The sequence below is a fragment of the Flavobacterium sp. KACC 22758 genome (assembly GCF_028736135.1).
Lineage (GTDB): Bacteria > Bacteroidota > Bacteroidia > Flavobacteriales > Flavobacteriaceae > Flavobacterium > Flavobacterium johnsoniae.
Genome location: NZ_CP117878.1, coordinates 2191094 through 2248764 on the forward strand (window position 1 = coordinate 2191094; position 57671 = coordinate 2248764).

Here is a 57671-nt window from a genome sequence, read left to right on the forward strand (position 1 = left end):
CGTTTTGGAGGTTACAGTTTGTTTGCAAAAGACGGGAAACTGACTTATGTCTATAATTTCCTCGGTCTAGCCCCAGAACAGGTTTTAGGCACTTCAATTCCTTCTAATGGAAAACACATTGTAGGTGTTGAATTTGTAAAAGAAAAAATGAGTGATAAAAATGAGACCTTAGGAAAGATGAGGTTGTATTTAGATGACAAAATAGTAGAGGAAAAGCCTTTTCGTACCCAGGCAGGACATTATGCACTTTCGGGAGAAGGTTTATGTGTTGGTCGTGACAGCGGTGATCCGGTAAGTAAACAATATAAAGCTAAATTCGATTTTACTGGCGGTAAAATTGCAAAAGTAGTTTATGATGTTAGTAATGATGCTTATCAGAATGTTGAGAACGAATTTAAAGTAAAAATGGCAAAAGAGTAAAATGTGATTTCATTAGAGAAATATTTAAACTTCAAGACTATGTCCTTACCTGACGAACTATATAATGTCAAATTTGCAGAATATTTTGAATCAATGAGAAAGATGTATTTGCTTGATGATCGATTCAAAACAATGTGTGATGATTATTGTGAAAGTATTGTAAATGCTGAAATTTATAAGAAAAAATTTGAAAAAAACTTTCGTCAAAAATTGGAATGCGAAAATCTTGCAAAAGAATTAGAAGAAGAAATATTATTTTATATTGTTAGGAATAGTTCATAAAAAGGAAATTTTACAAAATACTTACAACCCTAAAAAACGTCGCAAGACGTTTTTTAGGGTTTATAAACTAACTAAACTGGATTGATTGTTTTATGATTTAATTTACAGCGGTAAATTCTTCTTTTACCCATTTTACCTCATTGTTTTCTATGGTAACAGAAATTGTATCGCCGTCTTTTACTTCTCCTGAAATTATTTTTTTTGCCAAAGGTCTTCTTAAATGACTTCTGATAATACTTTTTATTGGTCTTGCTCCATATTTGGCATTATATCCGTTTTCAGCAAGATAAAGTTTAGCTTCCATTGGAATTTCAACCTTAATATTGATGTTTTTTAATAAATCCATGAACTCTTTTTTGAGATGGATTTCGAATATTTTCAATGCATTTTCTTTACTTATAGGAGCAAAAGGTACAATTTCAGTTAAACGTCCTAAAAATTCAGGTCTAAAATAATTCCCCATGATTTCCATTAAAGAACCAGATGTTGGAATTTCGCCGTTATTAAAAGTATTTACAATATGATCTGCTCCAATATTTGAAGTAAAAAGTATAATAGCGTTAGAGAAATCACCTTCTTTTCCTAAACGATCATGTAGTTTTCCTTCGTCCATAATTTGAAGAAATACATCAAAAACAGAAGGATGCGCTTTTTCAATTTCGTCAAATAAAACAATAGAATAAGGTTTTTGTCTGATTTTATTCACCAGCAGACCACCTTCTTCATAACCTACATAACCAGGAGGCGCACCGTAAAGAAGCGCGGCTGAATGTTCTTCTTTAAACTCAGACATATCAAATCTAATGATAGCATTTTCATCCTGAAACAGAAACTCGGCTAAACTTTTGGCTAATTCTGTTTTTCCTGTTCCAGTTGGTCCAAGAAAAAAGAAAGATGCGATAGGCTGTCCGGCTTTGCTTAATCCCGATCTTGACTCTAAAATAGAGCCTGCAACCGTTGCTATACAATGATCCTGCCCAATAACTCTTCGGTTTAAAACTTCCTCAATATTGTTTAGTTTCTGTTTTTCTTCTTCCTTAAGTTTTCCTGCCGGAATTCCGGTTTTTTTAGCAATAATCAAAGACAAATCAAAAGCTTCAATATGAGAGCGTTTATCAAGTGCCTTTTCTTCAAGTGTATTAAGGAGGTTTTCAATATAATTTAAGATCGATTCTGATGTTTCAAAATTTCTTTTTTCATTTTGTTCATCAACATCCATCAAAAATGTTGTTTTGTTTATTAAATCAACCACAAACCAATTGTATTCTTTTATCAATTGATCTTCAGATAAATTGCTGGTATTTTCTTTTAAAAGATTTAATCTGTTGATGATAGATTGTTTTTCGTTAAGAAAAGTTTCTCCCGAAGTTTTTAAAACCGACATCGTATGATCGATCAGATTAATTGCAGATTCAGGAAGGCTTTTTTCTTTTAAATACCTTCTGGATAAGCGGATAGATTCTGAAATGGTTTCATCATCTATTTGTATTTTATGATGTTCCTGATAAGTTTTGATAGATTCGCGAATCATTCTGAACAAAGTTTCATCATCAGATTCTTCTAATTTAACGATCTCAAACATTCCGGAAAGTCCTTGTTCTTTCTCGATTCTTTTTGAAAATTCATCAATTGTTGAGGTCGCGATAATATTTAATCCTTTTGCCAGTTCACCTTTAAGAACATTTGAAACGCCTGAATCTCCTCCGTTTTTATCAAGTAAAATATGAATTTCTTCAATAATTAAAATAGCTCTGGGGTATTGTTTTAATTCCTGAATGCAGTTTTTTAAACGGTCTTCAATTTCGCCTTTGTATGAAGCTCCGGCAATGAGAGAAGATAAGTCGAGTTCAAAAAGCTGTACTTTGTTTAAAGCATCCGGAACCTGATTTGTTATTACATTTTGAACAAGAGTATCAATTAAAATCGATTTTCCAATGCCTCGGTCGCCTATAAGCAGAACATTAGGTTTAGAGAATCGGCAGAGAATTTCTTTTATGGCATTCAATTCGGCTTCACGCCCAATTGCGGGGATTCTTTTTTTATTTTTCTCCAGATTTTTATGGATACAGTATTTGCTTAAAAAACCTTTTTTTACTTCTTGTTTTACGCCATTATCGGTTTGCGGAATAACAATCTGATCTTCTAACAATTCATTTCTGGAGATAGGATAGGACTTCATTTGGTCGAAATTGAAACCTACACCCGGAGAACTTAAAGCAATTATAACAGCATAAAGACTAATTTCATCTTCATTAAGTGCTATACGTACAGATTCTGCCTCTTTTATGATATCATCAATTAAGTCACTTGGCTCAGCATCAAGAACATGAGTAGTTTTTGGCTCTTCTTCAATTCGTACTTCTGCCCATTCATCAAGATAATAAACATCTTTGCCCATAGCCTCAAGACGTTTTAAAAGTGATAAATCTCTGTTTAAAACTGCTTTTAACAAATGAGACGCCGAGTAATATTTATTTAAATTGGTTTTAGCGATTTTCTTCGCAATTTCTAATGCGCTTAATAATTCTGTACTGAAAACGTTTTTTTCTTCTTCCATACCAAATTTAATCTTTAGACCATACCAGATATTTTTTTACTTTATAGCTGATATTTAATCCTTTAATGCAGTTAGTTTGTTTGTCCTTGTTTAAGCGTATTGACTCAATTTTTATTTTTTTTCCTTTTACAGAAGCACATAATTGAGCAAAAGTTAATAGATCTTTATCATTTTTTACAACCGGAATATCAAGATCATCGCATAAAAACTCAGCAAAATCATCTTTAACTTTACTGCCTTCTGCTACTTTTTTAAATAAAATTTCAAATTGATCTTCAGACATTTTAGGTGCTTTTTTAGTCGTGGCAACAGTGTCTTTTACGGTTTTTGCTTTTGGGGCAACCGGAATATATTGCAGCATTTCTTCAAGCGGATCTTTTTTTACAGGTCCTCTTGGCAAAGCAAAAGCTTCGGCTTTTTTCTCAAATTCATAAGAGCTTACATCCAGCGGATTTGTCTTTTTTATAACTCTTGGATGTACATAAATTATCTTTTTTGCCACACGGCTGAAATCTCCGTTTATGACTAAAGTAATCGTTTTTTCGCCCGGCGTGATAAAGCTGTAAACAGGGTTAGAAGAGGTTTCATCTATGCCTTTATTTTCACCAAATGCCCATTCCCAGGTTCTGGCATCATCAGAAATTGATTTAAAATAGGCGGGCTGTCCAACGGTAATAGTTTTGGGTACAATAATTTTTGGAGTGCCTATTTTATCTGCAGCAAATTTATCCTTTATTGTGATCTCTTTTGTATGGGTGCAATTGCCGTTTATTGTTAAAGAAACATAGTATTTTCCCGGATTTTTATAGATGTGAAAAGTGTGTTTTCTGACATCTTTTTCTGATCCGTCTCCAAAGTCCCAAATCCATGATTTTGCGTTTGGAGTTTTGTCGTAAAACTCAATCGATTCTTCGGATTGAGAATGGTCTGCAAAAATATAAAATTTAGCATCATCACAGTCGACATGATTAAAAAGCTGCACTATAAATGCAATGATTCCAGCTAATAACAGAATTGCGAAAAAAAATACAACCCTGATATCAATATTTTTTTGATTCATTTTTAGATTTTGAATATTTTACTATGTAAGATAATTTTAACAAAAAACGGAAGCAAATGTAGTTTTTATTATTTTAAAAAACTTAATATTTATCATATAAATTTTACAAAAAATATTTGTATTCTTACAAAATATTTTGTTAGGTTTGTAACCACCTCGTTCCAAAAAGTAAATAAATTCATAATAAACGAGTTACGTTCAAAAATGAGAATTTTCTCAAGGTTAAAAAAAAGGAAAGCGAACTCAAAAGTTTGTTTTTTATTGTTGCTAAAATTTAAAAATTGCCCATTTGGGTGCTAAATAATATTTTAATTATCTAAAAAAAGAGTACTAAATAATATTTTTATGAGGCAGATTGTTATAATGATTTTTATGATGCATTTATTTACAGAATGCTATGCTCAAAAATATATTTCGCAAATTCCATTTAAATACGATTATTCTTTAGAGCTGTTAAAGAAACAGTCTCAAATGAAAGAAACCGGTTTAAAAAACAAAACCGTCGTTAATGACAATTCAGAGAATTTGAGTGACGAAGTTCTGGCTCTAAAAGAAAAATATTCTATTATTCTGGCTGTAATGCCAAATAAAATTACCAACTACAAATTATACTCTTATATAGATCCTTGGCTGAATACGCCATACAAGGAGAAAAGCTTTTCTAAAAAAGGAATTGACTGCTCTTATTTCCTTCAGTCTTTGTACAGTGATGTTTATAAAGTTACGCTTCCTAAAGACCCGGCGGGAATGTGGAAATCAAAATCTATTCAAATTTTTACCGGCCGCAGTTTCCTTGCCGAAGGTGATTTAGTTTTCTTTCGATACGATAAAGATCATCCCATATCAGATGTTGGTTTGTACCTGCATAATGACAGAATTCTGGCTTGTACAGACAAAGGTCTGGCAATATATAATTTCAATGATGAATATTTTCAGTTACGATATATAGGCGCAGGACGAATTAACGAAGATGGAAAGAAAAAGTAAAAAAAGTCTTGAAGATCTTGCGTACGAAATTGAAAATATTTCGTACGATATTAGAGCGGAAGTTATTGCTAATGAACTTCTTGAAAATAAAGCTGTGGTTCAGGATGAAATTACGATTTCTAATCACGGGCAGTTTTCACGCGCATACAGAAGCGATATTCTGGGAGCGGCAATTCAGGATGATAATTACGACAAACAGGAATATCTAAATATACGTTTATCACGAGACAGCATGTATGACGCACTTCCGGAAGGTTTTGTGCATAGTCTGACCGAAAATAACTCTGATAAATCTGTAAAACAGATGATAAGGGAGCATAAACACCAGAAAAAGCAAGAGGCAGAAGCCCGTGTTTTTTTTACTCCTTTTGAAAACGAGATTTTTCATTATCGGACTAAAATAGAAAGTGTTGAAAGGAATTTTTTGTATAAGCTTAATGGAAGTAAACCGTTAGATTTTTTCTATGATTTTTGGGGGTTATCACACATTTACCCAGAGATTTTAGTTTCAAAATTTATTCAGTTACTGCCTTATGCCTACAAGATAGTTGGAGACATTGATCTTGCTTGTAATTGTTTATCAAGTATTATAGAAGAAAAAGTAACGTATACAACAACAAGTTCAAAAGAATACAGTGAAGAAGCAGAGCAGATAAAGCTGGGTGAAAATAGGTTAGGAGTCGATTTTATTACTGGAAAAGATTACATGGATTATTCTATGAATTTAAGAATAGAAATAGGCCCTATAAAGAACAAACCTTATCAGCATTATCTTAAAAACGGTGATATAAAAATATTTATAGATTGTTTTTGCGAACATTTTTTTCCAATGGAAGTAGAAGTAAAAACAGTTTTATTGATTAATGAAGAAACAGAAGAGTTTAATTTTAGTAAAGAACCTGTGTTAGGGTATACAACACGAATTTAGTAATGGTAAAAAAGCATTTATTAGCCCTTATTGATATTAGGCTTATTGTATTTTTAGTAGTAATTATAGCGGTAAGTTTTATACTTACCATGGTATTCAGCGATAAAATAAAAGAATTTGCGGTACAGTATAAAAGAAAGTTTTACATCTATGTTTTTTCATTTGTATTGATTTATGCTCTGGTTGGTTTTTTGGGCTATAATAAATTATTTACAGAGTTGTCAGACGAGTTTCGATTTTATCAAATTGCGTCACTGCTATTCGGAATCCTTAATGTTTACTTGTATAGATGGTACTTTAATGAGTTTAATTTAAAAGGCGTTGTGGGTATCGAATTATTGTTTTCACTTTTAATAACACTTTATTCAAGTGTGTTATTTGTGATTATTTATACTGCCTTAAACGGGATTGCGCTGACTTTTTTAATGTGTTCTCATTTCTTGGTATTTATAGTTCCGACAGGCGTTTACGCAGTTTTTAACTATATGATGCAGATACCTCCTAAAGAATATGTTACGTGGAAAATTCCGGAAAGAAAAAATCCCTTTCCTGAGATAGAAAACGTTGAAATGAAAGATTTATTGTTGATTACCTTATTAATTCAGAAAAAAGAAACCGATACAAAATATACTTCTTTAAGATCCAAAGGTCCGGTAAGAATTGATTTTGGGGCACTTTTTTATCATACCGTTTCAGGATATAATGAACATAATGCCGATAGTAAAATTGATTTAAAAGAAAACGGTGAAAATTGCAGCTGGGTATTCTTTTTACAGCCAAAATGGTATCAAACGGCAAAATATGTAGATGCAAAATATACTCTGAGCATGAATGGTATTACTGAAAACTCAGTTATCATTTGTAAAAGACAAAAGATTAAAAAAGTTAATCAAACGAAAAAAGCGGAAGGAAAAGGAGAAGATTTTATGTTTGAACCAAAAGTTGAAAAGAAGGAAAAAGAGGCTGCAGTTTAATATTTTTTTTGAAATGTTATGTACTATATAGATAAACCTGAAAAGTCATCATACGATAAGTTTCGTATTTATAAAATCAAGAAAGGAGATACGCTCGAAAGTGTTGCTCGTGATCTTGGCATCGATGCTCAGGAACTTAGAAGGTATCATAATATGTACTGTGGAATTCCGGATTTAATAGAAGCTGATTTTAAGAGTTACTTAGAGTATTTGATTTTAGCACCCGAAAAAGCTATTGAAGCTAAAAAGGAACAAACAGAAAAAAAATATCAGAAAGTTAGTTTAGCTAGTAATTATACACTGCCATTTGTTGCAGACAAAATTAATAATGATTACCAGGTTAACTATACAACTGTTTTTGGAAATGATGTAGATACAATAGAAATGAAAGTAAGTGTAAAATGGCTTGCTACTGATAGAAATAATTATCATTTGTTTGAAATAAATAAAGGATCTATTTATGTCAACAATACCATACCAGATACAGTTATGGATGAACTGGCAGCTAAAACCGCTGCTGTTTTATATCCATTAAAGATTGTGGTAGATGAATCTGGAAAGTGGGTTGATATTTACAATTATGATGAAATAGAAAATCGATGGAAGGATACTAAAGAAGAAGTTCTGGATTATTTTGAAGGTGAGGTTGCAGAAAATTATATTGAACATACAGAATATGCTTTAGAAAATTCTGAAACATTATTTGAGTCTCTTTCTTCAGACTATTTTTTAAGAGCTTTTTTTAACGGCATTTACGTTAGTTATACATCAAATTATTCGTTTCAAAACGAAGTCTTTTTTCCATTAGAGAAAGATGAAGAATCGAAGTTTGCGGTACAGCAAAAGATAGATTCGATTTTAGATGAATCAAATTTGGTAAAAGTAGAACAAAAAGGAGATTATGTAGATTCTGGAGGTGAAGCCAGTTTTGGATTTGACCCGTGGAAAGGAAAAATCAACGCTTCATATTTTCTTGATGAACATAGTTATTGTATCGAAAAGATAAATTTAGAATGCAGTATCGAGTATGATGAACCAATAAAAGTTATCGTACAAATAGAATCTTTAAAGAATGAAGAAACTCAAAACTAAAGAGTTAAAAACAGAGTAGTTAGCGAATGTAATATTCATAAATGGTAAGGCAATGAGTGAGAAACATATAGTAGTTCAGGGAGCTTCACTTAAATGTAAATTTAGCGTAGAACCAAAAACAGATATATTAAAAGTAAAATCGCAGGATAAGCATTATGCTAATGATAAAGATGCAGAGAAAAAACTCATTGCTACTGACAAAGAAATTGGGCAGACATTAGAGAAAAATACCTTCGGGAAATGCAAAATGCAGCCAAATGGAAGCGGTGATTATCTGCCATGTCAGGCTACAATTACAAAGTGGAGTGCTTTTTACGAAAAAGTAACCTTAAGTAATCAGGGGAAAATTCTGCTTGAAGACAGTAAAGGAACCTGTCCTATTGGAGGACCGGATTGTATAGAAGTAGACAAACACGGTCAAAAAGCAGAAGCGAGCAAACAAAATGCAAAAAAGGCTAAGCCGCAAGTAAATAATCAGTTAAATCCGCTGGTTAATACATCAAAATTTCAAGAGAGTTTAGAAGAGAGTGATTCTATTTGTAAATAAAATAAAATAGTATGTCAGATTTTAAAATAATTGGAAATCCCGATCCTGTTGTAGGTAAGGAAGAATTCTACTCAGTAAATACTTTTTTACCGAGTGTTCTGCCTTTTCAAAATTCAGCTTCTAGTAATAGTTTTGAACAGCCTGTAAAGTGGGAAATATATATTCTTGAAAATGGAAGATGGCGCAAGACAAAAGAAAATGATAAAACAGGAAAAAGAATCTCATACACCTTTCTTCAAAAAAGTTTAGAAAGAAAAGGTATTCGTATTCTGGCAAGAAGAGGAGAAGATGTAGCGCGTCTGAATGTAACGACACATCCCGCCGAAAAACCAAAAATTGAGAGTATTGAACTGCTAGATAAAAACGGACAAAAACCAGGAAAACCACTTTCATACGGACAGACTTTAAAAGCAAGGGTTCACTGTCTTCATATGGAAAAACACAAAGTATCTGTTACCTTATGGGAAGATGATGCTATTGGTGCCGGACATAACAAAGCAAATGAAAATAATCTAATACAAACTCTTTCAGGAGTTGTTGCAAACGGTAAAGCAAATGTTGACTTTTTGCTGAGACCAAGTTTTGCTAAAATTGCTAAACAAAATGGGCCGGAAGAAGGTAAAATTCATGAATACTATGTTACCGTTGATTTTAACAAAGATAAAATTGCAAGTAACAACGTAAACGTAAATGATCTTGAAGCTCCTGTAGCGCCATTTAAAGGTAAAGTTCCGGTACAGCAGCAAGCACCTGCTAAACCCAAAGCTTCTCTACCACAGCCGACACAGTCAAAAACTAAAGCACCAGCCACGGGATCTTCATCAGCGCCAAAAGTTAAAGCAGAAATTACCAGAGTACATATTACAAACTCTGCTAAACAGCCTATAAAAGGAACTCACAAGGAAAAAGAAATTATCGTTTGGGTTGACTCACAAGGTTTGATTGGAAAAGAGATCCGTTTTAAATTATATGATGAAGATTATTTAAGTAATGATTTATTAGTTGATCAAAAAATTAAGATTACCGGCGATATATTTCCAATTACTGTACACCTAGACAGGATATTAAGAAGTAAAGGAGGGATTTCTGGAGAAGGTGCAGAGCAGGAATTGTTTGCTGATGTTGAAGTTATACAAACTAGTATACATAGCAAAAGTGAAGTAGTTGATGTAGATGCTAAAGTTTTTAAACCGGATCCTGTTGAACAAACTAATAAGGTTGCGAAGGTTGGTGAATCATCTTCTGATGATAAAAACAAAACAAAAACTAAATGCTTTTGTAATAAAGATTTTGAAGAAAAAGATGTTAAGAAACTGGTTAAAATTTTAAAAGGAAAAGAAACTATATGGGAAGGAGCAGATTTAAAAGGTAATAAACATATAGACTGTAATATTAGCGATAAAACCTTTGCAACTTTGACAAAGGCATTAAATACTGCATTTAAAAAATATAGTATTAACACATGTATTCAGAAAATACATTTTCTAGCTCAAGTGTGTGAAGAAACAGGAACTTTTGCTTTATCCGAAGAAACAAAAAGTGACTTTATATCAAGCCAAAGTATATATAAGGGTCGTGGTCTTTTACAATTAACAGGTGTACGAGTTGATCCAAGTGACAAGAAATCTCGTTTTGATAAACCTGGTCCGTATCAAGATTACGCTGATTACAAAGGAAATCAAAAAATTGTTAAGGATCCTAGTATAGTTGCAAACGATGTTGACTATTGTATTGATAGTGGTGCATGGATTTGGAGTATTAATAAAAAAATGCCATCAGATGTTAATTCTGATGCAGTAAAAAGATGGAGTAGAGAAACTGCTGGAAAGTCACTTAATGAATTGGCAGTTTTTGCAGATAAGTATTTGGAATTAATTTCAGTATTGTTAAATGGACGTAATGGAAAAACGAATATGCCAAATAATTGGGAGAAGAGAAAAAGAAATTATTATTTATTAAAAAATGCCTTCTTTCTTTATAATAAATATCATGCCGATGGCTCTAAACCAGTTAATCCATTAGATTTAGTAACCTATCATATATATGCAGAAGGTAAAATCGAGAAGGTCATACCTAAAGTTATAAAAAAAGGATATGAAAATAAATACAATTATGTATATCATGACAAAAATAATGAAGAGCATTCTATTTGTGTTTTAGATTGGTATAACACAAAAGGAAAAGAAGTTGGAATAAAGCACACTTCAAAACCAACTCATTCAGAGGTATTGACTGATGAAATAGTATCTGATGGTAATACTACAAGAAGAGTAAAGTATAAGAATGATGATATAGCTGAATACGGAACGCATCCAACAAAAGGTTTAATGTGGAGACTTTATAAATCTACTGGTCGTGATATTGAATTAATAAAAATGCCTGATAGCTTGGACTATTATTCCGACGATTTGGTGATTAAATATAGTTTTTCTTCAACAAAAAGAAGATATACTGGGCCAAATGTTTTTGCAGGTTTTATAGGTGCCTTAGCGGAATGTAATAATCTAGACGGAATTGTAACAACAGGAAGTTGTTTTAAAGAAGGTTCTTGTTTTCCAAGTGCTGAACACGTTAATGGTAGAAGTGTTGATACACTTTACTATAAGAATCTAAAAAAAGATCAAGCATTTATTGATGCAGTTGTTAAATTTAAATTCACTGAAGTTTTAGTTGGTGATGATACGTACTTTAAAAAATTAAAAAATGCCGGAGATGGGGGGGCTTTACATAATTCTCACTTACACTCAGGCAACTTCAATGATAATAGTGTAAAAGTGATAAAAAAATAAAAAGTAAATGAAAAAAATAATTTTTCCCTTAATAATTCTGTTATTAATTTCTTGTAAAAAAGAAAATGATTTAAAAGTAATTGCAAATAAAGAAAATGATACGATTACAATCAAAAATGGGAGCAACTTAATTCCATATGGTGATGAATTAATATCTAAATATGATTTTGTTAGTAAAATAGAAAATGGTGAAAGTGTAAAATCGAAAAGAGAAAATTTATCAAAAATAATATTTGATTATAATAAGTTTGATAGTTGGGATTTTAATGCTATTGAAACGGAAAATACAGGAGATATTGTTTTAAAATTTAGTAAAGAAGAAAAAGATAATTCAGATGCGGATATCTATACTCATATTATCTTATCTACTTTTAAGAATAATAAAAAAATTGATGAAATAACAGTTTATAAAAACGAAAATTATTCAGAAGCATTGGCTTTAATCAGACAGTTTTTTTATATAGATTCTAATTTGGATTTATGGCTCTTAGAGATTAATGAAGATGAAGCAGGAATTCGATTGCGTTCATGGAATCAATATAAAATTGATAAAAAGAATGGAAAAATTGAGTTAGTTAAAAGCAATAAAATTAGTTCTAATACTAATGGTAAAAATGAAAATAATGATCAATGGAAGGGAAAATATATTTTTGAAAAAGAAGATCTAAATAATTTAATGACCAGTTTTGAAATTACAATTAATAGTTTGGATAATATATTATTAGTTTATAAAAATAAAGGAGAAGCGCCTAAAGTATATAAGAATCTAGTTGCTAAAATTGAGCCTAATAATAAAATTAAGATCGTTTTTAACGAAAAAGACCAAGACATGGGTAGTATATACATACAAAGTGATGAAGGAGAATATACTATTTCAGGTAAACCGCTTTCAATTATTAATCCTGGGAATGATGAATATTATCTAAAGAAAAAATAGATGAATAGAAATAAAATTATATTAATAGCTATTTTAAACTTTTGTTTTTTTCAAAATATCCTTGCTCAGAATGTTCCTAAAACAGATGCCTTTTTAGGTGATTCGAGTTTAGGTTTAGGATATGAAAAATATTTTAAATCAATTGCAAGTTCAAAAGGAAATTTGATACTTGACAAACAGAATTCTTTATATCAAAAGAAATTCACAAATCTTAATAAGTCTGATTTATTATCGTCAAATTTGAATAAGGTAAAATTTAAATTAGTAAAGCAAATATTAAATAAAAAAGAATACAGAATTGTTCTTTATAGTTTGTTAAATAATATAAAGAGAGACTCCATAGAATTTTATAGAAGTAAAAAGAATGCAACACCAAATTATAATTATACATGTCTTTCTTATCTAGACTTAAAACATAATGCAGTTTGGCAAATAAAATATTTTACTCCAGATTCGGAAATTATTTCATATAAACGGATAGATATAAAAGTTAATGGAAGTTTACAATCCGATACTCTTTTCTATTTAGATGAGTCTTTAGATGTTGAGATGTCAAAGTATAAATTATACTTTAAATAAAAATAATAATAAGCTCCTTGACATATTGAAAAGAAAAGCCCCAGCTAGCAAAAGTTGTAGGCTTTTGTTGGCTGAGGGATAATAAAATAGAATAATATGAGAAAAAAAGTTTTTGGTCTAGTACTATTAAGCTTATTGTTATCATGTAAATCTCAGGATAGTAAAGAAGATTTTAAAGATACATGGATAGAGGTACAAAAAAGAGGTAATGAATTTTTGATTATTGATTGTGGATATCAAGGTGAAAATATAAAAATTATTAATGATTCAATTTTTGAGAATGGTATAATGGAAAGTACTAAAGCAAAGATTGATCATATAAAAGAAGATGAAACAGGAGTATTATTGTTTATAGATAAAACGGAAAAATCATATTATAAATTTTTATTTGTTAATAAAGAAAAAGGTCTAGCCAAATGGGAAATTAAAAATAATGATTTACCAATTGTTATTAAATATTTTGTAAATGAGACTAGTACTGATAAAATAAAAAAAATAAAAGGTACAAAAGCTGATTGTATCTCTAATGATGATGTAGGTGATTCAGTTAATGATTCTCTTACCCTTAATAATGGAAATGTCCTTTTAGTAGAGGATGGTAACTGTATATCACTATTAGACAAAAAAGAAAATTTAATAGTTGAAAGATGTTTTGATAATTGTAATGTAAAAATTCGACACATAAAAACTGCAAGTTTGCCATTAACTATTATAAGTGGACAAAATTCAATTGACATCGAGTTTCATAAAAAAGGCGTAAACTGGGTTTCTAATTCTGCCACATATTTTAAAAGTTTACCAACAGGAGAAGAAAAAAACACTAAACAAATTTAAGTATCTATTAAAGATTTTGATTTTGATCGCATCATTGAACAGTTTGGAGATACAAAAAATAATGATTTAAGTTCTTCTCTCGATGACATAAAAAATAAACAAAAGTTGATTGAATTATATATTTATAAAATTGCAGGTATATTAAAAAATAATCCAGTCTCAGACCAGAATGTCACTTTGTATAATGATGCAGCTCTTACTTTAATTGAAAATGAAAATTTTAATGAAGCAAGAATAATACTTCTAGATGTAACTAATTTTTCACCAGATAGAGTTGTAGCATACTTAAACTTAGGAGATGCACAATGGGGATTTGATGAAAATGAAGATGCAAAAAAATCGTATCAAAAATATCTATCATTAATGAAATCTCAAAATAAGGACTTAAATAAGGTGCCTAAAAGAGTTTATGAAAGAATTAAATAAAAAACTTGATAATAAATTACCATAAATAAACAAGGTTCCTTGACATATTGAAAAGAAAAGCCCCAGCTAGCAGGAGTTTTACACTTTTGTTAGCTGAGGGAATTTAAACTGAGATAAAACTGAAATGGCATATGAATAAGAAAGAAAACTTAAAATTGAAGATGTTCGGTAATTTATCATGTGGTCTTTTATCAATTCTATTACTGTTTTCATTTACGAATTTTTCGGCTGAAGGTGACGATCCTTTGAAATTAAAGAGTGCATATTTAAATAAAGACGAAAAAAAATTCATTCAAAATTTTCCACAAACATTTAGAGATTTTAAATCAGTTTTTGGATGGAATGATAAAGCAGATAAACCAAATATTTTGTATAGTGAAGCGTATGATTTTATAAATTATTTTTTTAAGCTATCATCTACAAACGAAGATTGTAAAGAGATAATAATAAAAATTGCGACACAAGCTAAATGGGAAGCAGATGGAGTCAATTATTTTCATATAAACTTAGTGACTTTAGTTGAAAATGATAAAGAATTTAATAAAAAGCTAGAAAGATTAAATAATGCTGATATAAATACTTTTTGGCATTTTTATTTTGATATTGAAAATTTAGTTTATTCACCAAAACTGTATAATATTCTTGATCAGCAAATGAGAGAAAAAGCAATGTCTGTATATAATACATTGAAAAAACAGAGAATAAATAGAAATGGCAGAAATATAAAAGCATACCAAATATTTGACAAAGATGGTTATTGTAATTTAAGAAAGTCTAAAAGTGTTAAATCTGATATAATAGAAAAATTAGAAAACAATGCTGTTATAACTGTATTGGATAATAGAGATGACTGGTGGTTTGTTCAAACAAAAAATGGATTAGTAGGTTTTGTGCATAAAAGCAGAATTAATGTAAAATAATTGACATGAGAATAATGACTTTTTTTAGCTTGATTATCATTCTTTTATTTATATCATCATGTAAAAAAAAGGAAAATTTAGATATTCAAGAATTAAAAACGAATACAGCCATAGTTAGAAAATCTTATAATCAAACAGAAAAGAAAAATATTTTGAAAGATTATATAAAACTTTATAAATTAAAAAACTATAAAGTAAAGATTGAAAAAGATTGTGATCTGAATATGGATGGTCAAATGGATAAGATTATAATTTTTGAACCTTTTGAAATAGCAGACAATAAACTAACAAAAGAATCGCCCGTTTGTGTTTTTATCAAGAAAGGAGAGAATTATGATGTTTATGAAAATAAAAATATTGTTTATACTTCTTTTTTTAATTCAATGGCAGAAGGTCTTCAGGATTTAGTGGTTAAAGATAGTTATTTCACCTTCGAAGAAAATAATCAAGCAGGAGACATTAGAGGTAATGACTACATAACATTTAAGTATGACTTAAAATCTAAAGAAATTATACTACATAAGTATAGTATTGAACTAATTACTATTGACGGCGGTGAAAATGATAAAACTTTTACATACGGCAAAGAAGTATTTGGAAATATATTTTTCAATGATTTTGATATTGATAAAATCAAAGAGAGGATTAATAATTAGTAAAAGTTAGATATTATAACCTTAAATCTTTTTACAACTAAAATATAAATCCAAGAAGAAGCTGAAAACCTGGCTCATTGCGCACAATTGTATCTATTTAACCCGTAAAATCTTGTTATAATAAGAAAGCAATATTAATATTCAAAATCTAACCAAACAAAAGAGAAGCGAAAGATTCTCATTTTCAAAATAAAAACTAATAGAATTATGATAGAAAAATTAAATCATTTTCCCGTAAACTGGATTGATGGGATGAAGATAAATAAGAGTCATTTTTTATCTATTCAGGACAACGTTTCTGAGTTGGTAAATGATGCAATTGGTATTCATACCACGCCTATAAGTTATGGTCTGCTGGATTCTGGAAACCAAAATAAAGAGGCCACAAAAATCACCTTAGGAATTGATAATCATAAACTGCTTCGTGTTCGTGTAGAAGAATGCCACGCCATAACACCAAACGGATCCAGAATTGAAATCAGTAAAAGTAATACTGATACATTAGATCTTCAGGTTCCGTATCCGGAAGATACTTATGAAATAAAAGAAGGCGAACAATTGGTTTTATTGGCTTGTATATCGGTTAATTCAAAAAAGAGAATCCCTTTTGGCGAGCCAGATCCAGATGAAGTACCGCCAAGATATCCGTACACACAGCCAGAATACAAACTTCATTTAATTAAAGCCGAAGAATTCCGTTCAGGAATTGGATATGGAGGTTTCTATCTTGCTATTGGTAAAGTTCTTATTGGAGATACAACAGTTTTAGATGAAGATTATATTCCGCCTTCTGTAACAGTGGCTTGTCATCCAAAATTAGTAGATATACAAGCACAGATTGCACGTTCGTTTGGTCAGATTGAGATTTACTCGGTTCAGATTTCTCAAAAAATAAACAGAGGACAACAGGCAGGAGTTTTACCTCAAACAGTAATGCAGCTGGCAGATAATACAGGATATTATTTAGGAAGCTGTTTAACGCAATTCCGCTGGTTTTCAATGCACCAGCATCCGGCTTCAATGTTAAGCACGGTTGTAGCATTTGCCAGAGTGATGAAGAACTTTATCGATTCAAAATCGGGAGCAGGAAAAGAAGAGCTGCTAAATTATTTTGCAGAATGGTGTGATATTTCACAAGGAGATCTTGAAATAATGTTTACCACTCTTATAAATGCCGGTTACGATCACGTGCATATTGATAAAACTGCCACGCTTGTAATAAATGCTTTAACAAGAATAGAGAAACTATTCGAAACACTGAATAAACTGGATTACATCGGTAAGAAAAAAGAAAACATCGAATTGTTTGTTGCCGAAACAGAGAAAAAAGACATCGTTCATAATCCAAAACGTCACGGTTTTTTCATAAAAGATTAAAAAAATAAAATAGTAATATAAAATTATGGAAGTATTAAATAAACAAGAACGTCAGAAAGCATTTATCGCTTTTTTAATTGCCTTTATCCTGACTTTTTCGGTTATGCTGATTGCAGTTTCGTTCAACTTTTATATGCCGGTGGCAGAAAATAAAATGTTGAAAGCAGAAAATGAAATGATGAAAAGAGAATACGATTATCAAACTAATTTTTCGGTAAAAATTGACAGTATCAGAATGACAATCGACTCAATCAATTCACCAAAAGTTGATAATGATTTTCAGCAGCGTCTGGCAAATGTTATGATTGCGAATATCTATCAAAAAGTACCAAAAGACACAACTGAAAACAAAAAATTATATAACAATGTTATTCTGGCCTACAAGAATATTATTGATTATAAAAAACAAATTAGAAGTCTTACACACAATTCGCACTTAATAGACAGTTTGAACCAGTCGGCTAAAACATACAAAGAAGAATTAGAAAAAGTAAGCAGAGATCTGGATGTATGCCGTCAGATTTATCAAAATCAATAATTAGAAATTTAGAGTAAAAAAATTAATAAACTAATCATTTAAAAATTTGAAATTATGTTGTCAAACTATGGAATTGGAGGTAATGAAGTAAAAATTGATGCAGATGAAGCGATCACTGCAATCCCTCAGAACAGAACACTTGTTGCTCAAAAATTAACAGTAGATGCTCCTGTAAAACCAGAATTGGTAGAAGGAATTACAAGTATCGAAAAAGCATTTGAACATTTTAAACCAGAAGTAAAAGTAAATTTTGAAACTGCTGATGGTGCAACTAAAGTTGAGCCTTTAAACTTTAAAAACTTAGGTGATTTTGGTATAAAAGGAATTACAACACAAAGTAGTTTTTTGTCTGATCTTGAAACAGAAAAAGATCAGTATCAAAAAATTATCCGTCAGTTAAAATCAAATAAGATTTTAAAAGCGGCTTTAGAAGACGGAGAAGCAAAACAAGCTTTGCTAGAAAGTCTTGGAGCACTGATCAACGAGTTAAAAGAAAACAAATAAGAAATTAAAATATTTTAGATATGTCAAGCAAAGAAGCATATAAAGGTGATCTTGATACAGCAGTATTAGAGCCAAAAGCAGTAAAAGGAATTTCAATTGAAAAAAATGTTGAAAAACTGGCTAAATACGGCGGTTTTGATTTATTAGAAATGGCAATTGAAGGAGTTCAAAACCTTAACCCGGATAGAAAAGCAAGAAGAAAAATCTTTTTGGGTGAAGTAAATAAAGCAAAAGAAAGAGAAACTCTTTTAAAGACTTTAGAACTTTGGTCTTCAGTTTTAAGCAATAATGAAGCTTTGACTGATATGGTGGCACAAAGTGAAGATAAATGCAAAGAATCTGAAGCTTTACTTCAAAAAAACCTTGCTAAAGCTGTTGAAGATACAAGAGAAATTGAAGCTGCTTACAGAACACTGGCTTTATTCTTTAAAAACACAGAATCTGACAAAGTAAAAAATGTTACGATTGTAAACGCAGAATTAGATCAGTTAAAAGACCTTGATAATACTCGTTTTATTGATGCAATTCACTCAGAATTAGTTGATAATTACGATCGTTTAGATCTTAAAAATAACTACGGTATTTTGGTAATTCCAGGATATTTAGGATCTAACAAAGTGATTGAAAAATGGGCAAAAATTGCGCATGAAAACAAAGTAATGTTAGTTACAGATTTCGAACATCTTGATGAACCGGATGATGTAATGGAAATGTTTGATGCGGCTTCATTGACTGGAGGAGATGTTTATCGTTCTAACGTAATCATGACTTGCAACTGGCTTGTTGGCCGCGGCAGATTTGATCAAATTGGAGAAAGCGAAGATTTACACGTAGCGCCTTCGGCTGCATTGGCAGGAAAAATATACAAAACATTAATGTCTCAGGTTACTGCAGGTAAGAAATTTGGAGGAATTAATGAAGTTGACGGAGTGAAATTTGATCTTAAGAAAAGCGAAATCGCTAATCTTGAAAACTTAGGATTAGTTCCGATGGTAAATGAATACGGAAAAGTAATGGCTTTTTCTGCTAAAACATTATTCAGCGGAGATAATTTAGGATTGCAAACGTACTCTGTAGTTCGTGTTTTTGATTATGTGACTAAAGTATTAATGGATTTCCTTAATCGTCGTGCTTTCGAAAACTTTACTGCTAAAACACGTAAAGAAATTATGAATCAGATCGTTGCTTTCCTTGACGGAATCACTGGTCCGGATAAATTGATCGAGAATTTTGAAATCCGCAGATTTGAACAAGATCCAATTCAAAAAGACAGAATTTATATGGATATCCATATGAAACCTTATTTCCCTGCTAAAAACTTCCTTATTAAAATGGATGGTCACAAAGGTGACGACGGAACAGAATGGGATACAGATTACGAACAAAAATAATTGTACAGTAAAATAAAAAAAAGGAAACACGCTATATGTGTTTCCTTTTTAAACAAAACATTGATCTTTTGAATGATCAAACCAAATAATTCAAATTCATGAACGTACTTAAAATTTTACTTTTAGTCGGTTTGTTTTCAATTTCAAATTCGATTAAAGCACAAAAAGTAAATCAAATTGATACTTTAAGCTGCCCTATAACGCAAAACGATTTATTGCTTTCAGGAAAGTTATTTGCAAGTGCGGCACCAATTTTACTTCGTGTTTATAATGAAGATTATGAATATGCTGTTTTTCAGTTAGGAAAAAGAAGAGGCAGTATTTATTTATATTTTAAAATTTTCACAGATAATGTCTGTGTAAAACAACAACAGCCGTTGGAACTCTATTTTAAAAATGGAGAAATGTATATCCTTAAAAATACTTTTAAGGTAAATTGTGATGGAATCGCTGCCCTTGAACTTGCGCGAAGAGACATAAAAAAATTAATGTCAAATAATATCAATACCATAAAATTTTTCACATTAAAGAAGGACTATGAATTTAGTCCGACAGAAGTTGATAATCAAAATATAAAGTTTTATCTGCACTGTTTAAAACTCTATAAAGTGAGGAAAAAAAGATAATTTTTTAGTCGAAAGAAACTCAAACAACACTCAAGTATAATATCAAAAAAATCAAAATATGCCATTTCCGGAATTAAACCTTTCATTAGGACTTACAGATAACGACGGTTCTGTTTTTTATGCAGGAAGCGGAGAGGGAAAAGTGATTGTAAGAACAGATTCTGCGCTAAAAAAACACAGTATTAATATCATTATCTCTGAACAGCAGATTGGATCAGTGTATTTGAAAACTCATTTTGAAGGTGCAGAAATTCCTGCCGAAATTGAAGTGCCGACTTATCAAATGATTGTTACAGATGATAAAACAAACGAAAAAGAAATTTATAAAGTAACCCGTGATACTTTTTTCTATAAACAGCAGACAAAGAAAAAAGGATTGTGGAGTTTTTTTGGTCTGAAATTTTTAGCACCAAAAAACTTTCTTTTTGAAAACATTCCTTTCGAACCTTTAAAAGAAGAAATGGAAACTTATGACATTTCCAGATATAGGAAATTAAATAAAGATGAACTCACTTACAGCTTTCAAAAAGACGAACAAAACATTCAAATTTTTGCCGGTGATATAAATACGCTGAAAGTAGAAAAAGGAATCAGCTATTTTGTAATTGTAGATGAAAAAAAGGGACAGCGTTTTATAGGCGACATATTATACAGAGAGAAATTTCTAAAACTTACGCCTTCGATAAAACTGCATATCATTAAGCGTAAACAGGTTTCAAAAGAAATGGAAACCGATAAAAAGGGACATACAGACAGATTGATTTATATTTAATAAATACCAAAATATGAAAGGAGCATTTTACAAACTGCCTATAGACTTTAACAGCGTCATGCAAAAAAAGGAGCTGGAAAAAACATCAATAGAACACTCTATCGCACAGCAGATTATTTTATTGGCTACAACCACATTTGGAGAATGTAAGTTTGATGAAACGTTTGGCTCAAAAATCTGGGAGATTGATTTTGATTTGCTGATGAATGAAAATACCATTAAAGAAATCATTTCAAAAACAATGAAACAATCGCTTCTTTTTCATGAAAAAAGAATAAAAGTAAATGAACTTAAGGTAGAACTATCTGAAACAATGTATCTGGTTGATGATGTAAGCAGAGCCAAAAAGAAAGTGGATATTATAATTGAAGCCACTATTAAAAGTACAAACAGAGATTTTGATTTTAGAGGCTATTTTTTTGTTGGCCCATTATCATATAAATAGTTTTTTAGTAATATTTTTATATCATTTTATTTGAAAATCACAGTTTTTAATTTGTTAAACACTTGATAATTTGATTCTTATATATTGTAAATAAAATTTTATTAAATAAATTATTATAATAAGATTTTATTTATATATTTACAGCATAAATAAATAAATTAATAATTAAAAATTTTTCATTATGTCGTTTTTAACATCATTAACAGTAGCAGGAAAAGATTACAAAGTATTAAACGTAAGTTATGATTTAGCTCAAGAAACAGATGCTTCTGGGCGTCCATCTACGGTAACACGCGGAGGAAGAATCATGATCGAAGTTGAATCAACTGGAAGTACTGAATTATTTGAATGGATGACTAACAATTTCGAAAGAAAAGACGGGTCAGTAAAATTCATCAAACGTGATTCAAATGCTACTTTAAAAGAGCTAAAGTTTACAGAAGCTTACATGGTTAAGTACAAAGAAAACTTTGATCATAACAGTGAAAATCCATTAACTGAAACTTTTATGATTTCTGCTCGTAAAATTTCGATGGGTGGAGGAGAATTTGATAATGCTTGGGTATAATCCATTGGACTTTATCAATCTTAATTAAACAAAAGGGAGTCCGCTAACTGGACTTCCTTTTTTGTTTTCTATTTTGAAATATCCGGTCTTTAATTCGTAAAGTACTGGATTTTCGTACTTCCTAAATTAATCATCTAAACAATCTACAAATGAGTTTTTTATCTAAATTACATATAGACGGAGAAGAATATAATGTTCTTGAATTTAATATTGGTTTTAAACAAGAAATTGATACAACAAGTAAACCTACCGGTAACGCCAAAGGCGGGGTTATAAAAATGATTATTGAAGCAAGTCAGAATAGTCATTTTTTATCATGGATGTTAAACGGTGATTTAACCAAAGACGGAAAAATTGTTTTTTACAGAAGAGATGCTTTAAGTAAAATGAAAGAACTTACGTTTACGAAGGCATTTTGTGTGGGCTATGATGAACAGTTTACAAGCACTACCGAAATACCAATGAGAATTACTATGGAGTTAGTGGCAAAAGAATTGACTTTTGGCGACGCTAAATTCTCAAACAATTGGATTGCTTTAGATTAATTGTTTAAAAGCTAATTAAAAACCCCAAGGACATCATTATGGCACATTTTTCAGAACAAGTACATATAACTATAGGAAGTTTTACCCAAAACGTTGTTTATTATGATTTAAAGCTATCTCAAAAAATGGCCGATCATCATCATTTTTCTTTTGTTTGGCAATATACAGGTAAAGCCGTAATTAACCCGGCAGATCAGGCTAAGGCTCTTAGAAGCTATCTTGGAGACGAAGTAATTTTTACTTTTAAAAGTCTTACAGGAATCAGATTAATGAGCAAAGGTATAATTACAGAACTTTCATCGATTGATGTTGATGGAAGCCCGGCAGGATTACACGTTTCTGGTGTAAGCCACAGTATTGTTATTGATGATATGAAAAAATCAAGAACATTTAAAGATCGCAGTATGGATGATATCGTATTGGGGATTTTTGCTGAAGGACCAGGAGAATTTTATCAAAGAGATTCTATTAAATCAACGTATCTTAAAGAATTTAAAAATCTTTTACAATATAACGAAACCAGTTTTGAGTTTCTAAAAAGAATAGCAGCACGTTATGGACAATGGTTTTATTTTGACGGAATGCGTATGCAGTTCGGACAGACAAAAAGCAGCCAGACCAAGCTTATAAATGGGGCTTCATTACACAGCTTTAAGATACAAGCTAATATGGCTTCGCATAAAATTTCGCTGAACGGTTATGATTATAAAAATGTAGCAACTTTTCGTGAGTCAGCACCTAAGACTTCATCTGGAAGTAAAGACAGCTTTGCGGCTATTGTAGGTTATAATCAGGGAACAGTAGCAAATTCTGATTTAAGTAATGGAGCTTATACCGCAAATGCCACAAACAAAGACGAACTTGATGAAATGATAAAACTGCAGACTGCGGGCAGTGATGCAAACAGTGTTTATTACAGCGGTATTTCTTATTTTCCAATAGGTCTTGGACAAGTATTTACAATAGTAAACCAAACGGTAGCACATGAATTGATTGCTATTGAAGTTGTGCATCATTCTCAGGTACATGGAAATTATTCTTGTGAGTTTAAAGCAATTCCTGCAGATGTGTCAGCACCACATTATACAAATGTATTTGTTTATGGCAAAGCCGAAACACAGCCTGCACAAGTAAAAGATAATAACGATCCTGAAGGATTAGGACGTGTAAGAGTAGAATTTTATGGTGCAAGCGGTACAGCAGTTACAGATTGGATAAGAATGGTGCAGCCTTATTCTGGTTCAGGAAAAGGATTTTATTTTGTTCCTGAAATCGGAGAAGAAGTTTTAATTGGTTTTGAAGGCAATAACGTCCAGAATCCTTATGTAATTGGTGCGCAGTATAACGGACAAGATTCAAGTGGTTATGCAGATGCGCAGAATAACATTAAAGCGATTCATACGAGAAGCGGTCATGTAATAAAATTCACAGAAGATGAGAGCATCTTAATTGCTGATAAAAATGGTAATGAGATACTATTAGATACTGTTGGAGGCAACATAACTATTACAGCAAACAACACTATTGATCTAAACGCACAAAACATCAATCTTAATGCTTCTCAAAATATTACTGCTAATGCAGGAATGAATATTACAGAAAGTGCCGGAGCCGATAAAATGAGCATTGTAGGTATGATGCTTAATACTACTGTTGGAGGTGATCATATGCTTAATGTTACAGGAAACTTCATGGAAAACATTGAAGGAAATCTGGAATCTCATACGGCTAAAGAAAGGCAGGAAGTTGGAGTTAAAGGAATTGATACAAGCAGTGAAGGAGGGATAAATAAACACTCTAAAAAAGAAATGCAAATTAACAGCGCCGAAAAATCTAAATCTTACTAATGTATGAGCAGGGTTAGATTAGTTGGAGGTACTATAACAAAAACTACAGGCGGCGATCACAATATATATTCTGATGGTAATATTGTGTATAATTCTGGTAAAGTTGTTACCGAAACAAGTGATGCAGGGATTACTTACGGAGAACCTAAAAGTTCTCCACCTGTTTCAAAATTACATTTCGTTGACGGCTGGTGGGCTTTGGATAGAGAAGGACAGAAAAAAATAAAAAGAGCAGTACCAGGTATGACAGTTTTTTTTCATTTAAAAACTAAAGAAATCCCTAATGGTAATGCAGTATTTTTATCCTTGTTTGATGAAGACAATCATGAAAAAGAAGAAGCTCCGAACAAAGATGGCAGGAAAGATAAAGATGATGCGATTAAATTAATTAATACAAAATCAAAAAAACAAGTTCTTGTTGCCAAAGTAACAGATAATAAAATAGTACAAGAAATAAACTTAATAGGTTTAGGATCATTAATTGCTGAAGAACAGGATAAATGTTTAGAACTTTATTTTCGCTGCAGTTATAAAAGTGAAAATGTTCAATATCCAGCAGACAGGAAAAATTATCTGGAAGTAGGTTCCATAGTCATTGACCGCTACAAAATGCCGGGATTAAACAGTGATGGCTCAAAGATTGCTGACGATATGACCTACGGAAAAGGGGTAAAGCATATTGGAGAAGTATATTCTAATGATGTCCTTGAAAAATTTAAAAAAGAGTATGAAGAGGGAGGTTTTGATAATCAAAAGCATGCCTCTTTTTCACATCAGGACAATGTCGAAAATAAAGCCAAATACAGCAAAGAGGAATGCTATAAGACTAGTTACAAAGTTAACATTCCAATTATAAAGAAATTAATTCCGGAAATTTCAACAGGTTTAGATGTACGATTATTTGATAAACTTTCTACAGAGAGTTTGTTTTGGGATTTTGAGCAGACAGCAACTTTATATTTTGCTTCTGGCGAGTTACAAGGAAATATTGAGCGTATGATTGCTAAATTCAAAAAAAATGAAGGTGGTGTTTATGAAGATAGAATATTAACTAAATATGTAAGTGATAATCCGAATACAAAAAAATATTGTATGAATGTTGAGGATTATATTGCAGAACAGTTAAAGCAAAATGTGGCAGATTTGAAAAAAGCAGAAGATGCTAAACCTTATTTCGGAAGTCCTGAAACCATAACGAGAAATCGAAAAACGAAGAATAAAGAGTATTTTACTAAACCAATGTATTCTTATGACAATTTAAGTAATGTAACTTGTGGTTTAACTATTGCTTTAAATGATATTTGGGCTGCAGAAGTACTTTTACAAGAATTAAAATTTGATAAAGACAACTATACAGGAAAATATCAAGTAACTCTATGGGATCATTTTGGACTTGATTTACCCGATATGGAAAAAGTTTTTAATATTATACCAAGTGTTGGAGAAACTTTTGTAACATGGTTTGTTTTACAGCATTTAAGAGGATACAAGCCTTTTATCACTAAAATGACTTTCGAAAGAACATTTTCAGGTAATATTAAAGAAGGTAAAAAAGAAAGAACAGACAAAAGAAAATCTGAAGAACGTGCAAAAGCACAAAAATGGGCAGAGGAAGAACGAGCAAAAATGATGAGGGGGCCAAAATTTTAAAAAAGAATGAAAAAACTATTTTTTTTAATAATTGTAATCGCAGTCCTATCTTCTTGCCAGGAGAAGAAAGTTACGTTTGTAAATTTAGAAAAACACAGCGGAGAAGGTTTTTTTGACAGAGGAAATCGCGAAGGAGAAAAATTTATTTATAAAAGCATTTTAGTAGAGAATGCTCCTCATGGAGATAAAGAAATAGTAGATATGCTTATTAAATATAAAAATCAAAATTTGAAAGATGCTGCTATAAGCAAAGATGCTTATTCATTTACTGTTTTTCTTTACGAGAAAAATAATTCTACATCCTATTTCATTGAAAATGCAGATGATCCAGGCGGACTAACAAGTCAGGTTTTACAAGATTACTATTCAAAAAATGGTATTGGAGAAATTACGATTGATAAATGCGGAAATGACAAAGATTGGACAGCCAAAATTTCGTATTTTGATATGCAAAGAAATTTAAAAGATACTATTTTATACAATTGTAAGAATGATAAAAAGTAAAATCGTCCATGAGTTTTAATCACTTTTAAAATAATTAAATCTCCCCAAAGTAAATATTAAATTAATTGAATTAAAATTACAGACAGATCCATTATGAGCAGAATAAGATTAGTTGGAGGTACTATAACAAAAACTACCGGAGGTGATCACAATATTTATTCTGAAGGTAATATTGTATATAATTCAGGTCAGGCTGTAACCGAGACAAGTGACACAGGAATTAAGTACGGAGATCCGAAAGATGCACCTGTAAAAGAAGTAAATGAAGCTGTTAAAGAAATTGAACTAATAACTAAATTAGATCAAGGTTCTGCAAATGATAAAACAGGTACATTTCAGGATGGAATGATTTTTGGCAAAACATATCATTTTAAAGTTAAAAGTTATGTCAAGGATTCTCCCAAGAATAAATTGAATATAAAATGGATTTTAAGATATCATAGTTTAGCTGATAATTCATGGAAAGAAATTTCATTATCACAAAAAGGGGAGAGTTTAAAAATCACTATGAATGAAGAGGATATGTGTGGACGTTTTATATATATCCGTGCTTATGTTAAAGATCATAAAACTGAGGCTGAACTGAAAGTCTGGAAACATAACAGATTTAGATGGTTTGACAGAATGCAGGTCGAAGAAGAAATAAAGGATAGAACTGATAATAATCAACCTTGGAAAATAGACCAGGCAGGTACATCTTTATGTGGAATGGCATGTATTTTTTATTTGTTTGCAAAGGAACAGCCAGCACAATATAAAAAATTTGCCAAAGAACTTTTTAGAACAGGTATTTCCTCAGTAAACAATTTCACAGTGAAACCTGATACTGAGATTTTAGAGAAAATGGTTAATAAATCAGGTTTTCCTATGAAAACATCAAATATGCCGGCAGTCGACTACATAACTATGGCTTCAACTAGAAATACAGATAATCCTAAATATAAGGGAGGAGATGAGGAATTTCAGGCTATCAATTGGCCTCCTTTAATGACTAAATTATCCGAAAAATTTCTTGGCTACAAAGATGTATATTCAAAAGGAATTTACAATCCGGTAAAACCTCTGGCTTATACAACTTTCGATATTCAAAAGAAAATTGATGATATCAATGAGCAATTTAATGCAGGTTATAAATTAATTTTAATGATAGATTCTGATCTAATTAGTGATGTGTGGGACGTTTCAGCACTAGACTTGCATTGGGTAGTTTTAGAATCTCCAATAACATGGAATTATATTCCTGGTTTTTTTACTCCGAAGCAAGACGAAATAGATTTTAAAGTTTATACATGGGGAACAAATCCAAACGGAGCTTCTCGATATTTAAAGAAAGCAATATCTTCTTCCCATTTTATGAATAATTATAATGGTTATATTAAATGTAAATAAATGAAAAAAATAGTATCAATTTTATTAGGTGTTATTATTGTTTTTTTTGTTTTTCGCTACTGTTTTTTTAAAATACAAGATTATACAAATAGTAATCGTTGTAATTCATCTGAATTTATTGCAGATGGCGGAAGAATTTATATTTCTTTTTATAGAAATATAAGTAAAACGAAAATGGTAAAAAACTTTCAAATAATCTTAATTGGAAAAGATGGAAAAGCTAAGAAAGTAGAATATCAAAGAATTAAAGATTCAGACACTAAATATTATATCGAATCTAAAATTTTAAAGTCGGATACTCTCATAATTGAAACAGAAGGAGATAAGAAATACAAATTTTTTGATTTTAAAAATACTGCATCAAAAATCAACGCAGGAAAGAATAGAGGCGAATATTATTGTAATCTATATTATAAAAGTATTCCTTCTAACAAAGATTTTGAAGATAGTTCTGAGAATTTCGATACTATAAATGTTTTTCTGGAGTAGTTTTTATACGAAATTTTTAAAAGCCGGCAGTCAAGGTTATAAAAAAGTATCTCCGGCTGGTTCATTATTTATTTGGATTGTAATCATTACAGTGATTATATATGTTGTTTTATTAGCAGTACTTTGGAATTCATCGACTGATAAAAGAGAAGATATTCAGCAGGTGAATGAATATCAAGTCCAAAACTTTAAAACAATTTTGTTTAATAATCAGTTTAATAAAAAAGTGTATGTAATTATCAATTTTGAATACACTAAAGATGAGATAAAAAATAATAATTTAAAAATTGTTGATTTTTATAATAAAACAGATTCTATACTATTAAAGCCAAACGAAAAGAATAGCATTTTCCTGCCAGTTTACAATAATACATTTGCTCGATTTCCAGTAAATTTTAAAGTTACAATCAAAGATTCAGTATTTAAAGTAATTAAAAGTTATGATGAAGAATTATTTTATAAAGAATCAAAATCAGAGCCAAAAATTGAAAAAGTACAAGAAAAATACAAAGCTGACGAATGGGAATTAATAATTAAATAGTTGCTGATTGAAACATAATCAAAAATATATACTACTGCCAGTTTTAATGATGCTGATAAATTGCTCTAAATTACAAAAATGTTATAGTGGATACGTATATGATGAAACTTCAAGAAAACCAATAAACCGAGTATTTGTTAAGGAAAATTTCAGTCAGAATTTCAAATCTACATTTAGTAATGAAAATGGATATTTTAAGATTGAAAATAATTCAGAGTCTATAGGAGACTTAATTTTTATTTGTGATGGTTATAAAACTGATACTATTGTTACAGTTTGGTCACAACATGGCGAAAATTTAAAGTATAGATTTATTAAAAAAGAATCTGACACATTGTATATGCAAAGAACAAAAAAATGAGACAAGATCGAATAAAAGACAGAGTGCTAAAAAGAGCAGCTAGATCATGGGGCTTTTCTGATGTTGAGATGGAAACATCATTTGATCCTGTTGTATCAATGATGCTTAATGCATTGTCTTACGAATTAGAAAAAGTAGCCCACGAACTCGAAGACTCTAAAACAAGAGTTGTAGAAAGAGTTCTGGAAATTATGTTTCCTGAAGTTACAGCAGGAGTAAAACCTGCACGAGCCATTTTACATGCTTTACCAATAGAGAATGGTATGAAAGTTTCATTGCAGAACCAAATGTCGGCAAGTCGAAGAATTCATAACATATACAATCCTTTAGCACCCATTACTAAAGAGATCGCTTTATCGCCAACATTAGAAGTAAAGCTGTCTTCGGCAGAAATAAAATATGTAGCTTATGAACGCAATTTGTTCGAAATTTCGAATCTTTTTTATAAAGATGCCATACGAGATTATAAACATTCACTGCCTTCAGGTGTTGTGTTCTTAGGAATTGAATTAACAAATCCGAAAGTTGAAGAGATAGAAGATTTAATGTTGTATATCGACATTAAAAATACACATCAGAAAGAGATGTTTCATTACTATTTAAAGCAAATGAAATGCTTTCAGGATGATGTGCAGATTACAGTAGAAGAAGGTTATAATGTTCCTGTAAACAATATAGACATTGAGAATATTATCAACCGTAATTACACCCATTTGAGTGAAATTATGCAGGAGGTAAATGAATTTTATTTTGATAATTTCTATACTCTGAAAGGTTCTTTAAAGCACAAAGCAATTAATGAATACAGTGAAGAATATAAATATTTTGAGGCTGTAACCAGCAGAAATGACAATCCTGTTATTTGGGTAAAAATGATTTTCCCGGAATCGCTGATTCCTCAAATATTAGATAACGTTTCTTTTACAGCAAATTGCTTTCCGGTAATCAACAAAAAGAAACACATTATAAATAAAACGCTTGGTAACTTCTTATCCTATATTGCATTAGAAACAGATAACAATATTTATCTCGATGTTGACACTGTTGTCGATGGATTCAATAATCATTATGAGATAAAAGAATTTAAAGATGGTGTAATTGAAGAAGGAAATGCAGTATTACGAACAGGCGGAGTTTCCAGATTCGATTCAAGAAGCGCATCAGAATTGCTTCAAAATGTATTAGACTTGCTAAAAGACGAAAGTTCTTCTTTTGCTGGTTTAGGTAAAGATTTTATGAACAGCTCTTTAGTCGAAATTAATCAGCTCTTAGCTTCTGTAGAACAGCAGGCAAGAGAAAGCAGCTTTTCTAAAAATAATGATCCTTATTTAATGATTAAGCCAAAGTTTGATGAATCTATAGGGAAATCATTTTCTATACATTACTGGTCAACATGTGCCGAAGAAGGAAATGATATAAAAGCAGGAACAGTTTTAGAGGCCAAAGATGACATGCTTTTTGTAAGCAAAGAGTCGGTATTGATTACAAATACCGTTGGAGGTATGAACAAGCAGAATAACAAAGACCGTATTTTAGCCTATAGAAATGCTTTGCTTACACGCGGCCGAATTGTAACGTTTGCTGATATAAAAGCATTTGGATTTAATCATTTCAAAAGTTGTATAACAGACATTAGAATTGAAAAAGGTACACGAAAAGAAATATCTGTAAAAGCTGGTTTCAGCCGTACAGTAGATATTCACCTGCAGGTAAACCCTGTTGAAAAAGATTATTTATCAGAAACAGAATGGGATTATTTATGTGATAGTTTTATGAAACAGCTCAAAAACAGATCCTCAAATGTGTTTCCTTACCGAATATTTGTAAATTAAAAAAAACGCTTCTCAATCGAGAAGCGTTTTTTTGTTATTTTCTTTGATATTCTTTCTCAATATTTTTTTTCATCGAAAAAAATCCCATCACAATTTTATTTAAACAAGAATTATCTTCATAATAAAAAATCCCTATTTCCTTGTTGTCAATATAAAATCAAGGCACTGTTATTTGGTGCTTTACTTTTTATGATATGTTAATATAATGTTTCATTTAAGAGGTGTTTTATTAATGTAAACGTAACCTTGCTGACCTACCCTCATTTCTAATTTTGGAGACATATTATTAAACAAACTACTGTTGTATATGTCATTCTTTAAAATTAAAAAACACCGTAAGAAAACCCTCCGCACAAGTTTTTCAGCCCCTATTTTTTTGCTCATCAATAATTCAAAAGAGAAGTATTATGTATAAAGGATATACAGACGAACAACTTGTCGAATTATTAAAAAAAGGCAAAGACAAAGCATTTGATGAATTGTACTTTCGATATAGAGATTTACTGGTTCGGTTTGTTTATGCAAGAATGAAATCGGTTCCAATATCAGAAGAAATTGTTCAGGAAGTTTTTACCACAATTTGGGAACGACGCACGACAATTCTAATTCAAAAAAGTTTTATGGCATACATTTATACTTCGGTACGTTACAAAACTTTAGATTACATAAAATCGCATTCTGTTACAGATCAGTACATACAGGAAGTTCTGGACAGAAATACCGTTACCCAAACTTATACCAATACTACAGAAGACTCTATTTACTATGAAGAACTTCAGGATGCGGTTGACAAAGCTGCAGCCTTACTTCCCAAAAAAGCAAAAGAGGTTTTTATTCTCAGCCGCATTAAACATTATTCTAATAAAGAAATTGCCGAAGAACTAAACGTCTCCATCGAAACAGTAAAGTATCATATAACCTATGCATTAAAATTTATGCGGACTTATTTAGGTGAATTTAATTGATACAAATTCTCGGACTCTAAATTCAGTCAATTTTTCTTAACACAAGCGTAACCTGACGCGCCTACCCAAAATTTCAATTTCCAAGACATACTATTAAAGACATAAAGAAATTATAATGCCTGACAAATTACAAGAAGAAATAAAACATTTTTTAGACGGGAAATATTCTCCAAAAGGACAAGAAATGTGGAATAAATGGTACGATCGTACTAATGAATTTCCGGAGAATATAGAAATGATACAATCAGATCGTTCGAAACTAAAAAAAGAATTAAAACAAATCAAGAAAACCAATACTAGAGTTTTTAGTCTTGATTATAAAAACTGGACCGTTGCGGCCTCTTTAATTGCTTTAATAGGGTTGTCAATGTTTTTTTACCAATCAACATTAGCAGCTGTAGAAACTAAACATTATGCAACAAAACCAGGCGAACGCGCAAAAGTAACTTTAAGCGATGGAACGGAGATATGGTTAAATGCAGGAAGCTTTTTAAAATATCCAAAAGAATTTAAAGGCAATACCAGAGAAGTGTATTTAACCGGAGAAGCTTTTTTTGATGTAGCCAAAGATAAAAAACATCCTTTTATAATTCATACTGATAAAATGGATACCAAAGTTCTGGGAACAAGTTTTAATGTTCAGGCTTATCCTGATCAAACCACACAGGAAGTTTCGGTTTTAACGGGAAGAGTAAATGTAAAATCGACGGTAACAGAAGAAAATGTATATGTAACTCCGGGACAAAAAGTGGTTTTTAAATCAAAAAACAACAAACTGCAGGCATTTAAGGATATTCCGGTAAACACCATTTCGTTATGGCGTAAAAACATTATGGTTTTTGAAGAAACACCTTTACCAGAGGTAATTGCAACTATAAACCGGAATTATAACGTGGCAATTGAAATTAAAAACAAGAACCTAAACACACTCAAAATAAATGCCTATTTCAAAGAACTCTCTGCAGATCAGGTAGTGGCTTTGGTATGCAATATTGTAAACGCCGAATACAAAGTAGAAGGCGGTGTGTATAAAATACAATAGGTTTTTGTGAAAAGTAAAAAGTGAGAAATAAAAGTGAGAAAATCTGAAATCTAAAAGTCTAAAATCTAAAATTAAAAAACTATGAATGAAAAACAAAAGCGGTACGTCGTAAAGTTTCAAAGCATTAAAAAAGCTATGTTGGCAAAAGTAATCTTATTTATTGCTTTGTTTTTTACCGGATTAATAAACGCCGAAAACATTGATTTCGATAAAAAAGTAACTTTAAAAGTAGAAAATGAAAGTTTAAAGAATGTTTTTCAAAAAATTGAAAATCAAGCTAATGTGCATTTTATGTACGAATCCAATCAAGTAAATACCAACCAAAAAATCAGTTTAAAACTTACTAATGTTACGCTTGAGCAGGCATTAGACAAAATATGCGGTAATTTTTTGCTTAAATATGAAATTGTAAGCAATAATATTGTCATCAAAAAAACACAGAAAATAGCTTCTGCAGATGATCAAAACAAAATTATAGTTTCCGGAACCGTTTACGGCGGAGACGATAATATGCCGCTGCCAGGTGTTGGAATTAAAGATAAAGGTTCTAATGCAGCGGGAACAACAGATTTCGACGGAACTTTTAAAATCGAAATCAACGCATCTGAAGCTAATTTAGTTTTCTCGTATGTAGGATATGTTACGCAGGAAGTAAAAGTAAGCCAGACAAGCACTATTACAGTAAAATTACCAGCCGATATGAAACAGCTTCAGGAAGTTGTAGTAATGGGTTATGGAAGTGTAAAAAAGAACGAAGTTCTGGGAGCTGTAGGTTCTGTTTCTATGAAAGAAACTTCTAGCAGAACTTACAATAGTGCAGCCGAATTATTGCAGGGAACTGTTGCGGGTGTTACGGTTATTAATGACGGTGGTGACCCAACTGCATCGCCAACAATTAATATTCGTGGTATTGGATCTTTAAATGCTGAAACTCCGTTAATCGTTTTAGACGGAATTATTTACAGCGGTTCATTAAATACTATTAACCCAAATGATATTGCTTCGATAAGTGTTTTAAAAGATGCAGCATCGGCAGCGATTTACGGGGCGAGAGCTTCTGGTGGGGTAATTTTAATTACTTCGAAAAAAGGAATCTCAGACAAAATTAATGTTGATGTCAATTTTCAGGGAGGTTTTCAAAATGTGGCAAAAAAACTGGAGGTTTTAAATGCAGCAGAATATGCTGATGCAATGAATACAGCTCGTGATAATGCAGGATTACCAAGAATTCCGGCTTTTGATCCCGCATTTGAACCAACTGCAAGAACTACAAAAACAAACTGGATGGATGAAATTTTCCGTACAGGACAAATAAACGATTTATCGATTTCTGTAAACGGAAGAACTGAAAAATCTAATTTCTTTCTTTCTGGAAGTTATAGAAAAAATGAAGGTATTTTGCTAAATACTTATGGAGAGCGTTACACCGTTAGAGCGAATTCATCTTTTAAACTGGCACCAAATTTTACAATTGGTGAGAATCTTTCGTACTCATTAACAGACGGACAGACAGCTAATACTTCAAGTTCGTATACAGGAGCAATTCAAGCGGCAATTTTGTATCCGCCAAACGCAACTATTTACAGAGAAGACGGTTCAGGACAATTTGGAGGAGTTCCTGAAAAATATATTGGTTCTTATGGAGACGTTATCAATCCGGTAGCGTATTTGAAAAGATTAGACAATAAAAATCCAATTTCTACCATTTTGATTAATCCTTATGCAGAATGGGAAATTGTTCCGGGCTTAAAAGTAAAATCGAACTGGGGATATACCAGAATTCAGGATAATGCAACAGATTTTACGGTAAAAGTTACAGAGCCGGGAAAAATATTTGATTTCAATAGGCTGACATTGAAAAACTTAACCGTTACGGATTTATTAAGCGAGCAGACTATTTCTTATGAAAAATCATTTGGAAAACATAATCTTAAGGCTTTAGCGGGATATACTTACCAGGAAACTAAAAAAGATTTTTATACTGTTGAAGGAACTGGTTTTGATAACGAAGATCCATCACAGCGTTATTTATTGAATGCAAAATTAATTCAGCAGACAGGAGCCGGAAGATCAGATGAAATTATTTCTTCTTATGTGGGAAGAATCAATTACGATTTCAATCAGAAATATTTAATCTCAGGAATTGTTCGTCGTGACGGAACTTCAAAATTATTAGAAAATAACCGTTGGAAAGTATATCCGTCAGTTTCGGCAGGATGGTTAATTTCTGAAGAAGAATTCATGAAAGGTCTAAACCCTATTGTAAGCAATTTAAAATTACGTGCAAGCTGGGGACAAATAGGAAACTTAGGAAACCTTGGACCCTATCAGTTTAGTGTTCCTTTGGTGCAGACTCAGGCTTTAATTGGAGCAGTGCCGTCAATTAATTATGGTTATGCTGAAAGCGAATTATCAAACCCGAATTTAAAATGGGAAAGTTCTGAACAGACCAATATAGGTTTAGACTTCACAATGCTGAATAATACTTTAGTAGGATCTGTTGATGCTTATGTGAAGAAAAACAAAGACATGTTGGTTCGTGATCAATTACCGGGAGTTTCAGGAACGCCGCAAGGAAGAATTGTTAACTCTGGAGATGTTGAAAACAAAGGAATTGAGGTTAGTTTAACGTACCAGAAAACCCGCGGAGAATTTAAATATGATGTTACTGCAAACGCCGGATTCTTAAGCAACAAAATTGTTTCCATTAAAGACGATTTAAATTCATTAGAGCCTCTGGGTTTAAGCAGAGTTCGTAGTTTACCATTAGCTAATATCTATCAGGTTGGAAGCCCGGTTGGTGCTTTCTACGGATATGAAACTGACGGTTTGTTCCAAAGTAATGAAGAAGCAAAAGCGTATGTAAACAAAGATGGTGTGGCATATCAGCCAAACGCAGTTGCGGGAGATATCAAATTTAAAGATGAAAACGGCGACGGAGTAATCAATAACAGCGACAGAAAAGTATTAGGAAGTCCGTTTCCAAAAACAACTTACAGCTTAAATGCTAATTTCAGATACAAAGGTTTCGATATGAATATCTTTTTTAGCGGAGCAGCAGGAAACAGTGTTTTTAATGCTGTAAAACATACAGGTTTAAATGCTTCTTTCCCAGGGTACAACTTATTAGCTGATTCTAAAGATGCTTGGTCGCCAACAAACAGAGATACAAATGTTCCGGTTCTCTCATCAACAGATAACAATAACAACTTCGGGCGTATTTCAGATTTGTATATTGAAGATGCATCTTTCTTAAGATTAAAAAATCTTTCTCTTGGATATACAATTAAAGAAAGCTGGTTAAACGGAAAAGCAAAATTAAGATTCTTTATTTCTGGACAAAACCTATTTACAATTACTAAATATTCTGGAATGGATCCTGAAGTAGGACTTAAAAACTTTGGAATGGATTTAGGCAGATATCCGCTTTCACGTATTTACATGACAGGTGTTAACGCAACTTTTTAAAAAATAAAAACAACACACAATGAAAAAAATAAGTCTTTTATTATTGAGTTTTATGCTTTTAGTCGGCACAACGGCTTGCGAAAGCGAACTTGATGTTGTACCGCAGGGAGCACCTTCGAGCGGGAATTTCTGGAAAACTCCGGCAGACGCAAAAGCTGGTGTAAATTCTATTTACGCTTTGTATTCTGATGATAATATGTACGGCCGTGGTTTCTTTTGGCTGAACAATGCCAGCGATGACATCGGAACAAAACCAAGACAAAACGCAGAACGTATTAAAAACTTTATTGTTGACGGTGCAGAATCAGATACAAAAGATATCTGGAGAATTCACTACGAAATCATGAAACGATGCAACGACGTTATTCGTAACATTCCAAATATTCCTTTAGATGAAAAAACAAGAAACGGAATGTTGGGAGAAGCTTATTTCAATCATGCAGTAATGCATTTAGAATTGGCTTACCATTATGGAGACGATCGCGCGGGAATTCCAATTCAGGACAGAGAAAACCCAACAAACGTTTACGTGCCGCGTGCTAAAAACGTTGCAGAAAACTACGCATATATCGCTGCCGATTTAATTAAAGCTGCTGATTTACTGCCTTATTTTAATGAACTTTCAGCAGATAATTACGGGCGCGCTCATAAAACTGCCGCATGGGCTTATTTAGTTCGTACGTATTTGTATGCAAAAGACTGGGACAATGCTATAAAATATGCCAATATGATTGTAGCAAGCGGTAAACACAAACTGCTTGATAATTTTGAAGATGTATTTAAAATTAAAAACAACTGGTCTACAGAATATATCTGGTCTGTGACTTCAAGTGCCGAAAATACCTCTTTGGGTTCTATTTTTCCGGGAGTTTGTTTAGAAGATAAAGGCTGGGGAGTTTATAACGGCTGGGGAAATTTTTATCCAACAAAAGAATTGTTTGATACCTATGATCCAACTGATAAAAGAAGAAGCGCTACAATACTTCAAAAAGGCGATAAGTTTGTTTATTTTGGAGAAGAAGTAACTTTTAACGAAGGTGCTCATATTGTAAGTTCAAGTAACAGAACAGGTTATCAGTTTAAAAAATACATGGAGCCGTTTAGTTACCCAAAAACGACTTCAGGAGGAATTGATATTCGTTATGTAAATGCCAACGGAGATAAACCTTCAACAGCTTTAAACGTACCGCTTTTGCGTTATGCCGATGTAATTTTAATGCTGGCTGAGGCAAAATTAATGAAAGGACAAAATGCCGATACTGAAATCAATATGATTCGTCACCGTGCCGGTCTTGGAGATCTTTCTGGAGCAACCATGACCGATTTAAAAAGAGAAAGAAGATGCGAGCTGGCAGGTGAGTGGACTGATCGTCATTTTGATTTAGTGAGATGGGGAGATGCTAAAGAAACTTACGCAAAACCATTGCACCATTATAACGGAACTGTAATTTATCCGGCACGTAATTTCAATCCTGCAATTCACCACGTTTGGCCAATACCGCCAGATGAAATTGCAGTAAGCAAAGGCGCTTTGACTCAAAACCAAGGCTGGTAATTAATTGTAAATTATCAATTAACCGTTAATAATTTAGTTTGTTGTTTATTTTTTTTTACGCTGCAGACTTGTTGTGGAGTCTGCAGGCCGTAAAAAAATATTACAGCATTTAATATCATAAAAACCAGTCTTTTTAAAGGACTGGTTTATGTTTTCGAATTAATTTCTAAAAGTTACCTACAGCTTTAGAAAAATAAAACCCATTTTCGATGAAAAAAATAATCACCCTTTTTTGCCTCCAGCTTTTTGTATTCGCGCAGGCGCAGGAATACACATCATCAAACATTCATTCTCATAACGATTATGCCAGTGCGCTTCCGTTTTACGGAGCTTATTCTAACGAAGCAGGTGTTATTGAGGCCGATGTATTTTTAGTAAACAACGAATTGTTTGTTGCCCATACGTCAAAAGAAATTGCACAGCATAATACATTAAAAAGTATGTATTTGGAACCGCTTTCTGCTAAATTAAAGAATCTGGGTTCAAAAGCATATCCAGGCAATAAGCCTTTAATTTTAATGATCGACATTAAATCTGATGCCGATTCGACTTTAAAAGTAATTGCACAGCAGTTAAAAACTTATCCTGACATTACGGTAAACAAAAATATAAAAGTGGTTATTTCAGGAAACAGACCAAACCCTGCACAATGGAAAGACTATCCGGAGTTTATTTATTTTGACGGAAGGCTGAATGAAAACTATACTGCAGATCAATTAGCAAGAGTTGAAATGATCAGTGAAGATTTGCATGAATTAACCGTTTGGAACGGAAAAGGAGTTCTAACACAGACGGATTTAGAAAAAATCCAGTCAACAATTAAAAAAGTTCACAATCAGAATAAAAAAATACGTTTTTGGGCTACTCAGGATAATGTAAATACCTGGATGACTTTAATGAACCTGAAAGTTGATTTTATAGGAACAGATAATGTGGCAGAATTAACGCATTTCATCAACAATATCAAATCAACATTTTATCAAAATACAGAGTTTCATGAGGCGTATGTTCCTAAAAATGCATCGGCTTTCGCCAAAAAGAAACCAAAAAATGTTATTCTTTTAATTGGAGACGGAATGGGGTTAACGCAGATTTACTCTGGTTACACAGCGAATAAAGGACAGTTAAGCCTTTTTAATATTCCTACGCAGGGATTTTCGATAACCAAAGCATCAGACAGTTATATTACAGATTCTGCTGCAGGCGCAACGGCAATGGCAACAGGACATAAAACCAACAACAGATTTATAAGCGTTGACGAAAGCGGCAAATCATTAGAATTAATTACACAGCAATTAGCTAAGAAAAATTACAAAACTGCTATTATTTCGGCAGGAAATATTACAGATGCTACTCCGGCCGCTTTTTATGCACATCAGCCGGAAAGAAGTTATAGCGAACCAATTGCTTTTGATTTCCTGACTAATCCATCGGATATATTAATAGGAGGCGGAACAAAAGAGTTTAAGGCCAGAAAAGACGGAAAAGATTTGTCTAAAACCCTGACTGAAAAAGGGTATACTTTCTCAGATAAATTCAGTTCTTTGGATACAATCAAAAACAGCAGATTTGTGGTTTTAGAAGATGCAGCTGTAGTTTCTATGAAAAACGGAAGAGGTGATTTTTTAACCAAATCATTTGCTAAGACAGTCAATACTTTTTCTAAAACAAAGAATCCGTTTTTCATAATGGCCGAAGGTGCTCAAATTGATTACGGGGGACACAGCAATAATGTAGAATATGTGGTTCGCGAAATGCTTGATTTTGACAAATTAGTGGGGCAGGCAATGGAATTTGTAGATCATAATCCAGAAACACTTTTAATTGTAACAGCAGATCACGAAACAGGCGGATTATCTTTAATTGATGGAAGTATCGAAAAAGGTTATGTTCACGGAAGTTTCAGTACAAACGATCATACAGCAGTTCCGGTTCCGGTTTTTGCTTACGGAGCAGGTGCCCAAAACTTTTCTGGAGTGTATCAAAACACGGCAATTTATACGAAGATTTTAGAAGCACTTTCTATAAAATAATTCAATATTTTTCAAATAAAAAGCCCTTGTTAATACAGGGGCTTTTTGTTTATATTTTCGATAATAAGATCAATTCGCTGTTGAAGTGTTAAATCGCCTGAAATCTTTAAAACAGGGAAATCAATAGAATTTAACCAGTTTTCGTGAGCCTGAAAATTTCTGCTGGCAATTCCGGTGTTGTTATCATAATCTGCTGCCCATTCCATAAAGTCTTCGAACTGTTTTATGCGGTCAGGATCGGTATAAATTACATTTCCGTATCGTTCAAATTCTCTTTTTTTCAATCTTTCCATTCTAATTTGCGGCGGAATCCATAGATACACAACCAGGTCAAAGTCTGGAAACACATTTTCTCCCCATCGAAAAATAGAACCGCCCAAAATCCAATTCTCAGAATTTTCAAGATCAGTTTTTATTTTAGAATTTCTTTCTTCAGGATTTCTCCTTACAGTAAAGGGAACATCTGATTTTTCCCAGAAATAGTGATCACTGTCAAAATATCTATAAGCAAGTTTTTCTGCTAATGCATTTCCTGTTGTGGTAACGCCGCTTCCGGATGCACCAAAAATATGAATCTTCATTTTTTATAAATATTTAGCGGGTCAATATTACAAAACTTTTTGAAGCAGTCTAGTCAAAAAAATCATGTTTTGTATTAAAAAATACCTTTAAAAACGGTTGTAAATAAAGTCTTTTAATTTGCTATTTAGTATCATTAAAAATTACCTGAATACAGGTAATTTTTTGTGTTAATTTATTGATAATTAAATGTTTAAGTTTTGTTGTTTTTGATTTAACAAAACAAAAGAAATGTTTTTCCTACTTTTATGTCGATTTTTTAACAAAAGGTATCTTCTTAAAATACTGGCACTTAAACATTAATCTATGAAGAGAAAACTACTTATTGGATTGCTATTTCTGTTTAGCAGTCTATCTTTATTATCGGCCAAAAACAATTTAAATATTCCCATTCCGGATTCAGAATATCAGGCTTTGGTAGATTTTTATAAAGCTGCAGGCGAGGCCAACTGGACTAATAAATGGAATACGAGAGAAAATAATCTGCATGAAGTGCCATGGTATGGCGTAACGGTAGAAAACGGACACGTAACGGCTATAGATCTTAACGGAACCAGTAATATTACAGGTGCTATTCCGGCTTCATTTGGAAATCTGAAATATCTTAAAACGCTTTCGCTGTATGGAGGTAATTATGCAAAAGATTTAAGTACAACCAATTTAAATGTTTTCTCAGAACTAGAAGCTTTAGAGTCCTTAGACTTAAGATACTGTAAGTTAAAAGGAGTTATTCCGGCATCATGGGGGAAATTAAAAAAGCTTAAAACCTTATATTTAAGTAATAATGCCTTAACCGGATTATCTCCTGAATTTGGTCAGATGGAAAGCCTGGTAACCGCTGAACTTTCAGATAACCAGATACCTGTTTTAATTAAAGAATTAGAGAACTTAACGGCTCTGAGAACTTTAAATTTAACCAGTAACAAAATCAACACGATTGCAGGGCTATTGCCAAGTAATGTAAATCTTAACCTGCATTATCAGACAGTTAATATTGAAAATCTAACCTATAAAGGAACTGATTTTAAAATTGACAATCTGCCAAATATTGTTACCTACAACAGAACCCAAAATGATTTTTCTGCCAAAAGACAATTCGGGGTTTACGTTCGCGGAAGCGAAATTGGAAATGCAACAATGGCTGCAGACGGAAGTTTGACCATTCCGGCATCTTATTTATCTTCTTTAAAAAATGGTGATGAAGTATATCTGTATCAGCAATATGATTCATCTACAGGAAGTATTTCTTATTACAGCCGTATTTATTTTACCAATGTAAAAGTAAATCAGCCGGGCGTTTCTACTATTGAATATCAGGCATTAGTCGATTTTTATAATGCAATGGGAGGCAGTAACTGGAACAACAAATGGGACATCAATGAAAATAATCTAAGCGAAGGTGCCTGGACAGGTTTAAGTATCGAAAACGGACATATTACCGGATTAAATTTAAATAATACGAGCAGTGTTTCGGGTTCGATTCCGGCTTCATTTGGGAATTTAAAATACCTGAGAAATCTTTCGCTTTATGCAGGGAGTTATTCTAAAAACTTAAGTACAACAGACTTAAATGTTTTGTCAGAATTACAGTCTTTGGAAACACTCGACATGAGATACTGCCGAATTGAAAGTGCCGTTCCTTCTTCATGGAGTAAATTAAAAAAACTAAAAACAATTTATTTCTATAACAATTCAATTAGTGGGTTACCCGAAGAATTAGGAGAAATGGAAAGCCTTGTTACCTTAGAAGTTCCTTACAACCAAATAAAATCAATTCCGGCATCAATAGGTAATCTTCCGAATCTGGTAACATTAAACCTGCAGGATAACCAAATAGAAGTGCTGGTAAAAGAATTGGAAAATGCGGGTGCATTAAGAAATGTAAATCTTTTAAGTAACAGAATATCAACTATTGAAGCATTTTTAAACAATCAGGTCAATCTGAATTTAAACTCTCAAAATATTTATATTCCGAATTTGCTTTATGAAGGAACAGATCTTAAAATTCAAAATCTGCCTAATATCCTTTCCTATTACAGAACAAAAAATGACTTTTCGTCTAGAAGAAAATTCAATTTGTATTTGAGAGGAAGTCAGGTTGCTGCAGATCTTGTTATGGCTCAAGATGGCAGTATTACAATTCCGGCTTCTTATCTTTCATCTTTAAAAACAGGAGATGAATTATACCTTTATCAGCAATATGACGGTGTATCCGGAAATTCATATGATTCCAGAATTTATTTTACGAATATAAAAATCAATCTCCCTCAAATACCAGATGTAGAGTATCAGGCGCTTGTTGATTTTTATAACGCAATGAATGGAAATAACTGGAATAATAAATGGGATATTACGGTAAACAATCTGCATGAAGGCGCCTGGTATGGAGTAAGTATTGAAGATGGACATGTAACAGGACTTAATCTTAACAATAACAGTTCTGTTACCGGTATAATTCCGGCTTCTATAAAAGATCTAAAATATCTTAAAAGTCTTTCGCTTTATGGAGGTGGTTACTATAAAGATTTAAGTACAACAGATTTGAGTGTTTTATCTGAACTGGAAAACCTTGAATCTTTAGATTTAAGATACACAAGAATTAAAGGTGATCTTCCGGCATCCTGGAGTAACTTAAAAAAACTGAAAACATTATATTTAAGTTATAATGCTCTGACAGCATTACCGGCAGATATTGGCGGAATGGAAAGTCTGGTTACTTTAGAGATTCCCGGCAATCAAATTAAAGCTATTCCAGCTTCGATTGGAAATCTTAGAAATTTGGTTACATTAAACTTAAGCGATAACCAAATCGTGATTTTAACCAAAGAACTGGAAAATACTGCCTCTCTGCAAAACTTAAATCTTGGAAGTAACAGAGTACAAACTGTTGAAGCGCTTTTAAACAATCAGGTTAATCTGAATTTAAATTCTCAAAACATTTATCTTGAAGATTTTCTTTATGAAGGAACAGACGTAAAAATTCAAAATCTTCCTAACATTCTTTCTTATTACAGAACAAAAAATGATTTTTCGGCAAGACGAAAATTTAATTTGTATTTGAGAGGAAACCAGGTTGTAACAGATTTGGTTATGGCTCAGGATGGCAGTATTACAATTCCGGCATCTTATCTTTCATCTTTAAAAACAGGAGATGAGCTTTACCTTTATCAGCAATACGACGGAATATCTGGAAACTCATACGATTCAAGAATTTATTTTACCAAAATAAAAATCAATCAGCCTAAAATACCAGATTCAGAATACCAGGCTTTGGTTGATTTTTACACTGTAATGAATGGAACAAATTGGACGAATAAATGGGATGTTTCAACCAATAATCTGCATGAAGGAGCCTGGTATGGCATAAGCATAGAAAATGGGCATGTTACAGGACTGGACCTGAATAATAACAGTTCAGTTACAGGTATAATTCCGGCTTCAATAAAAGATTTAACATATCTTAAATCTCTTTCTATATATGGCGGTGGTTACTACAAAGATTTAAGTACAACAGATTTAAGTGTTTTATCTGAACTGGAAAATCTTGAATATTTAGACTTAAGATACAGTAAAATAAAAGGCGATATTCCGGCATCATGGAACAAACTAAAAAAGCTGAAAATATTGTACTTAAACAACAATGCACTAACGGCTCTTCCGGAAGATTTTGGAGGAATGGAAAGTTTAGTGACCGTTAATTTGTCATCTAACCAGATAAAAACAATTCCGGTATCTACAGGAAATCTTTCAAAATTGGTCACTTTAAATCTTTCTTATAATCAGATTGAAGTGCTTATTAAAGATCTGGAAAAAAATACTGCTTTGCAGATTTTAAATATTTCAAGCAATAAGCTTTCGACTATAGAAGCATTACTTCCCGGGCAGGTAAATTTAGAGTTCACTTCACAAACCATAAGTGTTCCAAATTTCTTATATGAAGGAAATGATGTAAAAGTGAGTAATCTGCCAAATATTGTGCTTTATAACAGAGCTGCGAATGATTTCTCGGCACAAAGACCTTTTAGATTGTTTTTAAAAGGAAACCAGGTAGGAAATAATTTAAGAGTAGTTGGAGACGGAACAATAACAATTCCGGCTGATTATCTTTCGACTTTAAAAACGGGTGATGAGTTGTATTTATATCAGGATTACGATGGAGGTTCAACATCTTATGATTCCAGAATTTATTTTACCAATGTTAAAGTAGATCAGCCAAAAATTCCAGATGCAGAATATCAGGCATTGGTTGATTTTCACAATGCAATGAATGGTGCAAACTGGAACAATAAATGGGTAACTACTGAAAACAATCTGCATGAAGGAGCGTGGTATGGCGTAAGTATTCAAAACGGACATATTACAGGATTAAACCTGAACAATAATTCGAATGTTTCAGGAACAATTCCGGCTTCGTTTGCCAATTTAAAATATTTAAAAAATCTTTCTTTATACGGAGGAAGTTATACAAAAAATTTAAGCACAACAGATTTAGCAATTTTCTCAGGACTTGAATCTTTAGAGACTTTAGATCTTAGATACGCAAGATTAAAAGGCGTTATACCATCGTCATGGAGCAAACTGCAGGCTTTAAAAACGTTGTATTTAAGTAATAATAACATCGAAGATGCAGATGAAGCTTTGGTTCATTTACCGCTTTTAAAAACAGTAGATTTTAGTTATCAAACCATTACAATTCCAACAATCGAGGTAGGAGCAAACGAACTAGTTATAAACCTGCCGGTTTTATCTACGTTTTTGTTTAATACTAATGGCGGTGTTATTAATAATAAAAACTATTTTACACTTTACATCAATGGTGTTAATAAAGCATCGAATTATTCTAACAGCGAAGGAAAATTAATCTTCAAAGACATAGCTTTATTTGGAATTAAACTAACTGACAAAATCAGCATTCAGCAGAATGATGGTACAGCACAGCAAACAAGTATTAATTATACTCAGGTAGTTTTTGGAAAACCATTAACGGATGAAGAATTTGAAATTCTGAAAAAAATCTATGCCAGTACAAACGGAACACAGTGGACTCAGAAATGGGATATTTCACAAAATAAACTTCATGAAGTAAGCTGGTACGGAGTAGGAACAAAAGACGGACACGTTGTATCGTTAAGTTTATCTGCCAATAATCTATCAGGATCGCTTCCCGCTGCGTTGTCTGATTTAACGTATTTAGAAACTTTAAATCTCCAGTCGAATGCCATTGAAGGATCTCTGCCGTCTGATTTAGGAAGGCTGACAAACCTGAAAACGCTTAATGTACAATCAAACAAATTTAGCGGAACACTGCCGGTTTTATCGGGGATTTCAGGATTAAAAAAACTTTCAATTGCAGGAAATACTTTCAAAGGAACAATTCCGGGACATTTCAATGATTTCGAAAATATCGAACAAATTGATCTTTCAAACAATGGTTTTGATGCTTTAGAAAGACCATTTACTTACGATCTGGCTAAAGTTTACATTAATTTAAGAGGTCAGGTTATTGCCAAAGATGAATATCTTTATTTAAAAGGCGACGAAATAGTTGTAGATCTTCCAGCAATTACAACCTACAACGAAACTACGCAGGATTATTCAGGACAATACCAGTTTGAACTGCAGGCTAATAATTTCAAAATTTCTGAAGCCACAGTTTCAGGTAATACCATAACATTCCCAAATATTTCTGTAGCGGGCATACCTGCGGGTGCAAAAATTGCGATTTGGCAGAAAAACGGAACTTCGCAGGGAACTTATGTTCAATTTAAAGGAATTGCCGATGGTTCTGAAACGCCTTTAATTGCCGAAGAATATGATGCTTTAGTGGCATTTTTCCAAAGTGCAGGCGGAACAGGATGGAAAGAAGTCTGGGATACATCATCAAACAATCTTCATGAAAAGAAATGGAAAGGTGTAACGACAAACGACGGCCATGTAATATCGATTAATCTTCCTGATAATAACTTAACTGGAAATATAAGCCCGGAAATTGGAAAATTCAGCGAACTGCAAAACCTAAATCTGGCGAAAAATAAACTAACAGGAGCAATTCCTGAGAGTGTATCAAAAGTAACCAAACTAAAAACAGTTGACCTTTCAGAAAATGAACTGACTGGAATTGATGCTGCGTTTTTACCAGCAGTAAGTTTTAAAATCGACCGTCAGAAAATTAATTTGGGAGAACTGCCTTTAACATTAAATGCTGTTTTAAAAGATCAAAAAATTAACCGTTACGATCATACCAATTCGATTTTTAACACCACTCAGTCGTATAACATGACTTTGAAGGATTATTTCCAAATGGTTACAGTTCCTGAAGACGGCATTAAACTGACTAATATTTTAAGCGAATGGAATGTGCCAAACAACCAGACTTTAGAATTAAGACAAATCGCCGGATCTGCCAGAAACAGCGTACTAACGTATACCATAACGTATAGAGAAGGAGATTCTAATTTAGACGGAATTGTCAATATTCTGGATATTCAATCGACTTTGAATTATACATTAAGCCAGAAACCAAAATTCTTTAATTATGGTGCGGCCGATATCAATAAGGATAAAAACCTAAACGTACTGGATATTATTTCATTGATTAATAAAATACAGTCCGGAACACTTGAAAATCCTGCAAGCGCAAAACGTATGGCTTTTACAGGCAATGAAGATGTTGTTTTAAGTATTGAAGATAATACGCTTTATATCGACAATCAGTCGGTTTCGACAGCAGCATTTGATATTCGTTTAAAAGGCGGCAGCAAAGCACAGACAGAAGAGCTTCTTTCTGGTTTGGGTTATACGGTTTCAGTCGCAGAACGTCAGGGCGAAATTAGCATTGTAGGTTTTTCTATGGATAAATCACTTTCAGGAAAACAGGCCATTGCAAAAGTATCGGCTCAAACAGAAATTTTATCTGCTATGATTTCAAATACAGAGGCAAACGCATTGACCTATAAAATTTCGAAAAATTTAGGTGTTGACGATAGTAATAAAGACAATGCAATTGCGCTTTCAAATTATCCAAATCCATTTACGGATCAAACTGTAATTCAATATCATTTACCTGAAAATGCAGACAAAGCGACACTAAAAGTTTTTGATACAGCCGGAAGAACTGTTTACATACAGTCTGATCTTGATGCGTCACAAGGAAATCATGAATTTACTTTTCAGCGAAAAGATCTTGCCTCAGGCATCTATTTCTACACTATCGAAGTACAAAATGGAGCAAAACCTGCCATTTTTAAAGGAAAAATGTTAATACAATAAACTCACCAAAATGATATCTAACGAATTGAAAACAATGAAAATAAAACCTTTTTTGGTCTTTATCTTCCTATTTTTAGGAACATTCATGCAGGCGCAGAATAGTTTAAAAGTATTAAACGCATCTGCCGGACCTGGCGAAAAATCAGCTGTTGTAATTGATTTGGCTAATGCCGATGAAGTAGTAGGAGCCGAGTTTACGCTGACTGTTCCGCAGGGATTAATTGTAAGCGAAAAAGACACTAAAATTATCGAAAGCCGTAAAGGCGATCATGCCATTTATGTCAATATCGAAAAGAATAATCCGCGAAATTATCACTTTATAGTTTTGTCGCTTACAAGTACATCTTTTAAAGGAAACAGCGGTGCTTTATTAGAAATTCCAATCGAAATCCCGTTAAATTATACATCGGGACAAACACACAATTTAGATTTATCTGGTGTTGTTTTAAGTTCTAAAAATGCGGTTGACATTGGTTCAAATCACGTAAACGGAAAACTGACAATTGCAAATGCACAATATCCGGATTTAACGATTTCCGGAATCACTACAGCCGAATCTAACATTACTCCAGATGGGAAAATTAATGTTTCATGGAAAGTTGACAACATTGGAGATCGTGCTGCTTCTGGCGGATGGATCGAGCAGATAAGTATTGTGTCTGATCAAACGGGATTAGAATACAATCTGGGAACTGTATCTTATAATGATGATTTAGATAAACAAAAATCAATAAGCCGAAATGCAGCATTTAACCTTCCTAAAGTTTTAGGGATTGAAGGAAACGTTAAAGTCAAAATTAATATTATAGCAAATACCGCAGTAAAAGAACCAGAGTCTTTAAAAGCAAATAATAAAGTTACTGCGGCAAGTTCAATTTTACTTGAAAAGCGTTTGTTTTTAACTTTAGATAAAAAAACTATTGATGAAAATTCAAATGAAGTTATCAGAGCAACGCTGACGCAAAGCGGTGACAGAAGCAGTGATAAAACCTATACTTTAGCAGCTTCTCTGGCTTCACAGCTTCAGTTTGATGCATCGGTAAAAATAGTAAAAGACCAGTCGTCGGTTGTTTTTTATATTAAACCAATTGACAATTCAGATAACGACGGAAACAGAACGGTATCTTTAACTATTTCAGGAAATGAGTATCCTGCCGTTTCAGATGCTATTGAAATTATCGATAACGAATTTTCAACGATTACTTTAACTCCGTCGAAAATTACAGCAACAGACGGCGAAACAATTACGGTTACTTTAGAAACGGGTTTTGCTAAAACAAAAGATGTAAAATTTACCATAACAGCAGATCAAAGCTCTCGCTGGACCGTTCCGGCAGAAGTTACGCTTCCGGCAGGAAGTAAAACAACTTCGTTTACGATAACAGTAAAAAACAATAAAGTTCCTGAACAAACTGTAACCGGAAAACTAATTTTGAGGGCAGAAGGATTTCAGGCAGGAAATACAGAAGTTATTTTAAAAAGCTCAAATGTTCCGGCTTTTGAATTGGAAATTGCACCGCAGACCATTTCAAAGAGCGACGGCGTTTATGCAACTTATGCCACATTAAAGCGAATAAATAAATCAGAAATCAGCACTGCAGTACGCTTAAAAGCAAGTATTGCCAATGCATTGATTCTTCCGGATGTTATTGATTTTCCAGCCAATGTAAATTCGAAAAGATTTAATATTGGAGCTGTAAACAATGGCATTGTAGACGGAACAAAAGTGGTTAATGTAACCGCAGAGGTTTATTCTTCAGCTTGTAACTGCAGCTTTCCGGCAGGAGAAGGAAGCAGTGCCGGTAAAGACATTACGATTCTGGACAGCAACGGACCAGCCTTAATTGTAAAAGCCAATCCGGCAACAGTAAAAGCCGGAGTACAAAAAGCAGCAAAAATTACGATTTCAAGAAATACGGTTGATACTTCTAAAGCCATTTTAGTAAAGTTATCATCTGATTCTCCTACAATCGTTTCAATTCCGGCAGAAATTTCAATTCCGGTAGGACAAGAAAGCGTTGAGGTAGAAATCAATACGATAATTGATCCATTGAAAACGGGAGACCAAACCGCGCGTATTCAGGCTGAAGCCGATACTTTCAGTTCAGGATTTGCCTGGATTCTGGTTACAGATCAAAACAAACCAGATGCTGTTGTCAATTCGGTTAAAACAGTTGCTCAAGCCAATGGAGAAGATACAATTGAAGTAACAACTTCGATTACCAATCAAGGGTTTGCTATTTTAACTAAAGGTTCTAAAATAGAATATTTTCTATCTAAAGATAAATTAACTAAAAACGCAATTCTTGTATTTACATCGCAGATTGATACTGATATCGAAGCAGGAAAAAAACTGGATCTTGTAAAATCGATCAAATTACCGCAGCAGGCTGGTGACTATTATTTGGCAGCAGCTGTAAATTCAGATCAAAAATTAAATGAGTTATCGTATACCAATAACGAAGCATATTCTGCAATAAAATTATTCTCCAGTTACAATGCCACAAGTACGGTTTCTAAGCCAATCTACAAATCAGGAGAATTGGTTGCCATTACAGGATCGGCTAAAATGGCAAACAACAGTCCGGCAGTAAATAAGGAAGTAGAAATTATCGTTGCATCTGGAAGCTTTACACGTTCATTTAAAGTTAAAACTAATGCATCAGGAAATTTTGCTTACGATTTTGAACCTCTGCAGGCAGAAAGTGGGCATTATACCGTAAGTGCTGGATATCCGGGAACTCAAAATGCAGTTCAGGCAGAATTTGATATTGTTGGTTTTGAATGGATGAACAAACCTTCAGATTATTTGAAATGGGAAGTAGTAACCAAAGTTCCATACAAAGGAGAATTTGTATTAAAAAACAACAGTAAAACTCCTTTAACCAATATTAAAATAGAATTACCGGCAGATGCAGGATTTACAGTTCAAACAGATGCTTTAACATTAGCATCAGGACAAGAAGCCGTTTTAAGCTATACTATATTGGCAGAAACAGCATCGGCGGAACAAAAATATTATGAAATCAATTTTAATGTAACTTCAAATGAAGGTGCTAAACTTCCGGTTTTAGCATATTATCATGCAAAAGCGCAGACACCAAAATTACTGGCAAATCCGGTAAGCATCAATACTACGATGATAAAAGGAAGTTCTCGTTTTTATGAAGTAACAGTTTCAAATACAGGAGCGATAGACGCAGAAAAAGTAAAAGTTGATGTTCCAAATCTGGAATGGATGAAATTAAAAAGTGCGGCTGTTATTGACAAAATTGCGCCAAACGAGTCTGTAAAAATCATTCTGGAATTAGCACCAACAGACAAACAGCAGTTAAACGTTCCGTTAAGCGGTAACTTGGCTTTAAATCCTTTAAATGGAGGCGGAGTAAGCATTCCTTTTAAAATAGAAACGGTTTCAGAAGCAACAGGTTCTTTATTGATCGATGTTGTTGATGAGTACACATATAATACAGAAAAAGCACCACACGTAAAAGGAGCAAAAGTAGTCGTTCGTCATCCGTTTTCTGGTGCAGTTGTAGCAGAAGGATTTAGTGATGATAACGGTATTTTTACCACACCTCAAATTCCGGAAGGATATTATACAGTAACGGTAACGGCAGATAAACACGCTTCTTACCAAAATAACTTATTGGTAGATCCGGGTAAAGTAACGACTCAAAGAGTATTTATTTCGTATCAGGCTGTAAGTTACGAATGGGTTGTAAAACCTACAGAAATTGCAGATGAATACCAGTCTGATTTAGTTGTTAAATTCGAAACAAACGTACCAAAACCAGTAATTGTTATCGATATCGACAATCCTGTTTTAGATTTAAATACTGGAGAAAGCAGAATGAGTTATGCAACTGTAACTAATCACGGTTTAATTGCCCTGTCAAACGTAACTTTTAATGTAGACAGTCAGGGAGATTACAAGTTCAAACTGATGATTGATAAAGTTGATGTATTAAACGCTAAATCGACTATCATTGTTCCGATATTAATTACAAGACCTGCATCAACTGGAAAAAGTGCAGCTGCAGGACAAAACTGTAGTTATAATTTAATTACAAAAGGAACGTATGTCTGCGAAACTGAACAAGATTTAGCGGCGTTTAAACCGTATTATGTATTAACATGTTCAACACCAAGTACTCCAGTTGTAGGAGGAAGTCCTAATTTTAACGGAGGTGGTTTTGGGCCATTAATTCCTATTGGAACTGCAATAGGAAATATCGTAACATCGCTTCCAACTATTTGTACAAATCCTTGTCTTACATCAGTATTTGGTATGGTAATAGGCTGTGCCGGAGGTCCTGCCGGAGCTGTTGCAGGATGTCTTCTGGGGCTGGCTACCATGAACGGAGAAGCAATTAACCAGATTATTGCAGTTGCAGGATGTATTCCGGGACCTGTAGGTTGTGTTGCGAGTATGGTTGGAACGTTAAAAGCGTGTATTTATGATCCATTAGCATCTGGAAAGAAAGCAAGTAATAACAGTTTTATTGAAAGTATGTATAATGACTTTTATGTCATGGACAATGCACAAGTTGCTTTAAGTAACAGGTTAAAAGCTTATTTGGGTAATGATAGAATTATAGAAAGTCCTAATTTTCATGATTTCATGAAAGAAGTCGCTTTGCATTTAGATACTCAAAAAACATTTTCTGCCGCTGATGTGATAAGTATCAAAGCTAATCTTTCTGGAAGTGATATTACAAGTCAGGAGATTGAAACATTTTGCAGCAGATGGAATAGAACTGTAGAAGCGTGGAGTAAGAACATTAAAGCTCCAACTGCAGAATATCCTAATATTGTGAACAAAAATGATATTGAAGAATATGACAGAATTAGAAAGATATTGGTTGACCTGGTAAGCAGCAGAGGTTTTGAATCTGCTGAGAAAATGTACAATCAGGACATGGCAGATTTAAAAGAATATATTGAAAAACTAGCCTCTCAAGCTTCTGTTTGTGCCAGCGTTACGGTGAAATTTTCTCAAAAAATCACGATGACAAGAGAAGCATTTGAAGGAACTCTTACATTAAATAACGGAAGCGACGCCAATACAATTAAAGATCTAAACTTAGATTTATTAATTAGAGATGAGGCCGGAAACGATATGACGCATTTGTTCCAGATCAACAAAGATGCTTTCCTTAGCGGAACAGGACTTGTAGGACCAAACAGCAGTCAATCTGGAACTGTAATTTTTATACCAACAAAAGAAGCTGCTCCAACTGTAGCTAAATCATATTCTTTTGGAGGAACATTATCGTATTTAGATCCAAATACAAGCGAAAGAGTAACGGTGCAATTATATCCTGTGACTCTTGAAGTAAATCCAAGTCCGGATTTGGTAATGCATTATTTTATGCAGCGTGATATTTTAGGAGATGATCCGCTGACAGATAAAATTGAGCCGATTGTTCCGGCAGAAATGGCATTATTAATTAAAAATGAAGGTTACGGAGTTGCTAAAAATGTTCAGGTAGAGTCGGTTCAGCCGGAAATTATCGAAAACAAAAAAGGCCTTTTAATCGATTTTGAAATTATAGGAAGCAACTTTAACAACGAACCAAAACAATTAGGTTTATTAAATGTTGATTTCGGAAATATCGAACCACAAAAATCTGCACTTGGGCAATGGTGGTTTACCAGTACTTTATTAGGACATTTTGTAGAATACGATCTTAAAATAAAACATTTAAGCAGTTACGGAAACAAAAACCTAAGCCTGATTAAAGCTTCGTATGTTCATGAATTAATTAAGAGCGTAAAAGCGTATGGTGCAGGTCAGGATAACATTAACGATTTCCTTGTAAATGATATTGTCGATGCTAATGATACTCCGGATGCTATTTATTATTCAAACGGAGAAAGTGATGAAGTTTATAAAGTGGCTGCAGGAACAGTTTCAAATACTATTTCGCCAAGTCTGCTTACGACAACTTTAACCATGAATTCATCTAAAACAGGATGGAATTATGGAAATACAGCTGATCCCGGATCAGACAAATACAAACTGGAAAGAGTAGTGAGAATAAGCGACAATCTGGAACTGCCAATAGAAAACTTCTGGCAGACACACGTTACGCTAAAAGACGGATTAGAACCTAAGTATGAAAACAAACTTCATTTCCTTGATAAAATTTCGGGATTAGAAAGATATACTTTATACTACAGCGTTATCAATACCAATGTGCCAAAAGTAGTTTCTTTTGAAAGTCTGCCGTCAACTACTACAAAACCAGTAGAATCTGTTCAGGTAAACTTTAACAAAGCAATCAATCCGGCTACATTTACAGCACAGAATGTTACTTTAATTCATCAGGGAACCAAAGTTCCGTTTAACGATAGTTTTATTGGTAAAGTAAACGATTCTACTTATGTTTTAAATATAAAAACACTTTCGCTTGCTTCTGGGTATTATGAATTAACAGTTCAATGTGCCGGAATTAAAGATTTAGATGATAATGAAGGAGTAGAAGGAAAAAGTGTTTCATGGATTCAGATAATTGGTGAACTGGGAATTGTTCAGTTTAAAACAGATCAAATTGAAGCGCAGGCGGTAAATAGTGTTGAAATTCAGTTTAATAAATTCGTAAAACCGATTCAGTTTACAAAAGACAAACTGACCCTAAACGGAAAAGCACTTGACAATGTTTCGATTGTGACCGAAGATAATCTGAAATACACAATTGTAGGACTGAACGAGTACAACAAAGAAAACGGCCAGTATGAATTAGCGGTTGATTTGCCATCAATAAAAGCAGAAGACAATACTTTTGGTTTAGTGGTTCAAACACAAAAATGGAAAGTAGATATAAGCATTCCTGAAATTGATGCCTTTACGCCGAAATATCAGGGAGCAGTTCACAGCCAGAATGTAACCGATGTTGTAATAACTCTGAATAAACCAATCAGTAGTTTTGACAAAAACTGGGTTACGCTTTACAAAGGAAGTGTAAACTTAAATGCAAATCTAAATGTCACTAAACAAGACGATTTACATTATTTAATTTCAGGTTTAGGAGACTATACACAAGCAGAAGGCGGTTATAAAATTGTGGTAGACCAAACGAGCTTTAAAGATCTTTCGGGCAACTTTGGAACAGGAAATTCGAGTACTATGTGGGAAGTGAAGTTTGGAAAACCTTCGGCACCATCAAACCTTCGTATTACGCCGGATAGAGGAACATCTGCCGCAGATAATATTACTTCTGGTAATGATTTGTCGATTGCTTTAACCACAAACGGAAACAAACAAACGGTAGAATTATATGCTGTAACGCCAACCGGAAAAACTCTCGTTAGCAAACAAAATCAGGAAACGGCAAAAGAAGTTTTAATTCCGATAAAAGGATATATTGGTAAAAATACTTTTGAAGCAATAGTATATGATGAGTTTGGAAACGCAAGCGATGCCAGCAGAGTAGAAGTGTATATTGATATTATAGATCTTAATTGTACAGTAACTCCGTTAAGTTCGGCAAACAGCGATTGTTCTGAAAAAGATATTATAAAAGTTGAATTTGCTGATGAAATTATAGCTTCGGCATTAACGAAAAATGATATCATTGTGAAGTCGGGCGGCATCTCAGTTTCTAACGAAAATATCACTTTAACCAAAGTTTCAGATAAAGAATTTGAAATTGGAAACATTGAAAAATTTGCTGGAGATCATTCATTTGGAATTGATTTAACAAAACTGAACAAGAAATCAAGCGGTTTACAAGGAAAAGGAATTGTTTCTGCCAATGTTGAGGTTGGATTAAATAATACAGCCGATATTACAGGTGATATTTTGATTACCAATGCTAATACAACAGTAACTTATACCGCAACGCAGTCAATGCAGGCGTATACATGGAATGTTACTGGTGGTGAAATTATCGATCAAAGCAATAACACTGTAACAATTAAATGGACAGAAAAAGGAACTCAGACTTTGTCTCTGAATTATCTGACTCAGGCTTCATGCAGTAAAACAACTTCGTTAGAAGTAAAAGTCGATGCGACGTTATCTGTTGATAATCCGGTTACGGGTAAAAACGGTTTCTTTATTTCTCCGGTTCCAAATGACGGAAACTTCACTTTACATTTAAATGGCGACGAAGGAACATTTGATTTAGTTATTTTTGATGCCAATGGAAAAGCAGTTTACAAACAGCCTAAATTGGAAATCAACAGTAATTTCAGTAAAGAAATTAAAACACATTTAAGAGCTTCTGGAGTTTATTTCTTAATACTGCAAAATGCAGATAAGAGTTACAAAGCCAAGTTTTTAATTAAATAAATTTTTAAAAAGAGATGTCAATTAAGGCATCTCTTTTTTTTTCGCTTATTACTCATACTTGACAACAAGGGTTTTATACCCAAAAATAACCGTTAGATGACAATTTAATTCTTCGCAGCACTCAGTTTCTATAAATTTATTGTGTAAAAGACCCAATACAAACTACTAAATCAAAGAGTTATGAGTAAAATTATTATTTTAACAGTTGATGGAGGCGGTATAAAAGGAATTATACCTTCTTATTTTCTTTCGCAGATAGAAGCAGCGCTGAATAAATCATGCTATGAAATGTTCGATATAATAGGAGGTACATCGACAGGAGGTATTATTGCCACTGCTTTATCTTCTCCGGTAAATAACAAATTGCCATTAACAGCAAGTGAAATCTATGAAATTTATACAAACGACGGCTCTCAGATTTTTGTTTCTCAACCGTCAATTGTACCAGATTATTATTCTTTATATTATGCCAATGACGGAAACGGAAATGGAGTAGAACCCTTTTTACAGCAGAAATACGGAAACTATACTTTGAATGATGCCAAGCAAAACATGGCAAGTTTAGAAAATGCAAGAACGAAACATGTTTTTACAACTAGTTATACTATTAACAGCAGCGGTAACAGTATTCAAAATCCAACTCTGGGACAAGATTACGGTCCCTACTTGTTCAATTGGTATGATGCGGCAAATCCAGGAGATGATTATCAGGTATGGGAAGCAGCAAGAGCAACAAGCGCAGCTCCAACTTATTTTCCAGTTGGTAAATTAGGCGGAGGAAGCGCTCCAAATTCAAATGCCAGCGAAAGATGGGCTCTTGATGGCGGCGTAATGTCAAATAATCCTGCAGTTTGGGCAGTGAGCGAAGCTTTTAGAACAAAATTAGCTTCTTCATTAGATGATATAATTCTAATATCTTTAGGAACAGGTTCTTACCCAAGCGGAGCCGGATTGGTTACAAATCATCAGGGACTTCCTGATCCTGATTACGGAAATTGGGGTTTTACACCATGGCTTGCTAGCGATTTAGATGATTTATCGGGAACAGAAAACGGACGCGGCGCTATTGTCAATATCATTACAGAATCGGTTCA

At 32.8% G+C, this 57671-nt stretch carries 42 protein-coding genes (2 of these 42 running past the window's edge); 39 read left to right on the forward strand and 3 right to left on the reverse strand.

Features of this window, described 5'->3' with window-relative positions; all coding sequences use genetic code 11:
* Nucleotides 1-420 carry the end of an arylsulfatase gene (locus PQ462_RS09480; protein WP_274253260.1) on the forward strand. 1980 nt of this gene lie to the left of the window's left edge, so 420 of the gene's 2400 nt are visible here — the last part of the coding sequence; its start codon lies beyond the left edge, outside the window; its stop codon occupies nucleotides 418-420.
* Nucleotides 421-459: 39 nt separating this feature from the next.
* Nucleotides 460-702 carry a hypothetical protein gene (locus PQ462_RS09485; RefSeq protein WP_253785326.1) on the forward strand — a complete coding sequence of 81 codons (243 nt, stop codon included), beginning with the start codon at nucleotides 460-462 and terminating at the stop codon, nucleotides 700-702.
* Between the two features lie 97 nt (nucleotides 703-799).
* Here PQ462_RS09485 and PQ462_RS09490 read toward each other — a convergent pair whose 3' ends face one another.
* Together PQ462_RS09490 and PQ462_RS09495 are read right to left on the reverse strand one after the other, a co-directional pair.
* Nucleotides 800-3259 (reverse strand): AAA family ATPase, encoded by a 2460-nt coding sequence (locus PQ462_RS09490; RefSeq protein ID WP_274253261.1) that lies wholly within the window; start codon nucleotides 3257-3259, stop codon nucleotides 800-802.
* Between the two features lie 7 nt (nucleotides 3260-3266).
* Nucleotides 3267-4319: a PKD domain-containing protein gene (locus PQ462_RS09495; protein WP_274253262.1), complete on the reverse strand. Its 1053-nt coding sequence runs from the start codon at nucleotides 4317-4319 to the stop codon at nucleotides 3267-3269.
* A gap of 345 nt (nucleotides 4320-4664) precedes the next feature.
* On the opposite strand from PQ462_RS09495, the gene PQ462_RS09500 reads away from it, so the two are divergent.
* The 34 genes from PQ462_RS09500 to PQ462_RS09665 all read left to right on the forward strand — a co-directional run bounded on the left by PQ462_RS09500 (nucleotide 4665) and on the right by PQ462_RS09665 (nucleotide 40430).
* The gene (locus PQ462_RS09500) at nucleotides 4665-5306 is read left to right on the forward strand and encodes a C40 family peptidase (RefSeq protein ID WP_274253263.1); all 642 of its coding nucleotides are present in this window, start codon (nucleotides 4665-4667) and stop codon (nucleotides 5304-5306) included.
* A complete protein-coding gene (locus tag PQ462_RS09505; protein ID WP_274253264.1) occupies nucleotides 5290-6234 on the forward strand; it encodes a type VI secretion system baseplate subunit TssG in 945 nt (314 codons plus the stop codon). The genes PQ462_RS09500 and PQ462_RS09505 overlap by 17 nt, the downstream gene beginning before the upstream one ends.
* A 2-nt stretch (nucleotides 6235-6236) precedes the next feature.
* Complete coding sequence (locus PQ462_RS09510; RefSeq protein WP_012025262.1) at nucleotides 6237-7208, forward strand: TssN family type VI secretion system protein; 972 nt, start codon at nucleotides 6237-6239, stop codon at nucleotides 7206-7208.
* Nucleotides 7209-7226: 18 nt separating this feature from the next.
* Entirely contained in the window at nucleotides 7227-8300 is a 1074-nt protein-coding gene (locus PQ462_RS09515) for a LysM peptidoglycan-binding domain-containing protein (RefSeq protein ID WP_274253265.1), read from the forward strand.
* Nucleotides 8301-8352: 52 nt separating this feature from the next.
* Nucleotides 8353-8847 carry a DUF4280 domain-containing protein gene (locus PQ462_RS09520; protein WP_012025260.1) on the forward strand — a complete coding sequence of 165 codons (495 nt, stop codon included), beginning with the start codon at nucleotides 8353-8355 and terminating at the stop codon, nucleotides 8845-8847.
* An 11-nt stretch (nucleotides 8848-8858) separates the two neighbouring features.
* Nucleotides 8859-11636 carry a hypothetical protein gene (locus PQ462_RS09525; RefSeq protein WP_274253266.1) on the forward strand — a complete coding sequence of 926 codons (2778 nt, stop codon included), beginning with the start codon at nucleotides 8859-8861 and terminating at the stop codon, nucleotides 11634-11636.
* 7 nt (nucleotides 11637-11643) lie between these two features.
* Entirely contained in the window at nucleotides 11644-12573 is a 930-nt protein-coding gene (locus PQ462_RS09530) for a hypothetical protein (RefSeq protein WP_274253267.1), read from the forward strand.
* Complete coding sequence (locus PQ462_RS09535) at nucleotides 12574-13152, forward strand: hypothetical protein (RefSeq protein WP_274253268.1); 579 nt, start codon at nucleotides 12574-12576, stop codon at nucleotides 13150-13152.
* A 96-nt stretch (nucleotides 13153-13248) separates the two neighbouring features.
* On the forward strand, nucleotides 13249-13986 hold the full coding sequence (locus PQ462_RS09540; RefSeq protein WP_274253269.1) for a hypothetical protein: 738 nt from the start codon (nucleotides 13249-13251) through the stop codon (nucleotides 13984-13986).
* A 105-nt stretch (nucleotides 13987-14091) separates the two neighbouring features.
* On the forward strand, nucleotides 14092-14412 hold the full coding sequence (locus PQ462_RS09545; protein ID WP_274253270.1) for a hypothetical protein: 321 nt from the start codon (nucleotides 14092-14094) through the stop codon (nucleotides 14410-14412).
* A 131-nt stretch (nucleotides 14413-14543) separates the two neighbouring features.
* The gene (locus tag PQ462_RS09550) at nucleotides 14544-15332 is read left to right on the forward strand and encodes an SH3 domain-containing protein (protein WP_274253271.1); all 789 of its coding nucleotides are present in this window, start codon (nucleotides 14544-14546) and stop codon (nucleotides 15330-15332) included.
* Between the two features lie 5 nt (nucleotides 15333-15337).
* On the forward strand, nucleotides 15338-15988 hold the full coding sequence (locus tag PQ462_RS09555; RefSeq protein WP_274253272.1) for a hypothetical protein: 651 nt from the start codon (nucleotides 15338-15340) through the stop codon (nucleotides 15986-15988).
* Between the two features lie 207 nt (nucleotides 15989-16195).
* Nucleotides 16196-17365, forward strand: a complete 1170-nt coding sequence (locus tag PQ462_RS09560) for a hypothetical protein (RefSeq protein ID WP_274253273.1) — start codon at nucleotides 16196-16198, stop codon at nucleotides 17363-17365.
* Nucleotides 17366-17390: 25 nt separating this feature from the next.
* The gene (gene tssO, locus PQ462_RS09565) at nucleotides 17391-17903 is read left to right on the forward strand and encodes a type VI secretion system TssO (RefSeq protein ID WP_274253274.1); all 513 of its coding nucleotides are present in this window, start codon (nucleotides 17391-17393) and stop codon (nucleotides 17901-17903) included.
* A gap of 54 nt (nucleotides 17904-17957) precedes the next feature.
* Nucleotides 17958-18407, forward strand: a complete 450-nt coding sequence (locus PQ462_RS09570; RefSeq protein ID WP_012025252.1) for a hypothetical protein — start codon at nucleotides 17958-17960, stop codon at nucleotides 18405-18407.
* A 20-nt stretch (nucleotides 18408-18427) separates the two neighbouring features.
* A complete protein-coding gene (locus tag PQ462_RS09575) occupies nucleotides 18428-19798 on the forward strand; it encodes a DUF5458 family protein (protein ID WP_274253275.1) in 1371 nt (456 codons plus the stop codon).
* Between the two features lie 98 nt (nucleotides 19799-19896).
* Entirely contained in the window at nucleotides 19897-20424 is a 528-nt protein-coding gene (locus PQ462_RS09580) for a hypothetical protein (RefSeq protein WP_274253276.1), read from the forward strand.
* Between the two features lie 58 nt (nucleotides 20425-20482).
* Nucleotides 20483-21196, forward strand: coding sequence for a hypothetical protein (locus tag PQ462_RS09585; protein WP_274253277.1), 714 nt, complete (start codon nucleotides 20483-20485; stop codon nucleotides 21194-21196).
* 13 nt (nucleotides 21197-21209) lie between these two features.
* Nucleotides 21210-21641 (forward strand): GPW/gp25 family protein, encoded by a 432-nt coding sequence (locus PQ462_RS09590; protein WP_274253278.1) that lies wholly within the window; start codon nucleotides 21210-21212, stop codon nucleotides 21639-21641.
* A gap of 181 nt (nucleotides 21642-21822) precedes the next feature.
* Nucleotides 21823-22209, forward strand: a complete 387-nt coding sequence (tssD, locus tag PQ462_RS09595; RefSeq protein WP_012025247.1) for a type VI secretion system tube protein TssD — start codon at nucleotides 21823-21825, stop codon at nucleotides 22207-22209.
* Between the two features lie 149 nt (nucleotides 22210-22358).
* A complete protein-coding gene (gene tssD, locus PQ462_RS09600; RefSeq protein WP_274253279.1) occupies nucleotides 22359-22754 on the forward strand; it encodes a type VI secretion system tube protein TssD in 396 nt (131 codons plus the stop codon).
* Between the two features lie 38 nt (nucleotides 22755-22792).
* On the forward strand, nucleotides 22793-24601 hold the full coding sequence (locus tag PQ462_RS09605; protein ID WP_274253280.1) for a type VI secretion system Vgr family protein: 1809 nt from the start codon (nucleotides 22793-22795) through the stop codon (nucleotides 24599-24601).
* Between the two features lie 3 nt (nucleotides 24602-24604).
* On the forward strand, nucleotides 24605-26251 hold the full coding sequence (locus PQ462_RS09610; protein ID WP_274253281.1) for a DUF3289 family protein: 1647 nt from the start codon (nucleotides 24605-24607) through the stop codon (nucleotides 26249-26251).
* A 6-nt stretch (nucleotides 26252-26257) separates the two neighbouring features.
* A complete protein-coding gene (locus PQ462_RS09615) occupies nucleotides 26258-26755 on the forward strand; it encodes a hypothetical protein (RefSeq protein WP_274253282.1) in 498 nt (165 codons plus the stop codon).
* A gap of 93 nt (nucleotides 26756-26848) precedes the next feature.
* Complete coding sequence (locus PQ462_RS09620; RefSeq protein ID WP_274253283.1) at nucleotides 26849-28144, forward strand: hypothetical protein; 1296 nt, start codon at nucleotides 26849-26851, stop codon at nucleotides 28142-28144.
* The gene (locus tag PQ462_RS09625; RefSeq protein ID WP_274253284.1) at nucleotides 28145-28633 is read left to right on the forward strand and encodes a hypothetical protein; all 489 of its coding nucleotides are present in this window, start codon (nucleotides 28145-28147) and stop codon (nucleotides 28631-28633) included.
* A complete protein-coding gene (locus PQ462_RS09630; protein ID WP_274253285.1) occupies nucleotides 28617-29174 on the forward strand; it encodes a hypothetical protein in 558 nt (185 codons plus the stop codon). Before PQ462_RS09625 ends, PQ462_RS09630 begins: the two co-directional genes overlap by 17 nt.
* Nucleotides 29175-29181: 7 nt before the next feature.
* Nucleotides 29182-29535, forward strand: coding sequence for a carboxypeptidase-like regulatory domain-containing protein (locus PQ462_RS09635; RefSeq protein WP_274253286.1), 354 nt, complete (start codon nucleotides 29182-29184; stop codon nucleotides 29533-29535).
* Entirely contained in the window at nucleotides 29532-31367 is a 1836-nt protein-coding gene (locus PQ462_RS09640; RefSeq protein WP_274253287.1) for a type VI secretion system baseplate subunit TssF, read from the forward strand. Before PQ462_RS09635 ends, PQ462_RS09640 begins: the two co-directional genes overlap by 4 nt.
* A gap of 407 nt (nucleotides 31368-31774) precedes the next feature.
* Entirely contained in the window at nucleotides 31775-32332 is a 558-nt protein-coding gene (locus PQ462_RS09645) for an RNA polymerase sigma-70 factor (RefSeq protein WP_149207575.1), read from the forward strand.
* Nucleotides 32333-32447: 115 nt separating this feature from the next.
* Nucleotides 32448-33374, forward strand: a complete 927-nt coding sequence (locus PQ462_RS09650) for a FecR family protein (protein ID WP_274253288.1) — start codon at nucleotides 32448-32450, stop codon at nucleotides 33372-33374.
* 81 nt (nucleotides 33375-33455) lie between these two features.
* Nucleotides 33456-36842, forward strand: a complete 3387-nt coding sequence (locus tag PQ462_RS09655) for a SusC/RagA family TonB-linked outer membrane protein (RefSeq protein ID WP_274253289.1) — start codon at nucleotides 33456-33458, stop codon at nucleotides 36840-36842.
* A 19-nt stretch (nucleotides 36843-36861) separates the two neighbouring features.
* Nucleotides 36862-38397 carry a RagB/SusD family nutrient uptake outer membrane protein gene (locus tag PQ462_RS09660; RefSeq protein ID WP_149207572.1) on the forward strand — a complete coding sequence of 512 codons (1536 nt, stop codon included), beginning with the start codon at nucleotides 36862-36864 and terminating at the stop codon, nucleotides 38395-38397.
* Between the two features lie 209 nt (nucleotides 38398-38606).
* On the forward strand, nucleotides 38607-40430 hold the full coding sequence (locus PQ462_RS09665; protein WP_274253290.1) for an alkaline phosphatase: 1824 nt from the start codon (nucleotides 38607-38609) through the stop codon (nucleotides 40428-40430).
* Between the two features lie 29 nt (nucleotides 40431-40459).
* Here PQ462_RS09665 and PQ462_RS09670 read toward each other — a convergent pair whose 3' ends face one another.
* Nucleotides 40460-41011, reverse strand: coding sequence for an ATP-binding protein (locus PQ462_RS09670; protein WP_274253291.1), 552 nt, complete (start codon nucleotides 41009-41011; stop codon nucleotides 40460-40462).
* A gap of 304 nt (nucleotides 41012-41315) precedes the next feature.
* Here PQ462_RS09670 and PQ462_RS09675 point away from each other — a divergent pair, with 304 nt between their 5' ends.
* From PQ462_RS09675 to PQ462_RS09685, 3 genes are all read left to right on the forward strand, one after another.
* Nucleotides 41316-48278 (forward strand): leucine-rich repeat domain-containing protein, encoded by a 6963-nt coding sequence (locus tag PQ462_RS09675; protein WP_274253292.1) that lies wholly within the window; start codon nucleotides 41316-41318, stop codon nucleotides 48276-48278.
* 34 nt (nucleotides 48279-48312) lie between these two features.
* The gene (locus PQ462_RS09680; RefSeq protein ID WP_274253293.1) at nucleotides 48313-56577 is read left to right on the forward strand and encodes a T9SS type A sorting domain-containing protein; all 8265 of its coding nucleotides are present in this window, start codon (nucleotides 48313-48315) and stop codon (nucleotides 56575-56577) included.
* A 180-nt stretch (nucleotides 56578-56757) separates the two neighbouring features.
* Nucleotides 56758-57671, forward strand: partial view of a patatin-like phospholipase family protein gene (locus PQ462_RS09685; protein ID WP_274253294.1) — the 5' portion only. The gene runs 211 nt beyond the window's last position; only the first 914 of its 1125 coding nucleotides appear in the window; it begins with the start codon at nucleotides 56758-56760; its stop codon lies off the right edge, out of view.

Bases quoted from the DNA above. Each gene is read 5' to 3' on its own strand.
- PQ462_RS09615 (WP_274253282.1), top strand. From the start codon at position 26,258: ATGAAAAAACTATTTTTTTTAATAATTGTAATCGCAGTCCTATCTTCT.
- PQ462_RS09570 (WP_012025252.1), top strand. From the start codon at position 17,958: ATGTTGTCAAACTATGGAATTGGAGGTAATGAAGTAAAAATTGATGCA.
- PQ462_RS09530 (WP_274253267.1), top strand. From the start codon at position 11,644: ATGAAAAAAATAATTTTTCCCTTAATAATTCTGTTATTAATTTCTTGT.
- PQ462_RS09670 (WP_274253291.1), bottom strand. From the start codon at position 41,011: ATGAAGATTCATATTTTTGGTGCATCCGGAAGCGGCGTTACCACAACA.
- PQ462_RS09620 (WP_274253283.1), top strand. From the start codon at position 26,849: ATGAGCAGAATAAGATTAGTTGGAGGTACTATAACAAAAACTACCGGA.
- PQ462_RS09505 (WP_274253264.1), top strand. From the start codon at position 5,290: ATGGAAAGAAAAAGTAAAAAAAGTCTTGAAGATCTTGCGTACGAAATT.
- PQ462_RS09665 (WP_274253290.1), top strand. From the start codon at position 38,607: ATGAAAAAAATAATCACCCTTTTTTGCCTCCAGCTTTTTGTATTCGCG.
- PQ462_RS09550 (WP_274253271.1), top strand. From the start codon at position 14,544: ATGAATAAGAAAGAAAACTTAAAATTGAAGATGTTCGGTAATTTATCA.
- PQ462_RS09625 (WP_274253284.1), top strand. From the start codon at position 28,145: ATGAAAAAAATAGTATCAATTTTATTAGGTGTTATTATTGTTTTTTTT.
- PQ462_RS09520 (WP_012025260.1), top strand. From the start codon at position 8,353: ATGAGTGAGAAACATATAGTAGTTCAGGGAGCTTCACTTAAATGTAAA.
- PQ462_RS09580 (WP_274253276.1), top strand. From the start codon at position 19,897: ATGAACGTACTTAAAATTTTACTTTTAGTCGGTTTGTTTTCAATTTCA.
- PQ462_RS09525 (WP_274253266.1), top strand. From the start codon at position 8,859: ATGTCAGATTTTAAAATAATTGGAAATCCCGATCCTGTTGTAGGTAAG.
- PQ462_RS09610 (WP_274253281.1), top strand. From the start codon at position 24,605: ATGAGCAGGGTTAGATTAGTTGGAGGTACTATAACAAAAACTACAGGC.
- PQ462_RS09660 (WP_149207572.1), top strand. From the start codon at position 36,862: ATGAAAAAAATAAGTCTTTTATTATTGAGTTTTATGCTTTTAGTCGGC.
- PQ462_RS09515 (WP_274253265.1), top strand. From the start codon at position 7,227: ATGTACTATATAGATAAACCTGAAAAGTCATCATACGATAAGTTTCGT.
- PQ462_RS09630 (WP_274253285.1), top strand. From the start codon at position 28,617: ATGTTTTTCTGGAGTAGTTTTTATACGAAATTTTTAAAAGCCGGCAGT.
- PQ462_RS09650 (WP_274253288.1), top strand. From the start codon at position 32,448: ATGCCTGACAAATTACAAGAAGAAATAAAACATTTTTTAGACGGGAAA.
- PQ462_RS09675 (WP_274253292.1), top strand. From the start codon at position 41,316: ATGAAGAGAAAACTACTTATTGGATTGCTATTTCTGTTTAGCAGTCTA.
- tssD (WP_012025247.1), top strand. From the start codon at position 21,823: ATGTCGTTTTTAACATCATTAACAGTAGCAGGAAAAGATTACAAAGTA.
- PQ462_RS09640 (WP_274253287.1), top strand. From the start codon at position 29,532: ATGAGACAAGATCGAATAAAAGACAGAGTGCTAAAAAGAGCAGCTAGA.
- PQ462_RS09500 (WP_274253263.1), top strand. From the start codon at position 4,665: ATGAGGCAGATTGTTATAATGATTTTTATGATGCATTTATTTACAGAA.
- PQ462_RS09585 (WP_274253277.1), top strand. From the start codon at position 20,483: ATGCCATTTCCGGAATTAAACCTTTCATTAGGACTTACAGATAACGAC.
- PQ462_RS09510 (WP_012025262.1), top strand. From the start codon at position 6,237: ATGGTAAAAAAGCATTTATTAGCCCTTATTGATATTAGGCTTATTGTA.
- PQ462_RS09605 (WP_274253280.1), top strand. From the start codon at position 22,793: ATGGCACATTTTTCAGAACAAGTACATATAACTATAGGAAGTTTTACC.
- PQ462_RS09485 (WP_253785326.1), top strand. From the start codon at position 460: ATGTCCTTACCTGACGAACTATATAATGTCAAATTTGCAGAATATTTT.
- PQ462_RS09540 (WP_274253269.1), top strand. From the start codon at position 13,249: ATGAGAAAAAAAGTTTTTGGTCTAGTACTATTAAGCTTATTGTTATCA.
- PQ462_RS09655 (WP_274253289.1), top strand. From the start codon at position 33,456: ATGAATGAAAAACAAAAGCGGTACGTCGTAAAGTTTCAAAGCATTAAA.
- PQ462_RS09590 (WP_274253278.1), top strand. From the start codon at position 21,210: ATGAAAGGAGCATTTTACAAACTGCCTATAGACTTTAACAGCGTCATG.
- PQ462_RS09535 (WP_274253268.1), top strand. From the start codon at position 12,574: ATGAATAGAAATAAAATTATATTAATAGCTATTTTAAACTTTTGTTTT.
- PQ462_RS09495 (WP_274253262.1), bottom strand. From the start codon at position 4,319: ATGAATCAAAAAAATATTGATATCAGGGTTGTATTTTTTTTCGCAATT.
- PQ462_RS09575 (WP_274253275.1), top strand. From the start codon at position 18,428: ATGTCAAGCAAAGAAGCATATAAAGGTGATCTTGATACAGCAGTATTA.
- tssO (WP_274253274.1), top strand. From the start codon at position 17,391: ATGGAAGTATTAAATAAACAAGAACGTCAGAAAGCATTTATCGCTTTT.
- PQ462_RS09490 (WP_274253261.1), bottom strand. From the start codon at position 3,259: ATGGAAGAAGAAAAAAACGTTTTCAGTACAGAATTATTAAGCGCATTA.
- PQ462_RS09555 (WP_274253272.1), top strand. From the start codon at position 15,338: ATGAGAATAATGACTTTTTTTAGCTTGATTATCATTCTTTTATTTATA.
- PQ462_RS09645 (WP_149207575.1), top strand. From the start codon at position 31,775: ATGTATAAAGGATATACAGACGAACAACTTGTCGAATTATTAAAAAAA.
- PQ462_RS09560 (WP_274253273.1), top strand. From the start codon at position 16,196: ATGATAGAAAAATTAAATCATTTTCCCGTAAACTGGATTGATGGGATG.
- tssD (WP_274253279.1), top strand. From the start codon at position 22,359: ATGAGTTTTTTATCTAAATTACATATAGACGGAGAAGAATATAATGTT.
- PQ462_RS09680 (WP_274253293.1), top strand. From the start codon at position 48,313: ATGAAAATAAAACCTTTTTTGGTCTTTATCTTCCTATTTTTAGGAACA.